Source organism: Pelagibacterium nitratireducens (assembly GCF_037044555.1).
Classification (GTDB): Bacteria; Pseudomonadota; Alphaproteobacteria; order Rhizobiales; family Devosiaceae; genus Pelagibacterium; species Pelagibacterium nitratireducens.
Map to the genome: position 1 here is coordinate 2,240,848 of NZ_CP146275.1, position 55,357 is coordinate 2,296,204.

Annotated in this window: 61 protein-coding genes and 1 tRNA gene (1 of these 62 cut by a window edge); 18 read left to right on the forward strand and 44 right to left on the reverse strand. The window is 61.5% G+C overall.

The features are described from left to right. From V6617_RS11115 to argC, 3 genes are all read right to left on the reverse strand, one after another. A protein-coding gene (locus V6617_RS11115) for a homoserine dehydrogenase (protein ID WP_338610691.1) crosses the window boundary here: on the reverse strand, positions 1–463 show its start. The gene continues 851 nt to the left of window position 1, outside the view; the window shows 463 of its 1,314 coding nt (coding positions 1–463); it begins with the start codon at positions 461–463; its stop codon lies off the left edge, out of view. A 279-nt stretch (positions 464–742) separates the two neighbouring features. Beyond that, complete coding sequence (locus V6617_RS11120) at positions 743–1,957, reverse strand: LL-diaminopimelate aminotransferase (protein ID WP_338607040.1); 1,215 nt, start codon at positions 1,955–1,957, stop codon at positions 743–745. Positions 1,958–2,135: 178 nt separating this feature from the next. Continuing rightward, on the reverse strand, positions 2,136–3,188 hold the full coding sequence (gene argC, locus V6617_RS11125; RefSeq protein WP_338607041.1) for an N-acetyl-gamma-glutamyl-phosphate reductase: 1,053 nt from the start codon (positions 3,186–3,188) through the stop codon (positions 2,136–2,138). 129 nt (positions 3,189–3,317) lie between these two features. Between argC and V6617_RS11130 the strand changes: the two genes are divergently transcribed. Further along, a complete protein-coding gene (locus V6617_RS11130) occupies positions 3,318–4,604 on the forward strand; it encodes a glycosyltransferase (RefSeq protein WP_338607042.1) in 1,287 nt (428 codons plus the stop codon). A gap of 46 nt (positions 4,605–4,650) precedes the next feature. On the opposite strand, the gene V6617_RS11135 is transcribed toward V6617_RS11130, so the two are convergent. The 5 genes from V6617_RS11135 to V6617_RS11155 form a co-directional block, all read right to left on the reverse strand. Continuing rightward, positions 4,651–5,412, reverse strand: a complete 762-nt coding sequence (locus V6617_RS11135) for an ABC transporter permease (protein ID WP_338607043.1) — start codon at positions 5,410–5,412, stop codon at positions 4,651–4,653. Beyond that, complete coding sequence (locus V6617_RS11140; protein WP_338607044.1) at positions 5,409–6,356, reverse strand: ABC transporter ATP-binding protein; 948 nt, start codon at positions 6,354–6,356, stop codon at positions 5,409–5,411. The genes V6617_RS11135 and V6617_RS11140 overlap by 4 nt, the downstream gene beginning before the upstream one ends. 121 nt (positions 6,357–6,477) lie before the next feature. After that, positions 6,478–6,957 carry a 30S ribosomal protein S9 gene (gene rpsI / locus V6617_RS11145; RefSeq protein ID WP_338607045.1) on the reverse strand — a complete coding sequence of 160 codons (480 nt, stop codon included), beginning with the start codon at positions 6,955–6,957 and terminating at the stop codon, positions 6,478–6,480. A gap of 1 nt (position 6,958) precedes the next feature. Then, positions 6,959–7,423 (reverse strand): 50S ribosomal protein L13, encoded by a 465-nt coding sequence (rplM, locus tag V6617_RS11150; RefSeq protein WP_014130335.1) that lies wholly within the window; start codon positions 7,421–7,423, stop codon positions 6,959–6,961. A 175-nt stretch (positions 7,424–7,598) separates the two neighbouring features. Then, the gene (locus V6617_RS11155) at positions 7,599–8,660 is read right to left on the reverse strand and encodes a COX15/CtaA family protein (RefSeq protein ID WP_338607046.1); all 1,062 of its coding nucleotides are present in this window, start codon (positions 8,658–8,660) and stop codon (positions 7,599–7,601) included. 94 nt (positions 8,661–8,754) lie between these two features. Here V6617_RS11155 and V6617_RS11160 point away from each other — a divergent pair, with 94 nt between their 5' ends. Further along, on the forward strand, positions 8,755–8,961 hold the full coding sequence (locus V6617_RS11160) for a DUF2842 domain-containing protein (RefSeq protein ID WP_338607047.1): 207 nt from the start codon (positions 8,755–8,757) through the stop codon (positions 8,959–8,961). Positions 8,962–8,964: 3 nt separating this feature from the next. Here the strand turns inward: V6617_RS11160 and V6617_RS11165 are convergent, their stop codons facing one another. Then, on the reverse strand, positions 8,965–10,011 hold the full coding sequence (locus V6617_RS11165) for a polysaccharide deacetylase family protein (RefSeq protein ID WP_338607048.1): 1,047 nt from the start codon (positions 10,009–10,011) through the stop codon (positions 8,965–8,967). 10 nt (positions 10,012–10,021) lie between these two features. Then, positions 10,022–12,037, reverse strand: a complete 2,016-nt coding sequence (locus V6617_RS11170) for a GumC family protein (RefSeq protein ID WP_338607049.1) — start codon at positions 12,035–12,037, stop codon at positions 10,022–10,024. A gap of 139 nt (positions 12,038–12,176) precedes the next feature. Here V6617_RS11170 and V6617_RS11175 point away from each other — a divergent pair, with 139 nt between their 5' ends. The 4 genes from V6617_RS11175 (at position 12,177) to V6617_RS11190 (ending at position 16,731) form a co-directional block, all read left to right on the forward strand. Beyond that, the gene (locus V6617_RS11175; RefSeq protein WP_338607050.1) at positions 12,177–12,734 is read left to right on the forward strand and encodes a polysaccharide biosynthesis/export family protein; all 558 of its coding nucleotides are present in this window, start codon (positions 12,177–12,179) and stop codon (positions 12,732–12,734) included. 3 nt (positions 12,735–12,737) lie between these two features. Next, positions 12,738–13,859, forward strand: coding sequence for a glycosyltransferase family 4 protein (locus tag V6617_RS11180; protein ID WP_338607051.1), 1,122 nt, complete (start codon positions 12,738–12,740; stop codon positions 13,857–13,859). Between the two features lie 92 nt (positions 13,860–13,951). Further along, positions 13,952–15,469 (forward strand): undecaprenyl-phosphate glucose phosphotransferase, encoded by a 1,518-nt coding sequence (locus V6617_RS11185; protein ID WP_338607052.1) that lies wholly within the window; start codon positions 13,952–13,954, stop codon positions 15,467–15,469. Then, on the forward strand, positions 15,466–16,731 hold the full coding sequence (locus tag V6617_RS11190; protein ID WP_338607053.1) for an O-antigen ligase family protein: 1,266 nt from the start codon (positions 15,466–15,468) through the stop codon (positions 16,729–16,731). The genes V6617_RS11185 and V6617_RS11190 overlap by 4 nt, the downstream gene beginning before the upstream one ends. Here the strand turns inward: V6617_RS11190 and V6617_RS11195 are convergent. After that, positions 16,728–16,898: a hypothetical protein gene (locus V6617_RS11195; RefSeq protein WP_338607054.1), complete on the reverse strand. Its 171-nt coding sequence runs from the start codon at positions 16,896–16,898 to the stop codon at positions 16,728–16,730. The genes V6617_RS11190 and V6617_RS11195 overlap by 4 nt on opposite strands. A gap of 119 nt (positions 16,899–17,017) precedes the next feature. Here V6617_RS11195 and V6617_RS11200 point away from each other — a divergent pair. The 3 genes from V6617_RS11200 to V6617_RS11210 all read left to right on the forward strand — a co-directional run bounded on the left by V6617_RS11200 (position 17,018) and on the right by V6617_RS11210 (position 19,478). Next, positions 17,018–17,094, forward strand: a tRNA-Pro gene (locus tag V6617_RS11200). 236 nt (positions 17,095–17,330) lie between these two features. Continuing rightward, positions 17,331–18,398 (forward strand): SH3 domain-containing protein, encoded by a 1,068-nt coding sequence (locus tag V6617_RS11205; RefSeq protein ID WP_338607055.1) that lies wholly within the window; start codon positions 17,331–17,333, stop codon positions 18,396–18,398. A gap of 105 nt (positions 18,399–18,503) precedes the next feature. Next, positions 18,504–19,478, forward strand: a complete 975-nt coding sequence (locus V6617_RS11210) for a phosphotransferase enzyme family protein (RefSeq protein ID WP_338607056.1) — start codon at positions 18,504–18,506, stop codon at positions 19,476–19,478. 3 nt (positions 19,479–19,481) lie between these two features. On the opposite strand, the gene V6617_RS11215 is transcribed toward V6617_RS11210, so the two are convergent. The 10 genes from V6617_RS11215 to V6617_RS11260 all read right to left on the reverse strand — a co-directional run bounded on the left by V6617_RS11215 (position 19,482) and on the right by V6617_RS11260 (position 27,413). Continuing rightward, on the reverse strand, positions 19,482–20,240 hold the full coding sequence (locus V6617_RS11215) for an ABC transporter ATP-binding protein (RefSeq protein WP_338607057.1): 759 nt from the start codon (positions 20,238–20,240) through the stop codon (positions 19,482–19,484). Beyond that, positions 20,237–21,199: an iron chelate uptake ABC transporter family permease subunit gene (locus V6617_RS11220; protein ID WP_338610693.1), complete on the reverse strand. Its 963-nt coding sequence runs from the start codon at positions 21,197–21,199 to the stop codon at positions 20,237–20,239. Before V6617_RS11220 ends, V6617_RS11215 begins: the two co-directional genes overlap by 4 nt. 10 nt (positions 21,200–21,209) lie before the next feature. Next, positions 21,210–22,172 (reverse strand): ABC transporter permease, encoded by a 963-nt coding sequence (locus V6617_RS11225; RefSeq protein WP_338607058.1) that lies wholly within the window; start codon positions 22,170–22,172, stop codon positions 21,210–21,212. Between the two features lie 81 nt (positions 22,173–22,253). Beyond that, complete coding sequence (locus V6617_RS11230) at positions 22,254–23,192, reverse strand: siderophore ABC transporter substrate-binding protein (RefSeq protein ID WP_422394778.1); 939 nt, start codon at positions 23,190–23,192, stop codon at positions 22,254–22,256. A gap of 127 nt (positions 23,193–23,319) precedes the next feature. After that, the gene (locus V6617_RS11235) at positions 23,320–23,820 is read right to left on the reverse strand and encodes a MerR family transcriptional regulator (RefSeq protein WP_338607060.1); all 501 of its coding nucleotides are present in this window, start codon (positions 23,818–23,820) and stop codon (positions 23,320–23,322) included. Positions 23,821–23,843: 23 nt separating this feature from the next. Then, positions 23,844–24,155, reverse strand: coding sequence for an integration host factor subunit alpha (locus V6617_RS11240; protein ID WP_014130317.1), 312 nt, complete (start codon positions 24,153–24,155; stop codon positions 23,844–23,846). 84 nt (positions 24,156–24,239) lie between these two features. After that, a complete protein-coding gene (locus tag V6617_RS11245; protein WP_338610694.1) occupies positions 24,240–25,160 on the reverse strand; it encodes a beta-ketoacyl-ACP synthase III in 921 nt (306 codons plus the stop codon). Positions 25,161–25,213: 53 nt separating this feature from the next. Then, positions 25,214–26,281 carry a phosphate acyltransferase PlsX gene (plsX, locus tag V6617_RS11250; RefSeq protein ID WP_338607061.1) on the reverse strand — a complete coding sequence of 356 codons (1,068 nt, stop codon included), beginning with the start codon at positions 26,279–26,281 and terminating at the stop codon, positions 25,214–25,216. A 68-nt stretch (positions 26,282–26,349) separates the two neighbouring features. Further along, positions 26,350–26,889, reverse strand: a complete 540-nt coding sequence (locus tag V6617_RS11255; protein WP_338607062.1) for a DUF177 domain-containing protein — start codon at positions 26,887–26,889, stop codon at positions 26,350–26,352. Beyond that, a complete protein-coding gene (locus V6617_RS11260) occupies positions 26,886–27,413 on the reverse strand; it encodes a ubiquinol-cytochrome C chaperone family protein (protein WP_338607063.1) in 528 nt (175 codons plus the stop codon). The genes V6617_RS11255 and V6617_RS11260 overlap by 4 nt, the downstream gene beginning before the upstream one ends. A gap of 152 nt (positions 27,414–27,565) precedes the next feature. On the opposite strand from V6617_RS11260, the gene V6617_RS11265 reads away from it, so the two are divergent. Continuing rightward, entirely contained in the window at positions 27,566–28,012 is a 447-nt protein-coding gene (locus V6617_RS11265) for an outer membrane protein assembly factor BamE (RefSeq protein WP_338607064.1), read from the forward strand. Here the strand turns inward: V6617_RS11265 and V6617_RS11270 are convergent. The 11 genes from V6617_RS11270 to V6617_RS11320 form a co-directional block, all read right to left on the reverse strand. Continuing rightward, entirely contained in the window at positions 28,004–29,203 is a 1,200-nt protein-coding gene (locus V6617_RS11270) for an MFS transporter (protein WP_338607065.1), read from the reverse strand. The genes V6617_RS11265 and V6617_RS11270 overlap by 9 nt on opposite strands. Before the next feature lie 17 nt (positions 29,204–29,220). Beyond that, positions 29,221–29,712, reverse strand: coding sequence for a transcription antitermination factor NusB (nusB, locus tag V6617_RS11275; protein ID WP_338607066.1), 492 nt, complete (start codon positions 29,710–29,712; stop codon positions 29,221–29,223). A gap of 3 nt (positions 29,713–29,715) precedes the next feature. Next, positions 29,716–30,198 carry a 6,7-dimethyl-8-ribityllumazine synthase gene (gene ribH / locus V6617_RS11280; protein WP_338610696.1) on the reverse strand — a complete coding sequence of 161 codons (483 nt, stop codon included), beginning with the start codon at positions 30,196–30,198 and terminating at the stop codon, positions 29,716–29,718. A 62-nt stretch (positions 30,199–30,260) separates the two neighbouring features. After that, positions 30,261–30,866 (reverse strand): riboflavin synthase, encoded by a 606-nt coding sequence (locus V6617_RS11285; protein ID WP_338607067.1) that lies wholly within the window; start codon positions 30,864–30,866, stop codon positions 30,261–30,263. Positions 30,867–30,870: 4 nt separating this feature from the next. After that, positions 30,871–31,980 (reverse strand): bifunctional diaminohydroxyphosphoribosylaminopyrimidine deaminase/5-amino-6-(5-phosphoribosylamino)uracil reductase RibD, encoded by a 1,110-nt coding sequence (gene ribD / locus V6617_RS11290; RefSeq protein WP_338607068.1) that lies wholly within the window; start codon positions 31,978–31,980, stop codon positions 30,871–30,873. A gap of 82 nt (positions 31,981–32,062) precedes the next feature. Next, on the reverse strand, positions 32,063–32,533 hold the full coding sequence (gene nrdR / locus V6617_RS11295; RefSeq protein ID WP_338607069.1) for a transcriptional regulator NrdR: 471 nt from the start codon (positions 32,531–32,533) through the stop codon (positions 32,063–32,065). Between the two features lie 4 nt (positions 32,534–32,537). After that, positions 32,538–33,836 carry a serine hydroxymethyltransferase gene (gene glyA, locus V6617_RS11300; RefSeq protein ID WP_338607070.1) on the reverse strand — a complete coding sequence of 433 codons (1,299 nt, stop codon included), beginning with the start codon at positions 33,834–33,836 and terminating at the stop codon, positions 32,538–32,540. Positions 33,837–33,932: 96 nt separating this feature from the next. Beyond that, positions 33,933–34,127 (reverse strand): DUF6898 family protein, encoded by a 195-nt coding sequence (locus V6617_RS11305; RefSeq protein WP_338607071.1) that lies wholly within the window; start codon positions 34,125–34,127, stop codon positions 33,933–33,935. Positions 34,128–34,152: 25 nt separating this feature from the next. Beyond that, positions 34,153–35,418: a L,D-transpeptidase family protein gene (locus V6617_RS11310; RefSeq protein ID WP_338607072.1), complete on the reverse strand. Its 1,266-nt coding sequence runs from the start codon at positions 35,416–35,418 to the stop codon at positions 34,153–34,155. Positions 35,419–35,669: 251 nt separating this feature from the next. After that, positions 35,670–36,170, reverse strand: coding sequence for a transcriptional regulator LdtR (gene ldtR, locus V6617_RS11315; RefSeq protein WP_338607073.1), 501 nt, complete (start codon positions 36,168–36,170; stop codon positions 35,670–35,672). Positions 36,171–36,430: 260 nt separating this feature from the next. Continuing rightward, positions 36,431–36,820, reverse strand: a complete 390-nt coding sequence (locus V6617_RS11320) for a hypothetical protein (RefSeq protein ID WP_338607074.1) — start codon at positions 36,818–36,820, stop codon at positions 36,431–36,433. Positions 36,821–37,030: 210 nt separating this feature from the next. Here V6617_RS11320 and hemB point away from each other — a divergent pair, with 210 nt between their 5' ends. Further along, a complete protein-coding gene (hemB, locus tag V6617_RS11325; RefSeq protein WP_338607075.1) occupies positions 37,031–38,038 on the forward strand; it encodes a porphobilinogen synthase in 1,008 nt (335 codons plus the stop codon). Positions 38,039–38,114: 76 nt separating this feature from the next. Here the strand turns inward: hemB and V6617_RS11330 are convergent, their stop codons facing one another. Continuing rightward, complete coding sequence (locus V6617_RS11330; RefSeq protein ID WP_338607076.1) at positions 38,115–38,951, reverse strand: alpha/beta hydrolase; 837 nt, start codon at positions 38,949–38,951, stop codon at positions 38,115–38,117. A 226-nt stretch (positions 38,952–39,177) separates the two neighbouring features. Beyond that, complete coding sequence (locus V6617_RS11335; protein ID WP_338607077.1) at positions 39,178–39,582, reverse strand: helix-turn-helix domain-containing protein; 405 nt, start codon at positions 39,580–39,582, stop codon at positions 39,178–39,180. Positions 39,583–39,649: 67 nt separating this feature from the next. On the opposite strand from V6617_RS11335, the gene V6617_RS11340 reads away from it, so the two are divergent. From V6617_RS11340 to V6617_RS11360, 5 genes are all read left to right on the forward strand, one after another. Further along, positions 39,650–40,294: a cation transporter gene (locus V6617_RS11340; RefSeq protein ID WP_338607078.1), complete on the forward strand. Its 645-nt coding sequence runs from the start codon at positions 39,650–39,652 to the stop codon at positions 40,292–40,294. A gap of 57 nt (positions 40,295–40,351) precedes the next feature. Further along, entirely contained in the window at positions 40,352–41,044 is a 693-nt protein-coding gene (locus tag V6617_RS11345) for an SDR family NAD(P)-dependent oxidoreductase (protein ID WP_338607079.1), read from the forward strand. Positions 41,045–41,122: 78 nt separating this feature from the next. Beyond that, positions 41,123–41,650 (forward strand): RDD family protein, encoded by a 528-nt coding sequence (locus V6617_RS11350; protein WP_338607080.1) that lies wholly within the window; start codon positions 41,123–41,125, stop codon positions 41,648–41,650. 217 nt (positions 41,651–41,867) lie between these two features. Continuing rightward, entirely contained in the window at positions 41,868–42,626 is a 759-nt protein-coding gene (locus V6617_RS11355; RefSeq protein WP_338607081.1) for an arginyltransferase, read from the forward strand. Next, a complete protein-coding gene (locus V6617_RS11360; RefSeq protein WP_338607082.1) occupies positions 42,627–43,646 on the forward strand; it encodes an endonuclease/exonuclease/phosphatase family protein in 1,020 nt (339 codons plus the stop codon). Between the two features lie 34 nt (positions 43,647–43,680). Here the strand turns inward: V6617_RS11360 and parC are convergent, their stop codons facing one another. The 10 genes from parC to rpoZ all read right to left on the reverse strand — a co-directional run bounded on the left by parC (position 43,681) and on the right by rpoZ (position 53,611). Continuing rightward, the gene (gene parC / locus V6617_RS11365) at positions 43,681–45,933 is read right to left on the reverse strand and encodes a DNA topoisomerase IV subunit A (protein ID WP_338607083.1); all 2,253 of its coding nucleotides are present in this window, start codon (positions 45,931–45,933) and stop codon (positions 43,681–43,683) included. A gap of 148 nt (positions 45,934–46,081) precedes the next feature. Beyond that, positions 46,082–46,411: a hypothetical protein gene (locus V6617_RS11370; protein ID WP_338607084.1), complete on the reverse strand. Its 330-nt coding sequence runs from the start codon at positions 46,409–46,411 to the stop codon at positions 46,082–46,084. 101 nt (positions 46,412–46,512) lie between these two features. Next, positions 46,513–47,229, reverse strand: coding sequence for a DNA repair protein RecO (gene recO / locus V6617_RS11375; RefSeq protein ID WP_338607085.1), 717 nt, complete (start codon positions 47,227–47,229; stop codon positions 46,513–46,515). 221 nt (positions 47,230–47,450) lie between these two features. Continuing rightward, positions 47,451–48,362 carry a GTPase Era gene (gene era / locus V6617_RS11380; RefSeq protein WP_338607086.1) on the reverse strand — a complete coding sequence of 304 codons (912 nt, stop codon included), beginning with the start codon at positions 48,360–48,362 and terminating at the stop codon, positions 47,451–47,453. Continuing rightward, positions 48,359–49,066, reverse strand: coding sequence for a ribonuclease III (gene rnc, locus V6617_RS11385; RefSeq protein ID WP_338607087.1), 708 nt, complete (start codon positions 49,064–49,066; stop codon positions 48,359–48,361). The genes era and rnc overlap by 4 nt, the downstream gene beginning before the upstream one ends. Further along, on the reverse strand, positions 49,063–49,818 hold the full coding sequence (gene lepB, locus V6617_RS11390) for a signal peptidase I (protein ID WP_338610698.1): 756 nt from the start codon (positions 49,816–49,818) through the stop codon (positions 49,063–49,065). Before lepB ends, rnc begins: the two co-directional genes overlap by 4 nt. 35 nt (positions 49,819–49,853) lie before the next feature. Then, positions 49,854–50,273 carry a holo-ACP synthase gene (gene acpS / locus V6617_RS11395; RefSeq protein WP_338607088.1) on the reverse strand — a complete coding sequence of 140 codons (420 nt, stop codon included), beginning with the start codon at positions 50,271–50,273 and terminating at the stop codon, positions 49,854–49,856. Then, complete coding sequence (gene pyrE, locus V6617_RS11400; RefSeq protein ID WP_338607089.1) at positions 50,270–50,854, reverse strand: orotate phosphoribosyltransferase; 585 nt, start codon at positions 50,852–50,854, stop codon at positions 50,270–50,272. The genes acpS and pyrE overlap by 4 nt, the downstream gene beginning before the upstream one ends. After that, complete coding sequence (locus V6617_RS11405) at positions 50,851–53,142, reverse strand: bifunctional (p)ppGpp synthetase/guanosine-3',5'-bis(diphosphate) 3'-pyrophosphohydrolase (RefSeq protein WP_338607090.1); 2,292 nt, start codon at positions 53,140–53,142, stop codon at positions 50,851–50,853. The genes pyrE and V6617_RS11405 overlap by 4 nt, the downstream gene beginning before the upstream one ends. Before the next feature lie 100 nt (positions 53,143–53,242). Next, entirely contained in the window at positions 53,243–53,611 is a 369-nt protein-coding gene (rpoZ, locus tag V6617_RS11410) for a DNA-directed RNA polymerase subunit omega (protein WP_338607091.1), read from the reverse strand. A 190-nt stretch (positions 53,612–53,801) separates the two neighbouring features. On the opposite strand from rpoZ, the gene V6617_RS11415 reads away from it, so the two are divergent. Together V6617_RS11415 and V6617_RS11420 are read left to right on the forward strand one after the other, a co-directional pair. Next, positions 53,802–54,368 carry an NYN domain-containing protein gene (locus tag V6617_RS11415; protein WP_338607092.1) on the forward strand — a complete coding sequence of 189 codons (567 nt, stop codon included), beginning with the start codon at positions 53,802–53,804 and terminating at the stop codon, positions 54,366–54,368. Further along, the gene (locus V6617_RS11420; protein ID WP_338607093.1) at positions 54,355–55,035 is read left to right on the forward strand and encodes a uracil-DNA glycosylase; all 681 of its coding nucleotides are present in this window, start codon (positions 54,355–54,357) and stop codon (positions 55,033–55,035) included. The genes V6617_RS11415 and V6617_RS11420 overlap by 14 nt, the downstream gene beginning before the upstream one ends. Positions 55,036–55,357 lie beyond the last annotated feature (322 nt).

Below are 55,357 nucleotides of genomic sequence, written 5' to 3' on the forward strand. Positions count from 1 at the left end.
CGCGCGTGATGGCAGCCGAGCCGAGCCCCTCGCGCAGCGTCTTGATGACCGGTATGCCGCCCGCCACGGCCGCTTCAAATCCCAGCTGGGCATGGGCGGCCTCGGCTGCTGCGGCAAGCGCCACGCCGTGCCGCGCCAGAAGAGCCTTGTTGGCCGTGACGACAGGACAGCCGTTTTCGAGCGCGGCTGTAACCGAAGCAAGGGCGGGACCGTCCTCACCGCCGATCAGTTCGACATAAAGGTCGATTTCGCCCGAACGGGCCAGGGCGACGGGATCGTCGAACCATTTGAAAGGCGAGATGTCCACACCCCGGTCGCGCGAGCGCGAGCGGGCGGAGACCGCCGATACGATGAGCCGACGCCCAAGCTTGCGGGCGATGGCATCGCCATCTTCAGTGAGAATGCGGATGAGTGCGGCGCCGACAGTGCCCAGGCCGGCAATGCCGATGCGCAGCGGGCGCATTTCCTCGCCTTCGCCACTGGCATAGACCTGCATGGCGCGCGCGATGCGCTGGCGGGTTTCGCTGCGCGGCTCGCGGCCTTCGCGCAGATCGAAAACAAAGAGCGGGTCTCCGGCGATCTCCCGGCCGAACCGGGTCGGTGTCCAGCCGCGTTCGGAGATGAAGGTCTCTATGGAGGATTTGAAACTGTCGATATCACTCATGGTCGCACGCAGGTTTGAGATTGCGCGCGACCATGAATAGGAATTTGCCTACACGTCAACCCTTGTGAGGGTGAAACCTCAGCCTTTGGCCAGCGGAACGACGTTTCCGTTGCTGGCCTGGCCGCCAAGGAACTTCTTGATGGCCCGTGCAGCCTGACGAATGCGCTGCTCGTTTTCGACAAAGGCCAGGCGCACATATTGGTCGCCATATTCACCGAAGCCAACGCCTGGCGCCACCGCAACGCCGGTCTCCCGGATCAGCAGCTTGGCAAATTCGAGGCTACCCAGATCGGCGAACTGGTCGGGGATCGGGGCCCAGGCAAACATGGTGGCTGCCGGGCTCGGGATGTGCCAGCCGGCGCGGCCAAAGCTTTCGACCATAACGTCACGGCGATGGCGGTAGATGCCGCGCACCTCCTCGATGCAGGAATCATCGCCATTGAGCGCGGAGGCGGCCGCCACCTGAATGGGGGTGAACGCGCCATAATCGAGATAGGATTTAACGCGCGCCAGGGCCGCGATCAGCCGCTCGTTGCCCACGGCAAAGCCCATGCGCCAACCGGGCATGGAAAAGGTTTTCGACATGGACGTGAATTCGACCGTCACGTCCATTGCGCCGGGCACTTCGAGCACCGAATGGGGCGGTTCGTCCTCGAAATAGATCTCGGAATAGGCGAGATCGGAGAGGATGAAAATCTCGTTGCGGCGGCAGTAATCCACCACTTCCTTGTAGAAATCGAACGAGGCGACATAGGCCGTGGGGTTGGCCGGGTAGTTGAGAATCAGCGCGATCGGCTTGGGGATCGAATGGCGCACGGCCCGGTCGAGCGAGCGCATGAAATCCTCGTTGGGATCGGCCGGCATTGACCGCACGACGCCACCCGACATGATGAAGCCGAACGAGTGGATGGGATAGGTCGGGTTGGGCACCAGCACCACGTCGCCCGGCGCGGTGATCGCCTGGGCCATATTGGCAAAGCCTTCCTTGGAGCCCAGCGTTGCAACGACCTGGGTGTTGGGATCGAGCTTTACGCCGAACCGGCGGCCATAATAGGAAGCCTGGGCCTTGCGCAGGCCGGGAATGCCGCGCGAGGTCGAATAGCGATGGGTGCGCGGATTGGCGACCGTTTCCTTGAGCTTTTCGACGATATGGGTGGGCGTCGGCAAATCGGGATTGCCCATGCCCAGGTCGATGATGTCGACGCCTTCGGCGCGCGCCTTGGCCTTGATCGGGTTGATGTGCTCGAACACATAGGGTGGCAGGCGGCGGATGCGATGGAATTCTTCGCTCATTTTGTCCTCGATGGGATCGGGTGCGATCCCGTTATGTCCCGGCGTCGCGGCGCGAATGGGACGCGCGGCGAACAGAGACGCAGTATCTGGCTATCATGGTGTTCAAAGTGTGAACGGGGCGTCCGCATCAGACAAAAAGACCGGCCGCGCCGTGGTCTTTACCGGCCCTGTCGCTCCTTTAAGGAAAGAGCGGCAGAGCCTCGATAGCGGTCGCCTCGGGATAGCCGAAGGCCACGTTGAAGTTCTGGATCGCCTGCCCGGCGCTCCCCTTCACCAGATTGTCGATGGCGGCGATGACGATGACCCGGCCGGGAATGCGGTCGTCAAACACATTGATGACGCAATAGTTCGAGCCGCGCACATGGCCGGTCGACGGGATGAGGCCCTTTTCGGCCACGCGGATGAACGGTTCGCCGGCATAGGCATCGGCGAGGACCTTGCGCACTTCGTCGGCATTTTTGGCGCTGTCGAGCTTCACATGCGCGGTAATCAGTTCGCCACGGCTCATGGGGATGAGGTGGGGGGTGAAGTTTACGGCAACCTTCTTTCCCGCGGCCAGGCCGATTTCCTGTTCGATTTCGGGCGCGTGACGGTGCACGCCGACGCCATAAGGCGTCAGGCTTTCGCCGGCTTCGGCCAGAAGCGTATTCTGCTTGGGTGCCCTGCCCGCTCCGGTGACGCCCGATTTGGCGTCGATGATGAGATCGTCGGTCGAAATCGCACCAGACTTGACCAGCGGCAGCAGCGCCAGCAGCGTTGCCGTGGGGTAGCAGCCGGGACACGCGATGATCTTGGCGTTTTGGATCGCATCGCGATTGTGCTCGGTCAGCCCGTAAGCGGCCATGTCCTGCAAATGGGGCGCAACGTGATCTGCGCCATAGACCGGACCGTAGTCCTCGGCATTGCGGAACCGGAAGTCGGCCCCCATATCGATGACACGCAGGGAGGAATTTTCTTGGGCGATTTCGGCAACCAGTTTCTGGCTCGTCCCGTGTGGAAGCCCGCAGAACACCACGTCGATATCGGAGAAATCCACGTCCTCGTTGGCCACCAGGTCGGGCAGTTCGGCCACGGCCAGATGCGGAAACACCGAAGCCATCGGCTTGCCAGCATGGGTGTTGGCGGTCAGTGCCACAAATTTGAGGCCCGGATGACGCACGCCAAGTCGCAAAAGATCAGCTCCGGTGTACCCGGAAGCACCAAGAAGTGCGGCTGTCTTAGGCGACTGCATCTGACTTGCCCTCGTTGTCCGATTGTGTAAATGAAACACGCGAGGGGTCGTCATAATGCTCTGTAACGACAATGTAAATGACCCACGCGCCATGAGCGCACCCGCCGCGGCAGGGGTTTTGAGGTGAAGATGACAAAGCGCATTGCGATGGCCACCCTGGGCACGCAAGGTGACGTTCAGCCTTATGTTGCCCTGGCGCGAGCGATGATCGCTCAAGGCTATTCGGTCGTCATCGGCACCACCGATGATTTCGAACCCATGGTCACCGGATATGGCATCGAGTTCTGGAGCCTTGGCCCCTCGATGCAGGAGTTCGTCAAACAGAGCCAGTTCGAGCGGGCCATGAACCAGAACCTTCTGGTCAACGCCCCCGCCCTGCTCCGGCAGGGCCAGAAGATCGTGGATCGCGCCGCGCGCTCCGCCTGGGACATGGCCCAGGGCGCCGACTGCATCATGCTCAACATGAACACGAGCTTTTCGATCGATATCGCCGAAGCGCTCGATATTCCCGCCATCGTTGCCGCGCTGCAGCCGCTCAATTCGACGAGCGAATTTCCGCTCTGCATCTATTACGGGCCGACATTCGGGAAAACCATCAACCGGCTGACCTATTCGACGATGACCGTGCAGCAGATCTATTACAATCTGCCGCGCAACAAGCTGCGTCGGGAGCTGATGGGGCTGGGACCGCGCAAGAACGGGGGGTTCTTCAAGGACACTGACGGCACCCCGCTGTGGACGCTGAACGCCTATTCCGAAACCATTTCACCGCGTCCGCGCGACTGGCCGAAAACCTCGATCGTCACCGGCTACTGGATGCTGCCAGACAATTCGGGCTGGCAGCCTTCCGAAGAGTTCAAGACGTTCCTCGATGAGGGGCCACTCCCGATCTATGTGGGGTTCGGGTCCATGCCGTGGGGTGCGGATCGCAATACCGATATATTGCGCGAGGCGCTGACCATGTGGGATGGCCGCGTGGTCGTGGGACGCGGCTGGGGGGGCATCAAGCCCGACGATCTGCCTTCGGACCGGGTCTATGTTATCGACCGGGCACCGCACGACCAGCTTTTCAAATATGTGAAAGCGGTGGTCCATCATGGGGGCGCGGGGACCACGGCCTCGGGTCTCATTCTTGGCAAGCCGACCTTCATCGTGCCCCAAATGGTCGATCAGCCCTACTGGGGTGGGCGCGTGCATGAATTGGGCTGCGGGCCAAAACCCGTGCGCCGCCGCAAGCTGACGGCGGAGGCGCTGGCCGATGCGCTCAGCCAGCTCGATTCCAACCCGGGCTTTGCCCGCAACGCCGAAAAGATCGGCGCGCAATTGCGGGCCGAAGACGGGACCGGCAAGGCAATCAAGGTTATCGAGCGGGTCATGGCCAATTACCATCCGCGCAGCGCGCGCCAGCTGGCATAAAAAAAACCGGCGACTGTCTCCAGTCGCCGGGTTCTGCTTTGTGTGATCAGGCCCGAAGCTTGTAGCCTGTCCTGAAAATCCAGGTGATGATGGCCAACGCGGCGGCCATGAAGACCAGCGTCATGCCCAGACTGATCCACACATCGACATCGGCCACCCCGTAAAAGCTCCAGCGGAAACCGCTCACGAGATAAACCACGGGATTGAGCAACGCGATGTTCTGCCAGGTCTCGGGCAGCATGGTGATCGAATAGAAAGTGCCGCCCAGGAACGCCAGGGGCGTAACGATGAGCAGCGGAATGAGCTGGAGTTTTTCGAACCCGTCCGCCCAGATGCCGATGATGAAGCCGATCAGCGAGAAGGTGACGGCGGTCAACACCATGAACGCCATCATCCAGATCGGATGCTGGATATGGAGATCCACAAAGAAACTGGCCGTCAGAAGGATGATCAGCGCCAGAATGACCGATTTGGTTGCCGCCGCGCCGACAAAGGCGATCACCGTCTCCACATGGGAAATCGGCGCGGTCAGGATTTCATAGACCGTACCGGCGAATTTGGGAAAGTAAATGCCGAAGGATGCGTTCGACAGCGATTGCTGCAGCAACGAGAGCATGATGAGCCCGGGCACGATAAACGCCGCATAGCTGACGCCTTCAACCGATTCGATGCGCGAGCCGATGGCCGCGCCGAACACCACGAAATAAAGCGAAGTCGAAACGACCGGGGAAATGATCGACTGGGTGACAGTGCGCCACCAGCGCGCCATTTCAAATACATATATGGCCTTGATCGCGTAGTAGTTCATGTCCGGTCCCTCAAAAGGCCAATGAAGATTTCCTCGAGCGACGACTGGTGGGTCGACAAATCCTTGATCCTGATGCCTTCGGCATTGAGGGCTCCGATCAGGGTCGCGATGCCGGTCCGGTCGGCCTGGCTGTCATAGCTGTAGCGCAGTTCCTCACCATCATCGGAGAGTTTGAGCCCGAGATCTGTCAGCGATTGCGGCAGGGTCTTGAGCGGTTCCTGCAACTGAACGGCAAGATCCTTCTTGCCAAGCTTGCGCATCAGCTCGGCTTTTTCCTCCACCAGAATGATTTCGCCATTCGAGATGACCCCGATCCGGTCGGCCATCTCCTCGGCTTCTTCGATGTAGTGGGTGGTGAGAATGATCGTGACGCCGTTTTCCCGCAGTTCGCGGACCACATTCCACATGTCGCGCCGGAGTTCGACGTCGACGCCGGCCGTCGGCTCATCGAGAAACAGGATTTCCGGTTCGTGGCTGAGCGCCTTGGCGATCAACACCCGCCGCTTCATGCCGCCCGAAAGCGTGATCAGCTTGTCGTTGCGTTTGTCCCAGAGCGAGAGGTCACGCAGGATCTTTTCGATGACCTTGTCATTGCGCGGTTTGCCGAACAGGCCGCGGGTGAACGATACGGTCGCCCAAACCGTCTCGAACCGATCCGAACTCAATTCCTGCGGCACCAGGCCAATCATGGCGCGGGTCTTGCGAAATTCGGTGACGACATCATGCCCGCCGACCAGAATCTGCCCGTCCGAGGGGCGAACCATGCCGCAGATCGTGCCGATCAGCGTGGTCTTTCCCGCGCCATTGGGCCCGAGCAGCGCGAAAATTTCGCCCACCCTGATGTCGAGATTGATATTTTTGAGGGCGTGAAAGCCCGTGTCATAGGTCTTGTTGAGACCCAGAACCGCTACCGCAGGTTCAGCAGTCGTTATTTGCATATTCATGGAAATCCGCCCTCTGGCCAGAGGTGCCTATATAAGATGCAAACGGTCGATGACCACCCCCTAAAGCAAACAAAAAAGGCCCGCCAGAAGCGGGCCTTTCCAAAAATCGGGAAGCGATGGATTAACGCTTGGAGAACTGGAACGAACGACGGGCCTTGGCCTTGCCGTACTTCTTGCGTTCAACCACACGGCTGTCGCGGGTCAGGAAGCCACCCTTCTTGAGCGTCGGGCGAAGCTCGGGCTCATAAAGGGTCAGTGCCTGGGACAGACCGTGGCGAATGGCACCGGCCTGGCCGGACAGGCCGCCGCCGGCGACCGTTGCGATCACGTCGTACTGGTCGACGCGCTCGGCGGTCACGATCGGCTGCTGCAGAATCATCTGGAGAACCGGGCGGGCGAAATAGGCTGTGAATTCCTTGCCGTTGACGGTGATCTTGCCCGAACCGGGCTTGATCCATACGCGGGCAACGGCATCCTTGCGCTTGCCGGTGGCATAGGCGCGGCCATAGCTGTCGAGCTTCTGGGTATAAACCGGCGCGTCATTGACAGCGGTATCGGTGGCCGTGCCGAGATCTTCGAGGGAGTTGATGGTCTCGGACATATTACTTCACCCTCACATTCTTGGTGTTGAGCGCGGCAACATCGAGCGTTTCGGGCTGCTGGGCTTCATGGGGATGCTCGGCACCGGCGTAAACGCGCAGGTTCTTGAGCTGGGCACGGGTCAGCGGGCCACCCGGCATCATGCGGCGCACGGCGTTTTCAACAACGCGCTCGGGGAAACGACCCTCGAGCAGTTCGCGCATGGTGCGGTCCTTGATGCCACCGGGGTAGCCGGTGTGCCAGTAAAAGCGCTTGTCGTCGAGCTTCTTGCCGGTGAACTTCACCTTGTCGGCATTGATGACAATAACATTGTCGCCCATGTCCTGGTTGGGGGTGAAGGTCGGAAGGTGCTTGCCGCGCAGGCGAGTGGCGATGACCGCAGCGAGACGGCCTACAACGAGGCCTTCCGCGTCGATCAAAACCCACTTCTTATCGATCTCGCCAGCCTTGGCCGAGTAGGTTTTCATTGTTCTTGATCCTTTTGGATATCTCTTACGAGACAAGGCCGCCAAAGCGGGAGGCCCATCCCCGGCCAGACTTGCGAATGGCCATTTCGACGCGGGTGATACAGGCCACCCGATGCGCCGTCAAGCACAAAGTAATTTCTGTTATATTACAACAGTTTAACGGCGCGGTATAATACTACCGCGAAGAAAGCCTATGCATATCAGAGAGATAGGCCACCACCATCGCCACCAGTGTGAACGCCAGCGCCTGATGGACGAGCGCGACGGGAATATTGACCACCGACAGCAGCGTCGTGATCCCTACGGCGACCTGCAGCACGATGAGCACCGCGATACGCGGCAGCCATGCGTGAACGCCCGCAAAACCGGGACCCTTGCGACCGCGCCACCACAGGACCAGCGCGTAGATCGTGATGAGGTAGGCCAGGCTCCGATGGTTGAACTGCACGGTGAGAATGTTTTCAAATATGTTGCGCCAGGCCGGGTCGATGGTGAACAGACCGCCCGGCACGATCGCGCCGTCGATCAGGGGCCAGGTGTTGTAGATGAAGCCGGCGTCCAGTCCAGCGACAAGTGCCCCTGCCCCGATCTGGATAAACAGCAGTGCGACCAGGACCCAATTGGCGATCGTCCATCCGCGTGAGGGCACAACGCCGCTGACGGGGGGTTCGAGCGTTCTGGCCACCCAGACGAGCGCCATCATCAATATGCTCGCGGCGCACAGATGGGCAGCGAGGCGATATTGAGAGACCGAAGTGAGTTCGGAAAGGCCCGACGAGACCATCCACCAGCCCAGAAACCCCTGGAAGGCGCCTGCGACAAACAGCCCCGTCATCGGCCAGACGAGGCTTTTGGGGATACGGCGCTGGATAAGGAAGATCACAAAGGGGATGGCGAAGGCAAAGCCGAGCATGCGCGCCAGAAAGCGATGGCCCCATTCCCACCAGAAGATCGATTTGAACTCATCGACGCCCATCCAGCTTTCGACAAGCCGGTACTGCGGAATCTGCTGGTAGGCCTCGAATTCGGCTTGCCAGTCGGCGGCGGACAGCGGCGGGATAATGCCCGAAATCGGCTTCCAGCTGGTGATCGAAAGGCCGGACTCGGTCAGCCGCGTACCGCCACCCACCACGACGATCAGCAACACGAACGCGGCAAGGCAGTAGAGCCAGATGCGGACGGGCCGGATGCGGTCGTAATCGAGCGATGCGGAACCAGCGGAGACGATGGCAGACACAGTAAGCGTACCGGAGTTGTCAATATTGACCGAAGTGCTAATGGGATGCCCGGCAAATGGCAATGATAACAAACGCCGCAGCATGGAGACAGCAATGACCCAGCGCCAGCGCAAGGCCGTCGGCATCGGACTGACCCTTTTGACGCTTGTGATGTGGACGGCTTTGGGCCTCTGGATCTACGAGTTGTGGCTGGTCGGAGCGCACAATCTCGTTCACCTGGCCTTTTTCGTACTGTTCGGGCTGGGCTGGGTGTTTCCGGCCATGGTGGTGATCCGGTGGATGCAGAAGCCCGACGCCTGAGGTTTACTCCACGTCGAGCCGCTTGCCCCGACGCATCAGGGTGAACACTTCGGCGGTCAGGAAAACGTCGATAAAGCGCTTTTCCTGGAACAATCCGTTGAGCGAGACCCGGGGCAGCGCATTGAGATGGGCGCGGTGTTCGGCATAAAGACCGCCCGGGCGCGTGGTCACGGCGGTGGCAAATCCCAGATCCCGCGCGGCGGCAAATTCGCGCGGGCCTGCAGCGGCGACTCCACCGATGGGATAGGACAAATGCCGCGGGCGCTTGCCGAACTGGGCTCCAAGCACATTGGCCGATTGTTCGATCTCGGCCCGCATCTGGTCTTGAGGCAGTTTTGACAGTTCGTAGTGATAGACCGTGTGCGCGCCGATGGTGCACAGCGGCTCGCCGGCAAAAGTCTTGAGTTCGGACCAGTCCATGATCAGTTCGCGACAGTGCGCGGCAAGGTCAAATCCATAGCGTTGGGCCAGTGTCCTGATCGACGCCTCGCGTTCGGGCTCGGCCATTTTGCGGTAACGCTCATAGACAAGAGCGAAGGTCGCGTTTTTCTGGTCCAGCGTCCCGGCGTCACCGTAGTGCGGGCCCTCGGGCATGTCGAATGCCACCACGTCATTGGCGGCGATGATATCCTCGAGCGCCTGCCACCAGACAATCCCCACTCCGTCAATCAAGCCGGTCGGGATATAGAGCGTGAAGGGTGCGGCGTGCCTGCGCAGGATGGGCAAGGCGTGAACGAGATTGTCGCGATAGCCGTCATCGAAGGTCAAAACGATAAAGGGCTTGGCGTCCTCTGCGCCAATCCGGCTTATGGCTTCATCGAGATCGACGATATCGAACCCGGCCTCACGCGCCCGCACAATCACCGCTTCGAGGAAATCGGGCCGGACCTGGAGGATTGAATTGGGCGAGAACTCTGCCGGAGCGTCAGGGACAACCCTGTGCAGCGTAAAAATGAGACCGCGCGCTGCGGAGAACCTGCGCAGACCGGCCGTCACCCCTGGTAGCGCCAGTGCTTCGAAGGCGGCCCTGTAAACTGAGTAAGGCGGCATCGGGACGCCCTCAGGCGACTTCGGACTGCGGTTCGGCGGTCGCAATGACACGGATATCGGAGAATCCGAGTGCGGCGATTTCTCTGGCTTCGGCGCTGTTGCTCGTGCCCGCGGACGAGAGCAGAACGCACTTGCCCTCAATGCCGGTAAAGAGAGGCAGGCTCGAGGTCATGCCGACCCGGCCGGTCACGATAACAATGGCCTCGTAGATATCGGAGAGCGCTTCGACCAGCGTCGCCACGCGCTCGGTGTTGCGGTTGAGGCGGGTGCCCTGCCCCCACGGCACGAAGGCAAACCGGTCGTCGGCGCCCCTGTGCACGACGTCGCCGAATTCTGCACCTTCCGCGCAAAGGTCGGTGAGACCCAACTCGATGCCCTGCTGGCCGCTGGCCGCGTCGATTTCAGCCACGCTCTGGCCGTTATCGACGAATGCAGCCGTGAGGCGCTCGGCAAAATCGAGGCTTTCCTGCGCGTTGTGGTCAGACGCAACCAGGATCACCCGATCGAGCCGCGCCAGCACGCTGGCAGCGAGGGCCTCGATTTCGGTATCGATCGGGGTGGCCGGGGGCCGGTGACCGGTGATCGCAAGGGGTTGAGGCGCTTCTGGTGCCGCGGTGGCCCCGGCATCATCGAGCACCGCTGCACCAGTGTCTTCCTGATCGAGATCGGGCTGCTCCGGACGGGCGGGGCGTTCAACGAGAGCCCGGCCCGACAACAGCTCGGAAAAAATGACGGCGCCGACCTGCAAAAGCACTGCGGCGATGCCGACAGCGAGCAGGACAAGGCTTGTTTTGGGCGAAGCTGGAGAACTGGAGGGCACAGCTTCGCTCACGACACGCACGTCGGGCAGCGCAGAGCCCATGTCCGAGCGCGCCGAGGCTTCAGTGAACCGCAAGAGATAGGCATTGAGCAATTCCCGCTGAGCCGCCGCCTCGCGCTCGAGTTCGGCAAGGGTTACCCCCTCAATGGTATCGGACCCCGCGGTCACCTTGACCCGTTCAAGCTCGGCCTGCAGGGATTGCTCAAGGTCGGCCTCGATCTGGGCCTGCGCCTCGAGGGCCTGGGCGACACGGCGGCCTTCATTGGAGATCTGGGTGTCGATTTCGGCAATCTGGGCATCGAGTGCCCGGATCGTGGGGTGGCTGGGCAGGAAGGTTGCTGCCTGCTGGGCACGTTCACCCTGCAGCCGCGCCATTTCCTGGCTCAATTGCTGGACGATGGCCGATGACTGAACGTCGGAAACGCCACCGACCGACTGCCCCGATTCGAGCAGGCTGCGGATCAGCTGCGCGCGCGACTGGGCAGCGTTGCGCCGCTCATTGGCAGCTGTGATCTGGGCCGAGAAATTCGAGAGCTGCTGATTGGTCAGGCTCTCGTTGTTGGAGCCGGTAAACAGGTCGTTCTGGACACGAAAATCGGCAATGGCGCGCTCTGCACCGACAACGTCCTGGCGCAGCCGGGTTATTTCCTGCTGCAACCAGGCCGTGGCATCGACTGTATCGGAAATCTGCTGGCCGGCCCGACGCTGGACATGGGCCTGAACGACTGCGTTGGCAACTTTTGCCGCCAGATCGGGATCGGTATGGCGATAGGCCACCGAAATCAACCGCGAGGCGCGCTCCTGGGTCACCACAAGATTGTCACCGATTTCGCCGACGATTTCGCTGTCGCTCCAGCCCTCGAACGCGGGCTCGTCGCGCAGCGCCGCGGTTTCGATGGCCGCCAGGATGGTGTCGCGCGACTTGATGAGTTCGATCTGGCTCGAAACGGTCGCGATGTCGATATAATAGGTTTCGGCGTTCTGGTTGCTTGCCGCGCTTGTATAGGCGGTGCTGCGCGGCTCGACGAGCAATTCGGCCCGAGATTCGTAAAGCCGGGGGACAAAGAGCAGAACCGCATAGGCCGCCGCCAGCAGCAGGACCGTCACCAGACCGATGCGGAACAGCCTGGAAACCACGGCTCTCAAAATGACGCTGGCGTCGATGCTTTCCTCGGACTTTTCTGCCCCGGATGCGGATTGGTTCATTTCGTCGCCTCTTCGTCGTCAAGCGCTTATCGCCCCGTCATGGTAAGCATTCGGTTAAGCGCGCACGGTTCTGTTTCCGATAAGGGCTTTTTAACCATGACGTGGGAGACCTAACGTCACTGCATGAAACGGGACGAATATGATGGGTCGGCTGCGCCTTGCCTTGCTATTGTTGCCGCTCTTTTTGGGAGCATGCGCGCACAGCGGACGCCCCGCCACCTATCTGGTGGAACAGAGCGGTCCCTATCTTCTGGACAGCGGCGATGTCTTGCGCATCAGTGTCTATGGGGATCCCAACCTCACCAACACCTATAGAGTCGACGATTCCGGCGCGATTTCGATGCCGCTCGTCGGTGCCGTGGCGGCGCGCGGCGGAACCACCGACGGACTGTCGCTCAAAGTGGCATCGGCGCTGGCCGCCGGGTACATGCGAAACCCGAACGTCGCCGTCGAAGTTGCTGAATACAGGCCCTTTTTCATCCAGGGCGCTATAGGGTCTTCAGGGCAATATCCCTATTCCTACGGCATGACGGTGCGTGCGGCGATCAGCGCTGCTGGCGGCTTTAGCGATACCGCCAACCGCAACACGGCAACAATCTATCGCCGGCAGGGCAATGAAATGGTCAAAGGCAGCGTGGAACTTGACTTCCCCATTCTGCCTGGCGACACCATCGTCATCGCAGAGCGCTGGATCTGATCTGTGGCCAGGGACAAACTCCGGGTTCTCCAGGTCATGCGGGCACCCGTCGGCGGGCTGTTCCGCCATGTCGCCGACCTGACGCGAACGCTGGCCGAACGCGGCCATGAGGTGGGGATCGTCGTCGATGAGAGCGGCGACGCGCAATCCGATTTAAAACTCGCGGGGCTAGAGCCGTTCGCCGCGCTGGGCATCCACCGGTTTCCGATCCCGCGCCTTCTGGGTCCCGACGATATCACCACACCGGCCAGGATTCGCGCACTGGCGAAGTCGACCGGTGCCGATATCCTCCATGGACACGGGGCGAAGGGCGGGTTCGGAGCACGGCTGGCGCGCATCGGGCGAAAGCGTGCGGGCGCGGTTTATACGCCCCATGGCGGCGCGCTGCATTTCGATCCCCGGTCGCTGTCGGGCGGGCTCTTCATGACCATCGAGCGCTCGCTCTTGCGGCTGACCGATGCGCTGATCTTTGAAAGCCGCTACGCCCAAAAGACATTTGCTTCCCATGTCGCCCAGCCTCAGGGCCGTCAGGAGGTTATTCACAACGGGTTGGCCACGGCCGAGTTCGTTCCCATAACCCCCGGCCCCGACGCCGCCGACTTCGCCTTTGTGGGCGAATTGCGGACGCTCAAGGGGATCGATCTGATCGTCGAGGCGCTGGCCCCGCTGCGCGCGCCCGACGGCCGACCCGCCACCATCATCATGGCCGGAGATGGCCCGGATGCGGCTGCCCTGCGTGAGCGGATCGCGCAGTTGGGGCTTGGTGAGCGCATCACCCTGGCCGGCATACGGCCCGCGCGGGACATTTTTGCCAGCGGCCGGTGCGTTCTGGTGCCTTCCCGCGCCGAGTCCCTGCCCTATGTGGTCATGGAAGCCGCCGCCGCCGGCCGGCCGATCATCGCCACCAATGTGGGGGGGATTGGGGAAATCTTCGGGCCGACCGCCCAAAGCCTTATCGCGCCCAACGACGTGAGCCCGCTTGGTGAGGCGATGGCGGCGTTTCTCGCCGCACCCGAGTTGCTGCAGAGAGAGGCCGAAGCACGGCGCGATTTCGTCCAGTCGCGCTTCTCGCTCGTCCACATGGTCGATGAGATCGAGGCTCTCTACCAGTCGCTAACCATTTGACCAATTGAAGGGGATAGATTTAACCCCTCTTCACCCTGAACACCCCATAGTCCCGCGCACGAAATCCATGACGATCAGTGCGAGGCCAGCCCGTGTTCAGGGTCGATCCCAAACAAGCCGTGCTCACCCACATTTCCGCAAACGCAGACGGGGCAGGTGCCACCCTTGGCGTGGATGCGGAAACGGCCGCCCGGGCGCCCATTGCCCCGACGCTATCGCACAAACTGATCTCGGGCTTTGCGCAACTGATCGAAGCGGTGCTGCTTATGGCCCTCGGGCTGGGCATTTATCTTTTCTATCTGGGCGGCGTCGATGCGGTGCTTTATGTGCCGCTTTCGCTCGGCATCGTAGCGGCCGCAAATATCGCCTTCAATATCGCCCGCACCCACAGGATCGCGGCCTACAGGACGCTTTTCAAGCAGATCCTTCAGGTTCTCGGGGGCTGGATCGCGGTCCTCCTCGTGGTCGTCGCCGGGCTGTTTCTGTTCAAGGCGGGCGATCTGGTGTCGCGGGTCTGGCTGGGCAGTTGGGCGCTGTCGGGCGGTGCCGTGCTCATCGCCTACCGGCTGGCGCTGCGGGCCCTGGTGCTGGACTGGTCGGCGAGGGGCCGGCTGCGGCGGCGCACGGTGATCGTCGGTGGTGGAGCGGGCGCCGAAGCGCTCGTGACGGCCATCGAAAAAAGTGCGACCAGCGACATCGAACTGATCGGCCTTTTTGACGACAGGGACGACGAGCGCTCCCCCGAGGCCGTCGCCGGGCTGAAAAAACTCGGCAAGGTGGCCGATCTTGTCGAGTTCGCCCGCCGGGCGCGAATCGACCTGGTTATCGTCTCGATGCCGCTTTCGGCCGAATCACGCCTGCTCGAAATGTTGCGCCAGCTCTGGGTGCTGCCGGTCGATATCCGGCTAAGCGCGCATATGAGCAAGCTGCGTTTTACCGACAAGACCTATTCCTATGTCGGAGACCTGCCGGTGTTCGAGATGGCCGACCGGCCCATATCGGACTGGAATCTCGTTTTCAAATGGGTGTTCGACAAACTGGTGGCCGTGTTTGCGCTCATCGCGCTCTCGCCGGTGATGCTGGCGACGGCCGTTGCGGTCAAGGCAACGAGCAAGGGGCCGATCCTGTTCAAGCAGGACCGGCACGGTTTCAACAACAAGCTGATCGCTGTCTATAAATTCCGTTCCATGTATACCGGCATGAGCGATGTCAGGGCCGCACGGCTCGTCACACGGGACGATCCGCGCGTAACCCCTGTCGGGCGCTTCATCCGCAGGACGTCGATCGACGAATTGCCGCAGCTCTTCAATGTGCTCAAGGGCGAATTGTCCATCGTGGGACCGCGCCCGCATGCGCTGGAAGCCAAAGCGGCCAATCGGCTTTATCACGATGCCGTCGATGGATATTTCGCCCGCCACAAGGTCAAGCCGGGTATCACCGGGTGGGCACAGATCAATGGCTGGCGCGGCGAGACCGACACCGTCGAGAAACTGATGGCCCGGGTCGATCACGATCTTTACTACATCGAAAACTGGTCGATCCTGCTCGATCTCTACATTCTGATCATGACGCCCGTTTCTCTGTTCACCAAGAGCGAGAACGCGTTTTGACCCTCACCCTGCCCGCTTCGAGAGGTCTTGCACCGTCCGACCGCGGCAGGGCGTGGTTCGGCGCGAGCGCCAAACAGGTGCTCGGGCTGATCGTTGGCATCTGGATTTTTTCGGGCGGGTTCGTCATCGTCGAGCCATCGCCCTATGAGGTGATGTTCCTTTTGGCCTTCGCCGTGGCGCTGGCCGGCGGCCTGCAATTGCGGCGCGAGACGCTGCCGCTGTTGCTGATCGTCATCGCGTTTACGCCCTTTGCGCTGATATCGCCGTTTTTCATGCAGTATCAGCCCGTGATTGACGGGCTGATCTTCAACCTCGTCACGATCTTCTTGCTCGTTACCAGCTATTTTGCCGCCAATTTCGTGGCGCAGGCACCCCACACCCATATGCGCGTGATCGCCCATGCCTATATCGCCATCGCCATTATAACGTCCGTGGTCGGCACGCTGGCCTATATGGGTATTCTGCCGGGCGAAGACGTTTTCCTGCGGTTTGGCCGCGCCAAGGCCTTTTTCAACGATCCCAATGTTTACGGGCCGTTTCTTATCCTGCCGGCCATGTTTGCCCTGCAGCGCGTTCTTTTGGGAAAGGGACGTTCGGCGCTTTGGAACGGTATTGCCTATCTGGTGATATTCGTGGGCGTTTTCGTGAGTTTTTCGCGCGGTGCCTGGGGTCATCTGGCCGCGTCGTCACTACTGGTCCTTGTCATGGTGTTTTTTCTCGAGGCATCGGCGCGGGAAAAGGTGCGCCTGCTGCTGATCGCGCTGGGTGGGCTGATGCTACTGGCGGCCGCCATGGCCGTTCTGCTGTCGATTCCCGTTGTCGCCGAGCTGTTCACCCAGCGCTTTTCCCTCACCCAGAGCTATGACACTGGCGAATTGGGCCGCTTCGGTCGCATCTGGTACACGCTCGACGTGGTGTTGACCAATCCCTGGGGCATCGGGCCGCTGGAATATGGCTTTCTGCGCATCACCGAACAGCCCCACAACACGTATCTCAATGTCGCGCTCACTTATGGCTGGGGCGGTGCGCTTGTTTATTATCTGCTTGTCGGTTCGACATTGGCCGCGGGCGGCAGGGCCCTGATCCGCGCCTCGAGCCGTCCGTTGCTGATTCCGGTTTTTGCCACCTTCGTGCCCATGATTGCCCTTTCGGCCATCATCGACACCGATCACTGGCGCCACTGGTTTCTGGTAACGGGGCTTGTCTGGGGCGTCTGCGCCGCGCCGCGTCCGGCCAAGGCTCAGGGCCGCCTGCTCCCCTAAAAGACCTTCCGGATGAGCCAGAGGACCGCGATCACCGCGGTTATGGCCACGAGCGCCCAGAACAGGGCCAGAAGGGCCACGGCGCCAAGCAATGCACCCAGCGCATCCCAGAAACCGATGGCCCCGATCAGCAGGGCAACCAGAACGATCAAAAGTATCGGCATCATACAACCCTTCAATGAACTGAGCAGAAACGGGACAAGCGCGAACATGTTCCCGCATCACCGCTTTTTGGCCATCGAACCCCTTGCGCTATGGAGCGCTATTATATAGGTGAGAGGCCAATCGGGGCGTAGCGCAGCCTGGTAGCGCATTTGTCTGGGGGACAAAGGGTCGTCGGTTCAAATCCGGCCGCTCCGACCATTTTTTCAAGGGCCCGTGCACTGGTGTTGCGCGGGCCCTTTTTGTTACCTGCCCTGCCCCATGTGTGGCAAAGTAAGGCGCCGCCTGTTCGACTGGAGGGCGCTTTCAGCCCGGAAATCGGGCCCCTTGTTCCTGAAAGCCCCATAACAAGGCGGTTCAGAGGGCGTTCAGCCGTCAAGCGATACCGATGTGGAATGTGGCGCCAAAGTGGCGCTCACCGCACTCAGGAGGCTACCGTGACGACTTTCAAGACGATTATCTCAGTGGCAATCGGTCTGACGAGTATTGTTTCGTCGGCGACTGCAGTATTGGCCGCGCCAGCGGCATCCACAACCACCCTCAACGTTCGCTCCGGCCCCGGGACCGGTTTTGGCGTCCTCGACACGCTCGCACCCGGAGAGGTCGTCGACGTTACCGAATGCGTGCCCAGCGGCTGGTGCCATGTGACCCACTCCGGCCCCAATGGCTGGGTTAGCGGCAGCTACCTGGCGCCCGTTACCCCTCCGCCGACGCCGCCAAGCCCCGATTGCAGCTTCGGGATCACCATCGGCCCGTCCGGCCCCGATTTTTCGATCAATTGCGGCGGGACACCAACGCCAACTCCGACGCCGCCCACTCCGACGCCGCCCACTCCCACTCCGCCAGCTGGCGATGAAGCCTGCTTTTACACCGGCATCAATTATGGCGGAGACGAGTTCTGCTATGGCGTTGGCACCCGCAACACGCTGAACGCGACCTTCAACGACGAAATCTCATCGGTCCGGCTGTTCGGCGCGGCAAAAGCCCGGTTGTGCACCAATGTCAATCTGACCGGCTCTTGCGTCAACGTGACGGCCAACGCGCCGATTCTCGAACCGGCGATTGCCAATCAGGCATCGTCATTGCGGGTCTATACGGGGCTGCTTCCCGTTCCGTTGCCTTTGCCGATTCCCCTGCCGACACCGGTTCCCTCGTTCTCGACCTATTCGACCGGCCCGATCGAGCTGCCCCAGACGTTTCGGGCCGATCTCGATTCCGGTGCGGTTGGCGGCTCGGGAACCGACATCTGGTTCCGTGCCGCAACGCCCTCGAGCCGGTTCATCACCCCAGTCAATGGCGCCAGCCTCGCGCTTGGCGATGGCAGCAACCGCGGCTTTGCCGGATGCTTTACGGAAAGCTTTGACGCCGATCCAGTGCCGCTCGAAGCGGTTTCGGTTGGCACCTATGTCTGCGCCAAGACCGGTGCGGGCCGCATCAGCCAGTTCCGGATCAACGCCATAGCGCCGTCCTCGCTCTCGATCGGGTACACGACCTGGTCGCACTGACCTCGCAAAGCCCGGCAGCATTTGCCATGCCGGGCTTTTTTCTCATTCTTGCGTGGACAATTCCCCTCACCGTGGCCGATAAGGCGGTCATGCAGGGGGATATGCATGACTGACGACTGGATGGGGCTCGCCGAAGCCCTTTTGCTCTGGCCCGGTTTTGAGCAGGGCGCGGCAACGCTCATCAACCTTTCGGAAAACCATACGTTTCGCATCGACTGTCCCGATGGCGGCAAGGCCATTGTGCGGGTACACCGGCCCGGATACCATTCCCGCCTTGCCATCGAGAGCGAATTGGCGTGGATGCAGGCGCTGCGGCGCGATGCCGGGCTTTTCACCCCGCAACCCCTCCCCGGAAAGGATGGCGGGTTTGTTCAGGAGGCGCCGTTCCTTGGCGGCACAAGGCACATGGTGGCCTTCGCTTTCGAAGCGGGTACAGAACCGCAGGCCGATGAAGACTTGTCGGCGGTGTTCCGACAGCTCGGCTCGCTTGCGGCGCAATGCCATTCCCATGTGATGGGGTGGACGCCGCCGCGCCAATTTGCGCGACAGGTCTGGACTGACCGGGCAATTCTCGATCCCGACGCCATCTGGGGCGACTGGCGGGCCGCGCCGGGGGTTATCGGCACCGTGCGCGCGACGCTGGATCGTCTCGACGCCCATCTGCGCTCCGAGCTTACCGACTACGGCATGGGACGGGACCGGTTCGGGCTCATCCACGCCGACATGCGGTTGGCCAATCTGCTGGTGTCCGATGGCGTCACGCGACTGATCGATTTCGACGATTGCGGGTTTTGCTGGTTCGGCTACGACTTTGGGGCGGCGGTCTCGTTTTTCGAGGACAGCGACACGGTCCCTGCCCTGCGCGCCGCATGGCTCGAAGGTTATCGCCAATATCGCCCTTATGGGGCCGAGCATGAGGTGATGCTGGACGCGATGGTCATGCTGCGCCGCATGGCGCTTCTGGCGTGGACAGGATCGCACGCCGAAACCGAGCTGGCCCAGAGCCTGCACGCCAGTTTCGCAAAGGGAACCGCTGAGATGGCGGAGCGCTATCTCACCACCGGTACCATCGACCGATAGGGCTCAATCGTAGAACAGCGAGACCCGGTGCCCGCCGATCTCGTGGACATTGATGTCCATATCGTAGATGTCCTTGAGCGCCTCGGGGGTGATGATGTCGTCCCTTCCGCCGTGGCGGATCACCCTGCCGTTTTTCATGGCAATGATGTAGTCTGAATACCAGGACGCGAAGTTGATGTCGTGCAGGACCAGAACGACCGTCTTGCCCAGTTCGTGACAGGCGCGCTGCATGAGTTTCATCATGCCCATAGCGTGCTTCATGTCGAGATTGTTGAGCGGTTCGTCGAGCAGGACATAATCTGTATCCTGACAGAGCACCATGGCGACAAAGGCCCGTTGGCGCTGCCCGCCCGAGAGTTCGTCGAGAAACCTGTCCCGCAGATCCTCGAGATTGAGATAGGCGATGGACTGGTCGATGTGGCCCTTGTCCTCGATGGTCAGCCGCCCCTTGGAATAGGGATAGCGTCCGAAGGCCACCAGATCTGCCACCGTCAGGCGTGCCGTCATGTGGTTGTCCTGGCGCAGGATCGACATGCGCCGGGCCAGAACGTCGCTGGGCGTATCGGACACATCGAGACCATCGACGGTCACCGAGCCCGCATCCATGCCCAGAAGTCGCGAAATGATGGAAAGCATGGTGGATTTGCCCGCGCCGTTCGGCCCGATGATCGAGGTGATGCCACGGGAGGGCAGTTCGATCGACACGTCGTCGACCACGGCGGTTTCGCCGTAATATTTCTTGATGCCGGACGTGATGATCATCGCGCCGCTCCCCGTAGAATGAGAATGATGAAGACGAGGCCGCCGGCAAATTCGATGATCACCGATATTGCGGTGGTGAAATTGAAGACACGCTCGAGAATCAACTGCCCGCCCAGCAAACAGATGACGCCGAGCATGATGGTCGCCGGCAGCACGTAGCGATGCTTGGAGGTTCCCATCATCAGGTAACCGAGATTGGCCACCAGCAGCCCGAAGAACGTCACGGGCCCAACCAGCGCCGTGGACACCGAAACAAGCAGCGTCACCAGCAGAAGAATGATCAGGACCGTCCGCTTGTAGGGGACGCCCAGATTTATCGCCGTTTCCCTGCCGAGCGAGAGGACGTCGAATGTATGCCCTATCCGCCAGGCGACCACGGTCGCCAACCCGATTATCACCATGGAAACCGTAAGCAGATCGGTGTTGAGCGAATTGAAACTGGCAAACAGGCTGTCCTGGATGCGGGCGAATTCATTGGGGTCGATGATCCGCACCATGAAATTGGACATGGAGCGAAACAGCGTGCCGATGACAATCCCCACCAGTACCATCAGATGCAGGCTGCGGTGGCGACCGGAAAACATCCACAGACACAGCAGCCCCGAGAACACGAGCATGGCGCCCAGTTCGATGGAGAACTTGATGTAGGGGTGAACCGTCGCCGCGGCGAGCCCGCCGAACAGAAAGACCGTTGCGGTCTGGATGAGCACGTAAAGGGAATCGAATCCCATGATCGATGGGGTGAGGATGCGGTTCTGCATCACGGTCTGGAACATGACCGTGGAAAGCCCGATCGCGTAGGCGACCAGCACCATTGTGAGTACCTTGGTGCCCCTGAAACTGAGAACGAACCCCCAGCTTCCACGCGCCCCGACGGTCATGAACAACACGATGGTGATCACCGTCAGGACTGCGAGACCGGCAAGAATGTATTCGGGCGCTATGCGGCGGCGCGCCATCATGATGACATCAGCCAAGGCGGGCCTCCCGGCGCAACAGAAGATACAGGAACAGCACGGCCCCGACGATGCCGACGACGACACCGACCGGTATCTCATAGGGGTAGCGCACGAGACGCCCCACGATGTCGCAGGCCAGAACGAAACCCGCGCCGAACAGCGCAATCCATGGAACCGAGCGTCGCAGATTGTCACCCATCATCATCGAGACCAGATTGGGCACGATCAGCCCCAAAAAGGGGATGGCCCCGACCGTCACCACCACCGTTGCACTGATGAGCGAAATGATGACGAGCCCCAGGGTCATGACGTTGCGATGGTTGAGGCCGAGATTGGTCGTAAAGTCCTCCCCCATCCCTGCCACCGTAAACCGGTCTGCCGCGAGCCAGGCGATAAGCGTCAGGGCGGCGGCAATCCACAGCAGCTCATAGCGTCCGCTCAGAACAGTCGAGAAATCTCCCGACTGCCAGTTGCCGAGCGATTGCAGCAGCTCGAAGCGATAGGCGAAAAAGGTGGTGATCGAGGAGATGATGCCGCCGAGCATGATGCCGACAAGCGGAACCAGCAGCACCGAGCGCAGCGGAATTTCGCGCAGGATACGCAGGAACAGCGCCGTCCCGGCCAGCGCGAACACCGAGGCGATGAGCATCTTGCCGATCAGCGGAATGTTGGGAAAAAACAGCAGGACGACCAGCATGCCCAATCCGGCCGACTCTGTGGTGCCGGCGGTCGAGGGCTCGACAAACCGGTTTCGCGCCAGCATCTGCATGATCATGCCGGCAATGGCCAGCCCCATTCCAGAAAGGATGAGGGCCAGCGTGCGCGGAATGCGGCTGACGAGAAGGATCATCAGCGCCCGGCCATCCTCGCTTCCCGACATCAGGGTGGCGAGCGAGACGTTCGAGACACCGATGAACAGGCTGACGACGGCGAGGGCCAGAACGAAGGCTGCAGCGAGGAATAGGCGTGTCACCGGCGGTGTGGTCTCCGATATCGTGCGGCGCACACCCCAGGCGAAGGGGTGTGCGCCGATCAGTTCAGCGGGTTTTTGCTGTTATTGGACGTCGGCGCCGATGGCTTCGCCGACTTCGACGACCATCTGATTGAGCGTATAGAGACCGCCATTGACGATGTAGAAGTTCACCGGATTGACATAGACCACCCGGTCGTTCTGCCAGGCCTTCATCTGATGGACCAGATCGTTGTCGAGCACCTGCTGGGCCGGCTGGCCCCCATCGGCGGCACCGACAGCGGCGTCACGGTCGAGCACGAACAGCCAGTCGGGATCGGTTTCGAGCAGGAATTCGAAGGAGACAGCCTCACCATGGGTGGCTTCTTCGACGTCCTCGATGACCGGCACGACGCCAAGATCGTCATGGATCCAGCCAAAGCGCGATCCCGGTCCGAACGCGGAAATGCGGCCGCCGCTGACGCTGATGAACAGCGCATTGCCGACGGTGGGCGCGGTTTCCTGCACGGCCGCCATATTGGCATCGACCTGGGCGATCAGTTCGGCCACTTCGGCCTGTTTGCCAAAGATTTCCCCGAGCGTTTCGGAGCGCTGCTTGATTGTGGCCGGGAAATCGGTCCAGTCGACCGACAGGTCCAGGGTGGGCGCGATTTCGGAAAGCTGGGGATAGACCGCCGAGGAGCGGCCGGCGACAAAGATCGCGTCGGGCTGTTCGGCATTGACGAGTTCGTAATCAGGCTCGAACAGCGAGCCGATCTTGAGCGCGTCGCGATACTGGCTCAGATGGTCGGGAAAGCTGGCATCGGGTACGCCGTCGACTTCAACGCCGATGGCGGCAAGTGTGTCGATGGTCCCAAGATCATAGGCAAAGATTTTTTCGGGAATGCCCGGCAGTACCGTTTCGCCCTGGGCGTGTTGCGCCGTGATTTCCTGCGCGGACGCTCCAGCGGTGAGGGCGAGCGAAGCCGCAAGGGCAAGGGCCGCGGTGGCGGTCCGGAAATGGTTTGAAGAATGCACGATCACAATCCAATCGTTGGCTAAGGGTCGGATGTGCAGCCAATGCTGACTGCAAACATCAGGTTATTAGCCAGCATGCCGACCCGCGTCAACATAGTTGATCGCTATAATCAGGTTTTGATTTTTCGGAACGTTAAGTGCGCGCCTTGTCGAGCAGAACGCGGCATTGCTCAAGAGATTCAAGCGCCGAGGCAAGGGTTTCGCGCTGCGTGTCGGATAACCCTGTCGCCTTGGGGCCTCGCTGTTCTCCGTTGTCGACCGGTGCCGCCAGGGTATGGCCGGCCTCGATTTCCACGAACTCGACGGCGTCGGCGGTTTCGGCCGGCTCCACATGAGGCTGGGGTGCGATGGGACGGATGGACCCTGTCTCGCCGATGGCCACGACATGTCTGGCGCCCTGCTCCTTGAGGATGCGCTGGACGCCCTTGATCGTGAAACCCTGGTCGTAGAGAAGGTGGCGGATACCCTTGAGCAGCTGAACGTCATCAGGGCGATAATAGCGCCGCCCACCGCCACGCTTGAGTGGCTTGATCTGCGTGAACCGCGTTTCCCAGAAACGCAGCACATGCTGAGGTAGGTCGAGTTCGTCTGCCGCTTCGGATATCGTCCGGAAGGCGTCTGGCGATTTGTCCAACGCAAGTGCCCCGGTAAAAGTTGTTATTTTCCAGATCGAACCATAGATTTGTTGATCTTGGATTTCAAGACATTGGATGGTTTGAACACAAGAACCTGCCGGGGCAGGATCGGAACCTCCTCGCCAGTCTTGGGATTCCGGCCAATTCGCTCGTTTTTCGAGCGGACCTGAAACGATCCAAAGGACGACAATTTCACATTATCGCCCGATGCCAGAGCGTCGCTGACGATCTGAAGGACGCGCTCTACAAGTTCCGCCGATTCGGTGCGCGACAAGCCGACGGACTGATAGACTGACTCGGCCAGATCGGCGCGAGTCACGGTTTTTCCCGACATGGTGTTCCCCTCAATCTCATTGAGACCCGCAACAGCCCCCAAGATTTCAACCACTTAACGCCCAAATTGGATCGGGGTCAACGCCTACCACACAATGAGCGCGGCGCCCCAGGTGAACCCGCCGCCCATCGCTTCGATCATCACCAGATCGCCTTTCTTGATTCGTCCGTCCTCGCTGGCCACCCACAGAGCCAGTGGCACGGAGGCAGCCGAGGTGTTGGCGTGCTTGTCCACGGTCACGATGGTCTTGGCTTCGGGAATGCCGAGCTTGCGGCCCGCGCCATCGATAATGCGCTTGTTGGCCTGATGGGGAACAAACCAGTCGAGATCTTCGGTCGTCTTGCCGGTCTTGGCCAGAACCTCTTCTATAACGTCGGAGATCATGCCCACGGCGTGCTTGAACACTTCGCGGCCCTCCATGCGCAGATGCCCGATCGACTGGGTGGTCGAAACACCGCCATCGACATAAAGCTTGTCCCAATGACTGCCATCGGTGCGCAGGCTCGAGACCAGGATGCCGTTTTCCGGGGCGTCATCGGCCACCTCCTGCGCTTCGAGAATTATGGCCCCGGCCCCGTCGCCGAACAGCACGCAGGTGGTTCTGTCGTTCCAGTCGAGGATGCGCGAGGCGGTTTCGGCGCCGATCACCAGCGCCCGCTTGGCCATGCCTGTCTTGAGGTAGCTGTCGGCCGTCGCCACGCCGAACACGAAGCCCGAGCACACGGCCTGCACGTCGAAGGCCGAGCCTTTGGTAATGCCGAGCTTTTGCTGCAGGATGGCCGCCGTCGCCGGAAAGGTGCGATCGGGGGTCGTTGTACCCACGACGATCAGATCGATCTCGCTGGCGTCCATCCCGGCATTTTCGAGCGCACGCTGCGCGGCAACCAGGGCAAGATCGGAGGTGTATTCGCCTTCCGCGGCGATGTGACGCTGCCGGATGCCAGTGCGCTGCACGATCCACTCGTCCGAGGTATCGACGATTTTGGCCAGGTCGTCATTGGACATAACGCGTTGCGGCAGATAGCCACCAACGCCACGCACAACAGATTGGATTTTGGTCACGCGGAAGGTGCCTCCAGATTGGACGGTTCTGCCGGCAGGGCCAGCGCGGGGAAGCGTTTCATGCCTTCCCCGATCTTTGCGAGGAGATCGTTGCGGGCCATTTCATAGGCGACGCTGAGTGCGCTTTTGTAGCCGATCTCGTCAGTTCCACCATGGCTCTTGATAACGACACCATTGAGGCCGAGAAAAACCCCCCCGTTTACGGTGCGCGGGTCCATCTTTGAGCGGATGGCATTGAGCGCGCCGCGCGCGAACACCGCGCCGATCTTGCTCATCAGCGAAGAGGTCATGGCGTTGCGCAGATAGGTGCCGACCTGCCGGGCGGTGCCTTCGGCCGTCTTGAGCGCGATATTGCCGGTAAACCCTTCGGTGACCACCACATCGACGGTGCCCTTGCCCAGATCGTCGCCCTCGACGAACCCCTTGTAGGTAAATCCTGCACCCGAGGTCTCGGCAAGGATCTTGCCGGCATCCTTGACCCATTCATTGCCCTTGGCCTCCTCGACGCCGACGTTGAGGAGACCGATGGTGGGGCTTTCGATATCGAACAGGGCGCGGGCCAGCGCCGAGCCCAGGATCGAGAAATCGACCAGTTGCTGGGCGTCGGCCCCGATGGTCGCGCCCACGTCGAGCACGACGATGTCGGAGCGAAGTGTCGGCCAGATCGCCGAAATCGCCGGGCGGGAAATGCCTTCCATGGTGCGCAGGCAGAAGGTCGCCATGGCCATCAGCGCGCCGGTATTGCCGCCTGAGATCGCCACGTCGGCCTCTCCGTCCTTGACCGACTGGATGGTCGCCCACATCGAGGAGGTGCCCCTGCCCTTGCGCAGCGCCTGGCTGGGCTTGTCATCCATGGTGATGACGTTTTCGCTGTGCCGGATCTGCGAGACGGCCTTGAGTTCTGAAAATTCTTCGAGCAGAGGGGTCAGCACCTCCTCGCGCCCGTGAAAAATAAACCGTGCATCGGGATGTTCGCGAAGCAGCAATTTGGCGCCATGCAGCGGAGCACGCGGCGCGTTGTCCCCGCCCATTGCGTCGACGGAGATCGTTATGGTTTCAGTCATTGCCTGCCTTGAAACGTTCCCGAAAATCGGCGCTCACCATAGTCATTGGAGCCCGCCATGCAAGCCCGTCAATCCTTCTTGAGCGCCTTGAGCGCGGCAAACGGAGAGAGTTCGGCCGGATCGTCGCCCGTCAGATCGTCGGTCAGTTCGGCGCCGGGCTTGCGCGGGTAGAGGTCGATAGCAAGCGCGAAGACTTCAAGGACCAGATCGGCCAGATCGATTTCATCGCCCTCGAAATAATCAGGGAGATCGTCGTCCTCGAGATTGACGAAGATTTCGGCACCAGCGGTCGCTTCGCTCGCCTCATCGTGACCGGGCAGAAAAACCCGATCGATCGGCTCGCTGATCTGTTGGGTCACCGGATCGCCGCTCACAACGCAAGGCTGGACCACAGTGCCATTGACATGGCCCTTGGCCTGGATGCCGCCGCGAAACCGGGTCGCTGTGACCTCGGCGGAAAATGCCGTGACCTCGCTCACCTTGAGCCGGTCGGCCAGCACCGCCCGCTGTTCGGCATCGGTCTGGATGGAAACGATCCGGCCGGCTGCCGGGATCTTGTCGATCCTGACCTTGGCATCGAGATCGAATTCATCGGGGCGTTGGCTCATTTGGGATCTCCGAACGTCACGCTGCCGGCCATGATCTGCCCGACAGGTTGGGATTTGAGCGTCTGGTCGCACTCCAGAATATAATCGGCAAACCGCTCGGTCTGCGGATGGGTTGCACCGTCGTGAAAATTCCGGGACACAAAATCGATGAGCCGCGCCCGATCCCCCGAATCCAGAATCGAGGAGAGATTGGACAACATGCCGTAAAACAGGCTCCCCATCTTTTCGATCCGCTTGCCGACGGAAAGATCGCCCACCCCCATTTCACGCAGCGAACGATCCATGTCATGGAAAAAGCAGTCGAACACGTTCTGGGAAAAATCCCTGCTTTGCCGTTCGCTCGAGCGCAAACGCCGGAAAACGAGGGCCGCGTGCAGGCTGATCATGTCGAACCGGCCGGTCAGCGTGTCGGCCACGCCCCATTGTGCATAGAAAATCTCGCGCCGGGATTGCGCCACAATGGCATTATAGACGGCATAGACGGGCTCGGAGAGCTTGGGCTTGCGAAATAAGGACAGGATCATTTCTTGGGGTCTCACAACGAGAAAAGCTGGCCGGTCGCATGCTCAATTCGATTGGCGGCTTGCCAGAGTCGTGCCCGGACGGCTAAACAACACCAAAATCCCTGGCGCTTTGTCGCGAGGCTATAGTCGAGAGAGCTGAGGAAAGTCAATTCATGACCCTGCGTCCCGCCCTTGTCCGCCTGTCCCCTATTGCCGCGGCAATTGCCCTTGGCCTGACCCTGTCGGCCTGTTCGGGAACCGGATTGGTTTCCCAACGTACCCAGGGCTATGTGCTGCCCGACGATGCCATCACCCAGGTCCGACCGGGCTCGAGCCAGGACTTCGTCCGCATCGTTCTCGGATCGCCACAGACGACCAGCACCTTTGGTGGCGAAACGGCCTGGTACTATGTCGAGACGAAAGTCACCCAGACGGCGTTCGGCCTGACCAGCATTCAGGAGCGCACGGTGCTGGCCGTCTATTTCGGTGCCGACGGGCGGGTTACCGACCGCGCGCTCTATTCGCTTGAGGACGGTCGGGCCTTTGCCATCGAGCAGCGCCGCACCGGATCGTTCGGCGAAGACCGCAACTTCGTGGAATCGCTGCTGGCCTCAATCTGAGGCCAGCGCCTGCCGGCCGATGCGGCGGGTGCGCAGATCGTCCCAGCCCAAAAGCAGAATGGCCGAAACCGCGATCGGCAGCGCTATCAGGTTGACCGCTTCCCAGCCGAAAAAGTTCAGCGCCAGCCCGGCGCCGATCGAGCCTATGGCGTTCGAGCCGAACACCAGTTGTTCGTTGAGCGCCTGAACCTTGGCCCCCTCTTCAGGCCGGTAGCTTTTGGTCAGCAGCACCGTCGAGCCGATAAAACCGAAATTCCAGCCCATCCCGAGCAACACCAGTCCGAGATCGAAATGGAACGTGGTGGTGCCCATGAGCGCCGTGCCCACGCTGAAAATAATCAGCAGCATGCCGATTGCTACTGTCAGGTGGGTCCCGATGCGCTTGATGATTTCGCCGGTGACAAAGCTGGGCGCAAACATGGCCACGATATGCCACTGAATGGCGTTGGCCGCATCGGCGGGCGCGTGCCCGCATAGATGCACCATGGCAAGCGGCGCGGCGACCATGACAAAGGTCATGAGCGAAAAACTCGCCATGCCCGTCAGCACCGGCACGAACACCGCCGGGGTCCGGATCATGGCTTTGAGCGGGCGCCCCTGCTCGGATACGGGCCGTTTGGCCTCGCCTTTCGGCAAGCGCGTAAAGCTGAGAAGCAGCATGGATACCAGCGACAGGCCCGCCAGCGCAATGAACGAGCCGGCATAAAGGGCGTCAGGTATGGCTTCGGAGGTTATTGAAGCCAGCCGTGGGCCGAGGAAGCCCGCCAGCACCCCGCCGAAGAGCACCCAGGACACGGCACGCGCCTTGGCGCTTTCAGGAACGCTGTCGGCGGCCGCGAAGCGATATTGCTGGCCGAAGGCTCCCGCAGCGCCAATCAGCAGCATCGAGGCCGAAAAGATCAGGAAGCTGTCGAGATAGATGCCAAGGGCAGCCAGAAGACCACCACACCCGGCAATTGCGGCCCCGAGCAGGAAGCCGCGCGTGCGGCCCAGCCGATGCAGTGCGAGGGCCGCCGGCCCGGCCATCAATGCAACGCCGAGAATCATCGCGGTGGTCGGCAGTGTTGCAAAGGCCGGATCGAAAGCGAGATAGGCGCCGGCCAGAGCACCGACCGCCATCACCATGCCCTGTGACGACCCCGCGATGGCCTGCGCACCGGAAAGAAAGAAGATGTTGCGCATACTGGCCATGGCGATGCTTTCAGGACTCAGGCGTTGGGGTTTTCGCCGCCACCATAGCCCTCGGAATATTTTCGCGCCACGGCGTCGAGCACGCCATTGACCATGCCGGGCACTTCGTCCTCGTAAAAGGCGTTGGCGACGTCCACATATTCGCGGATCACCACCTTGAAGGGGATGTCCTTGCGCATGGTGAGTTCGAACACCCCGGCGCGCAGAAGCGCCCGAAGCGTCGCGTCGATGCGGGTCATGGGCCAGCCCCTCTGCAGGGCCGTGTTGATGACCGGATCGAGCTTGACCTGATTGGCGACGACCCCGCGCACGATGTGGCGGAAATAATCGGCATCGGCGGGCAGATACTGCTCACCCTCCAGTTCGCGCCCCAGCCGAAAACTTTCGAACTGGCTGAGCGTCTCTTCCAGCGTCTGTTCGCCCACATCCATCTGATAGAGGGCCTGAACGGCGGCGAGGCGGGCCGATCCGCGCTGATTTGCAGGCCTAGGCTCGTTCTGGTCGGCCATCGATCAATCCTCCATCAGCAGCGCACGCAGCGCCGCCATGGTCATGGCGGCAACAGCCGCGCCGCCGCCCTTGTTCTGATCGGAGACCCTGGCGCGTGCCCAGGCCTGCGCTTCATTTTCGACGGTCAGAATGCCATTGCCCAGCGCGATCCCGTCGGCGACCGAGAGATCCATCAGCGCCCGCGCGCTTTCTCCCGAGACGATCTCGTAATGGGTTGTCTCGCCCCGGATGACGCAGCCGAGCGCCACATAGCCATCATATTCGTCACCCTTGAGTTCAGACGCCATGGCAATCGCAGCGGGGATTTCCAGCGCGCCGGGAACGGTCAGCACCTCGTAGGTCGCGCCGGCCTTCTCAAAGGCCGTCGTCGCGCCTTCAAGCAGGGCGTCGGCGAGTTCGGTATAAAAGCGGGCCTCAACGATGAGGTAATGCTGGCCTTCGGCCGAGCCGGGCGCAATCGCGAAAATGTCGCCAGAACTGGCCATCATCTAATCCTGTCGGGTTCAAAAATGCGCTGCGCCATCGGTCGTCCGGCGCTACGCCAATTTTATTGGGATTTCTCCATGAGGCGCGCGGCATAGCGCGCCATCAGGTCAACTTCAAGATTTACCGCGTCGCCCTCGCCATAGTCGGGCCAGTTTGTCGCGGAAAGGGTGTGCGGGATCAGATGGACCGAAAAACGGTTGCCGTCCACCCAATTGACGGTCAGCGAGGTGCCGTTGAGCGCCACACCGCCCTTTTTGGCGATGAAATGGGACAGATCGTCCGGCGCCTGCAAGGTAAAGGTGATCTGGTCGCCGGTATCCCTGCGCTCCACGATCGTCGCCAGCCCGTCCACATGACCGGAAACGATATGTCCGCCAAGCTCGTCCCCGACCTTGAGCGACCGTTCGAGGTTGATGCGGCGGCCCTCGGCCCAGCCGCCCACACGCGTCACATCGAGCGTCTCACGGGCCGCGAACACGTCAAACCAGTTCTGGCCGGCTTCGCTCCCTTTGTCGGTCACGGTCAGGCAGATGCCTTCGCACATGATCGAGGCGCCCAGATCTATGGTTTGCGGGTCATAGCGCGTGCCGATACGCAGCTTGCGCCCGTCATTGCGGTCTTCGACCACCAAAAGCGTGCCGATGTCGGTGATGATGCCGGTAAACATGGGATCAGACTTTCTCGAATGTGGTGAGCATATCGCACCCCAGCGGCCGGCTTTCAACCACGCTAAAGCCCAGTTCGGCCAAACGCTCCGGCAGAGATGCGTGAACAGTGGCCCCGACACCGTTCGCACCGATCTCCACATCGCTTTGGAGCAAATGAAACCGGTCGATCAGCCCGGCATCGAGCAGAGCATCGTTGAGCCCGGCCCCGCCTTCGACAAGCACGCTGCCGATGCCTCTTCTGGCCAGTGCCTGCAAGCCTTCATCAAGGTCCGGCCTGCCCGCCTTGCCGGCAACGCCAAGGATTTCCGCATGTTGAGAAAATGATTCAAGGTGCGTGTTTTCTGCAATGATTACAGTTTGTTGGGCCGTAGAGACGGCAAACTGATTCAGGCTTTGGGGCAATTGGGATCGCCCCGCGACCAAGACTCGCAGCGGCGCCCTGCCCTCCAACCCGGCCAGCCGGACATTGAGCCTTGGATCGTCCAGCCGCGCCGTTGCCGCGCCGACCATTATCGCATCGGACACCGCCCTTTGCATATGCGCCCAGCGCCGTGCCTCTTCGCCGGTTATCGCCACATTGCCGCGTTCGGTGCGCCCGATCATGCCGTCGCGCGACACGGCCAGCTTGGCGGCAACGAATGGCCGCCCGCGTCGGACACGCGAGAAAAAGCCCTCGTGCAGCCTTTCGATGGATCGCAAATTGTCCCCGACAACGACCTCGATCCCGGCGGCGCGCATTTTGGCGATGCTCTGGCCCCCGGTGCGGGGATCGGGATCGGACGCGCCGCATACAACCCGTGCGACGCCGGATTCGAGCACGGCATCGACGCAGGGCGGGGTTTTGCCCCAGTGATTGCAGGGTTCGAGTGTGACGTAGAGCGTCGCGCCCCTTGCCCCCTGCCCGGCCATGGCAAGCGCGGGGGGTTCGGCGTGCGGCCTGCCGCCGGTGGCGGTCACACCACGCCCCAGCACCCTGCCGTCAGGAGAAACCACGATGGCCCCGACAGTGGGATTTTCCGCCGTGGTTCCGCGATACGGGATCGCGATGCGGGCGGCGGCTTCGAGCCAGCGCAGATCGGCCGGCATGATCTCATTGCGACGAGTCACGTCCACGACAATGATCTCAATTTTGGTCTGGTCGCGCTTTCGAGCCGCAAAAGTGGTGTCCCCTTTTGCCCAAAGCGCTCCTGGTCACTCACCCCTGATCCTCGGGATCGTCACCGCCCATTTCGGTCAGAAAAGACTGGAAATCGTCGGCGCTGGAGAAATTCTTGTAGACCGAGGCAAAGCGCACAAAGGCCACGTCGTCCAGGCCCTTGAGCCCTTCCATGACGTATTCGCCAATCTGATCGGAGGTCACTTCGACGTCGCCCACGCTTTCGAGCTGGCGCACGACGCCCGAAATCATCCGCTCGGCGGTCTCAGGGTCGACCTGACGTTTGCGTAAAGCGGTGTTGACCGAACGCGCCAGCTTTTCGCGGTCGAAAGGAACCTTGCGGCCCGATTTCTTGACCACGATCAGATCGCGCAACTGCACGCGCTCGAATGTGGTGAACCGGCCGCCGCAGCCGTTGCAGACGCGGCGGCGGCGGATGGCGTTGGAGTCCTCGGTCGGCCGGGAATCCTTGACCTGCGTGTCATCGTTCCCGCAATAGGGGCAGCGCATGGGCTTATCCGTAAATGGGGAATCTGGCGGTCAGCTCAAGGACCTTTTCCTTGACCTGGGCTTCGACGGCCCCGTTGTTTTCCTCGCCGTTGGCGGCAAGGCCATCAACCACTTCGACCATGAACGCGCCGACCAGCCGGAATTCCTCGACGCCAAAGCCGCGCGAGGTCGCCGCCGGGGTGCCGACGCGGACGCCCGAGGTGATCGCGGGTTTTTCAGGGTCGAAGGGCACGGCATTCTTGTTGCAGGTGATGTTGGCGCGCTCGAGAGCCGCTTCCGTCGCCTTGCCGGTCGCCGATTTGGGCCGCAGATCGACCAGCATCAGATGGTTGTCGGTGCCGCCCGTGGCGATTTCCAGACCGCCCTTGACCAGCGTTTCGGCCAGCACCTGCGCATTGTCCACCACTTGGCGGGCGTAAGCCGCAAATTCCGGTGTCAGCGCTTCGCCAAAGGCCACGGCCTTGCCGGCGATGACATGCATCAGCGGCCCGCCCTGGATACCGGGGAAGATGGCCGAATTGACCTTCTTGGCAATGGCTTCGTCATTGGTGAGGATCAGCCCGCCGCGCGGCCCGCGCAGCGTCTTGTGGGTCGTTGTCGTCGCCACATGGGCGTGCGGGAACGGGTTGGGATAGACGCCGGCCGCGACAAGGCCCGCCACATGCGCCATATCGACGAACAGATATGCGCCCACCTCATCGGCAATCGCGCGGAATGCCGCCCAGTCGAGAATGCGCGAATAGGCCGAAAAGCCCGCCACGATCATCTTGGGCTGATGTTCATGGGCCAGCTGGCGCACCTGGTCCATGTCCACGCGCCCGTCCTGCTGGCGCACGCCGTACTGGATGGCGTTGAACCATTTTCCCGACTGGTTGGGCTTGGCGCCGTGGGTCAGGTGCCCGCCAGCGTCGAGGCTCATGCCCAAAATGGTATCGCCGGGCTGGAGCAATGCCTGATAGACACCCTGATTGGCCTGCGAGCCTGAATTGGGCTGAACGTTTGCGAATTCGCAGCCGAACAGTTCCTTGGCGCGGTCGATGGCGAGTTGCTCGACCACATCGACAAACTGGCAGCCGCCATAATAGCGCCGCCCCGGATAGCCTTCCGCATATTTGTTGGTCATCACCGAGCCCTGCGCCTCGAGCACGGCCCTGGACACGATGTTTTCCGACGCGATCAGTTCAATCTCGTGCTGCTGGCGGCCGAGTTCGTCGGCAATCGCCTTGGCAACCACCGGATCGTGGTCGGCAATGGTGCGCGTGAAGAAATCGGGAAAAAGCGGTGCTGTTGCGGTGGCGCTCATGGGCGGGCCCTCGACCTGTTGCGGAAAGATGCTGGTGGCAAGCAAGCGCGATCCGCATAGCACGGAGGCTCCTGCGATTCCAAGCACAGATCGGGCCTAACGCGCCTGCGGGTTCTCTCGTTCGATCCGGCGGCGCAGCTTGGCGAGCGCGAGGTTCTTCATCTGGGCTTCGGTGGCCGTGGTCGGCGCTATGGCCACGACCTCGATGCCGGTCTCGACATCGATGGCGGCGACGCGGATCTGGGGACCGGCCTGACGGAACTCGAAAAGCACCTCGCGGCCTGCCCCCATATCAAAAATCCCCGCTGTTGCCCGGTCAGGCACTGATTTCGGGGAAATCGACCTTGCCCTGAGCGTCGTACTCGTAAACGTCGTCGCGGAAGCTTACGACGCCGTTCCGGTTCGCCCAAGCGGTAAAATAGGTCATGAAGATCGGCACGGGATTGGACACGGCGGCATCGATCCGCTCACCGGAGGCGAAGTTGGCGTTCACATCAATGATGTCGTACCCGGAATCGCGCAGGATCCAGGCAACGAACTCGGCCACATTGGCGACGCGGACGCAGCCCGAGGAATGGAAACGTGCATTTTCCGCGAACAAGCCCTGCTGGGGCGTATCGTGAAGATAGACGGCGTGCGGGTTGTGGAAGTTGATCTTGACGTGGCCCATCGAGTTCTGGGCGCCCGGATCCTGCCGGAACGTATAGTTCGTGGCCTCTTCGGTCGACCAGTCGATGGCGCTCTGGGGCACCTCGTTGCCGCTGCCATCGAGGATGCGGATCGAGTACTCGTCGAGGTAATTGGGGTTGTCGTTGACCAGCCCGATGATGTCGCGGCGAATGATCGAGACCGGCACCGTCCAGAAAGGATTGAAATTGATCTGGTGGATGCGGCTGCGCAGGATCGGGGTCTGGCGGTCGATCTTGCCGACCACGGCCGTATGCCGGCGCGCCACCTGCCCGCCCTCGGTGGCCTCGATGGCGGCGGCGGGAATGTTGACGTTGACGTAACGGTCCTCGAGCTTGCCTTCCAGGCCGCGCACGCGCTCGATGTTGAGCTTGATCTGGTTGAGGCGGGTCGAGGCCGGAACCTTCATGGCCCAATAGGTGTATTCGTCGACCATGCCGTTGATCTGCAGGCCGTGCCGTGCCTGAAAGCCGCGAACCGCGCCGTCCAGTTGGGCGTCGAACTCGTCCGACAAAGGCGTGTCGCGCGGCAGGTCGCCGGTGTGTGCCAGATAGGTCCGCAGATCGCGCACCGGGGCGCGATCCGATCCCAGACCGAGCCGGAAAATCGATTCAGGCATGTCGGGCCAGCCGCCGATGGCGTTGAGGCGCTCGTAATACTCGGCAACACGCTGCAGATTGTATTCGGTATCGACCGAAATGATCGGATCGGTTCCGCCAATGGCGTTCATGGCCGTGCTGGAATTGAGCTCCAGCTGTTCCTGCGTCACCACCTTGCGGCCGCCGCCGAAGAGCGATTGAGACAGAGCGGGCATCGGAAAAGCCGCCGTCGCCGCAAGGGCGGACAGACCCGTCACGACCGAACGCCGATTGAGTTTTCCTTTTAAGTCGCGCATCGCGTAAGTTCACCTATCGAGAGAGCCGGGAAGCCGAGCGGTCCTTTTGCCCGATGGCGCGCAAGACCACAACGCCGCTCACCGGACTTTGACCACCTTGCAGCTGGCTAAGCTGTCCAATGGAAAATCCGGAATGCGTCATATATCGACAACCGCCAGCTAGAAAGAGTTTGCGGCGCAAATGAGAAACGCCGGCCCCGGAGCCGGCGTTTGCCATGTCAGTGTGGCGGCAAAGCCACAATAAAGGATGTCTAGAGCTTGTAGAGGATCTGATCGACCCAGAAACGCTCGAGGCGCGAGAGGGCGGTGTTGAGCCCGGAAAAGTCCGATTCGCCCAGTCCACCGACCTTTTCGATCGAGTTGAGGTGGCGGTCGTAGAGTTCGTCGATCACCTCGGCGACCTCTTCACCCTTGGGCGTGAGGCGGATGCGCACCGAACGGCGGTCGGTCTTGGAGCGTTCCTGGAAGATATAGCCGGTATCGACCAGTTTCTTGAGGTTGTACGAGACATTCGAGCCCAGATAATAGCCCCGGGTGCGAAGTTCGCCGGCTGTCAATTCGCTGTCGCCGATGTTGAACATCAAGAGAGCCTGGACCGGGTTGATGTCGTCCCATCCCATGCGGTCGAACTCGTCCTTGACCAGGTCGAGGAGCCGGCGGTGCAGGCGTTCGACGCGGGATACGGCCTCGAGATAGAGCGGCTTTAAGCTCCTGGGTTCATCGGCCTTTGCAGCGGAAAGATTGTTAGCCATTGGTTCTGCCTCACTGTAATTTTTTAGCGCGATTTTTCGCGTCTGTGAGGGCAATCTAGCGGGCTGCCGATAAGATCGGTTTAAGAGACAGCCTTAATGTTATCTTACGGGGAAACTTGAGTTTTTTTGGTTTTCAGTTCCTTACACCCGTATCGAAAACTGTAACCTTTACGGCTCGTTACGAAGGCAAAGCCCCGGATGGCGTGACGCCCACCGGACACCCGGACGGCTGTCCATCGCCCGACGGGCAACGCCCGTTCCTAATCGGCCAGCTGTCTTTGCACCCAAAGCTGGGCGAGCGCCAAAAGGGCAAAAGTTGCCAGCATGACCCCAAGTTTGAAGATAAAACTCCACAAACCCAAACTAACCCAATTGCTGCCCGCCAGATAAAAGCCGATCTCGATGACCAGCGAGGCGGCGAGCACGATGGCGCCCCATGACGATTGTATCCACAAGCCGACTGAGGCGAACAGGCGCATCAGCGTCAGCGCCGAGAGCAGCACGAAGCCCATGGTTCCCATGAGGACGACGGGACTTGCCGATCCGCTCCCCAGACCGAGCAGACGCGCCGCGTCGCCGAGCCCGATGAACAGGCTGAGCAGCGCCAGTATGCGGGCAACCAGCCCGAGCGGTTCGTTTCTGAAATCCATGGAACATTCCCCGGTCAGCCTGAGCTAACGTGATTTGGGCGGACGGGACAAGTTCTGATTGGCCCTCCCGCGTCGTCTGGTCCCTTTGCGCAGCGATTGCAGGCTGATATTGAGCGGATCGAAATTGTTTTTGACGTGGCCTCGTTGTCTTCATCTGATTTGACCCGTCAAATCAGATGAAGCGAGACACTATGAAGACTGGACGGATCGATGAGCTTTGAAAAGCACGACATGGACTTTCTCGGCGGGCGGCGGTTGCGCAGGCCGCGCATGGCGGGCTGGAGCCGCAGCCTTGTGGCCGAGAACGTGCTGACCCCTGCCGATCTGATCTGGCCGATCTTCGTGGTCGAAGGGCAAAACGAGCGCCAGCCGGTTGCGACCATGCCGGGGGTGGAGCGCTTGAGCATCGATCTGGCGGTAGAGGCGGCCAGGGCTGCGCATGCCGAAGGCATTCCGGCCATGGCGCTGTTTCCCAACACCGATCCTTCCAAACGCACCGAGGACGGCATCGAGGCGACCAATCGCGACAACCTGGTGTGCCGCACGCTCTCGGCCATCAAGGACGCGGTGCCCGACATCGGGCTGGTGGCCGATGTGGCGCTCGATCCTTACACCAGCCACGGCCATGACGGGGTGATGGCGGGCGAAGAGATCCTCAACGACGAGACCGTTTCCATCCTCGTCAAACAGGCGCTGGTTCAGGCGCAGTCCGGGGCCGACGTGATCGCGCCCTCCGACATGATGGACGGGCGCATCGGGGCGATCCGCGCAGCGCTCGACGATGAGGGTTTCGAAAAGACCATAGTCCTTTCCTATGCCGCCAAATACGCCTCGGCGTTCTATGGCCCGTTCCGCGACGCCGTGGGGTCGGGCGCCCGGCTCAAGGGCACCAAGCTCTCCTACCAGATGGACCCGGCCAATGCCGAAGACGCCATCCGCGAGGTGGAGCAGGATCTGGCCGAGGGCGCCGACTGGATCATGGTCAAGCCCGGCATGCTCTATCTCGACATCTGCCGCATGCTCAAGGACCGCTTCGACGTGCCGGTGTTCGCCTACCAGATCTCAGGCGAATACGCGATGATCGCCCACGCGGCGCAGGCCGGCATTCTGGACCGCGAGGCCGCGATGGCCGAAAGCCTGATGGCCTTCAAGCGCGCCGGCTGCTCGGGGATTCTCACCTATTTCGCGCTGGACATGGCCCGTAAGATCAACGGGTAGGACCCGGGATGGGTCGCGGACCGTCCGCATCCCGATCAACCGCGCCAGAAAAGCGCGGTCGCCGCCCTTGGCAGGCTCAATGCCCGCCTTCGACTATGTCGGAGATCGCCTGGCGAATAATGTCTGGGCTGTCGATAACAATCGTCTCGTGAGCGCTCTGCTCCGCGAGCACATATTTGCGGTTCGGCGCACCAGCTGTAAAACTCTGGTGGGCGGCTCGCCACGCATCGGCCACGGGACCCTCTTCGCCGAACGGAGTCTCCTCCGCCCCGATGACGACGACCGGGACCGAAACTGGCCAAACTGCCCTGTGGAAGGCGCGCGAGACCTCCTCAAAAGATTGAGCCACGGCAATCAGTTGCCGATTTGCTGGGGTAGACGGGGCATCCTCAAGCTCGGCGATCATTGGAGTGTATTCAGCGGATAGGGCCGCGACCATGTCATCGGTGTAGAAGTCAGGCACATTGGCGTCCACCAAGACGACACCCTTGAACCAGGACGGCTGCTGAATGGTCAGGAATGTGGCGATTTCACCGGCGATCGAGTGGGAAACCAGAACCACGTCCTGGGTCGCCCCAAGCTCGCGGAGCCCAGTCTCCAGATCGTCGGTTGCAGCGTCGAGGTCCCAAGGTCCCGGCACTTCATCGCTCGCGCCCATGCCAGCCCGGTCATAGGTAATCACTTTTGACCCGGTGCGCTCTGCCAGATCGAGCGCAAAGCCCGTCCAATAAGACGAATCGTTGCCGCCACCAGCATCGAGGACAATTACCGGATCTGCGCCTGGAATGATGTTGAAGGCGAGCCTGTGGTCGCCATTGGAGATCATTCGGCTTTCAATCTCGTTCGATAAAGGGGCCGCAGCCGACGATAGAAAGAGCAGCACCCCCAGGCCCGCAGCTTTAAGAAATATCATGGTCATGCCCTGTGTTGAATTGATGATGCTGCAACGTGCTATATCGCGTCGCAACAAGAAACACTCTCAGTCCTAGCTGCCGAGTGCGACAGTTGATTGCCCTCGGACGAGAAACCACGCCATTTATCTCGCAATGACCGCATCGGTCGCGCCCTGCCCGTCCATGCCGCCCCCAAGCCTCTTATTTCCACAACCGGCCGCATCACCACCATCATGCCCCTCTCCCCTAACCCGGCGGCGTCGACAGCGTCTCAATAACCCGACATTGGGCGATCCGGCCCTGCCGGCATTGGTCGAGCATGGTGGACAGTTCGGCCTTCAGCGCGGTCAGCCGCGAAATGCGCAGTTCGATTTCGGCAAGGCGGCCCGAGGCGATGGCGTCGACCTGGGCGCAGGACTGGTCGGGGTTGTCCTGCAGGCCCAGCATGGCGCGGATGGATTCGATCTCGAAGCCGAGTTGGCGCGCGTGGAGGATGAAGAACAGCCGGCGCACGCTTTCATCATCATAGAGGCGCCGATTGCCCGCCGTGCGGACCGGTGGGGGCAGCAGGCCGATCTGCTCGTAATAGCGGATGGTGGGGACTTTGACCCCGCTGCGGCGCGCGGCCTCGCCAATCGGGAAATCTTTCATTTCACGCTTGCTCCTCTAGTCGCTGGAGATTCTAGCATCGGAGCGATTTGAATGGAAAGGGGCTCCCATGAGCGGATCGTGCTGCAATCACAACGACGCGGATCAAGCGGCGAGAGCACAGGCCGACACAATTTATCGCCGCGTCCTGTGGGCCGTGCTGGCGATCAATGCCGTGATGTTCGTTGTCGAAATCGGCGCCGGCATCGCCTCGCGCTCGGCATCGTTGCAGGCCGACGCGGTCGATTTTCTCGGCGACGCGGCAAACTATGGCATCAGCCTTTTCGTGGTGGGGCACGCCCTGCACATCCGCGCCCGGGCATCGCTGGCCAAGGCGCTGACCATGGGCGCATTCGGGATTTGGGTGCTGGGCGTTGCCGGCTGGAACGTCATGACCGGGGCAACGCCCCATGCCTATACGATGGGCATCGTAGGGTTCAGCGCCCTTGCCGCCAATGGAGCGAGCTTTGGCCTGCTTTGGCGCTTCCGCGAAGGTGATAGCAACATGCGCTCGGCGTGGATCTGCACGCGCAACGACGTGGTGAGCAATATCGCCGTGCTGCTGGCCGCGCTGGGCGTGTTCGGGACCGGCACGGGCTGGCCGGACGTTCTGGTGGCGTCGATCATGGGCATTCTGGCGCTTCAAGGGGCGACGGTCGTCACCAGGCAGGCGCTTGCCGAGTTGCGGCCATTCAGTGTGCGGCCCGCCGAATAGCGAGCGCTGAACGCACGGCCGGTGATCGGGCTGGCGTCCGGGCGCGTATAAAACGCCATGACCGAAGCCACGCAAGCCCTCATCATAGGTTCGACAGGCGGGATCGGGCGCGCGCTCGTCGAACAGGTTCGCGCCTCGGGACGCTACGATCTGGTCACCGCCCTGTCGCGGTCCAGCAGCCCGGCGATCGATATCACCGACGAGGCCTCGATCGTATCGGCCATCGATGCGGTTGCGGGCCAAGGCGTGCTGCGGCTGGTGATCCTTGCAACCGGCTTTCTGCATCACGGCGCCATCGGGCCCGAAAAGGCCAACAGGCACTTGCGCGGCGAGGCTCTTGCGCAGGCGTTCGCCGTCAACACCATCGGCCCGGCCCTTGTCCTAAAGCACGTCCTGCCGCTCCTGCCCCGTTCGGGGCGTTCGGTGGTCATGGCGCTTTCGGCCAGGGTGGGCAGCATTTATGACAACAGGCTGGGGGGCTGGCACAGCTATCGGGCATCCAAGGCCGCGCTCAACCAGATCGTGCGCACCTGTGCCATCGAATTGGCGCGAACCCATCGAGACGCCGTTCTGGTCGCCATGCATCCGGGAACCGTCGATACGCCGCTTTCGCGGCCGTTCTCCCGGTCGGGCCTCGACGTGCAACAGCCCGAGGACGCCGCCGGAGCGATCCTTGCGGGCCTCGATACATTGACCCCATCGGAGTCCGGGCAATTTTTCGACCGGACCGGCAAACGATTGCCCTATTGAGCCGGGAAATCGTGGCCGTGGTCTTGTCATCGACGCCGACTGTACCAACATAATTCTCAACTTGAGGAGCACTGACCGTTGGCAACCGATTTTCTGGGGCGCATGCTGCGCCACGACCTTCCCAATCCCAACACGTCGCCCGAATTGTTCGACGGGATTCTGACGCGTCGGGTTATGGCTTTTCTGATCGACTGCGTCATCATGGGCGCGGCGATCCTCATCGTCACTCTGGTTGCCGGCATTCTGGGCATTTTCACGTTCGGTCTGACCTGGCTGTCCATCCCGCTGATCGTTCCGCTGACCTTTGTTGTCTATTACGCGGTGACGCTGGGTTCGGCGTCTCGCGCCACGCTGGGCATGCGGGCCACCGATATCGTGCTCACCCCGACGCGGGAGACGACGCTGGACGGGTGGATGGCGATGATTCATGTCGTGCTGTTCTGGATTTCGTGTTCCATCCTGACCCCGTTTATCGTTCTGATCGGGCTGTTCACACCGCGCCGCCAATTGCTGCACGATCTGGTGCTGGGCACCATGATGGTCCGCCGCTCGCCCATGGTACGGCACTGGCAGACCTACGCCCGTGCGGGCGACGCCGCCCAATAGGGCTCTTTCATCGCACTTTCGATCCGCAAAAAGCGGTGTCCGGCTCCTGCCGGCGCCGCTTTTGAGATTTGTCGCGTTGCACAGCGGGTTCGGTGCGATTACTATTGAATCCGAGCCGTTCGTTTTTCTGAAAAAGGCTTGAACGGCTTGAAATTTTCGGTTTGCCGCTGCTCATCGAGTGGCGTCGGACACCCCTGCGGGCCAAGCGAGTACCCTCATGGACCATACGCCGGAAAGCGCGCAGTTCTTTCTGACAGCCCCTTCGCCCTGTCCCTATCTCGAGGGCAGGCAGGAACGTAAGCTCTTTACGCACCTGTCCGGCCGGCGCGCCGCGGCGCTGCATCATTTGTTGTCCGATCACGGGTTCCGGCGTTCGCAAAACCTGATCTACCGCCCGGCATGTCTCGATTGCGACGCCTGCCAGTCGGTGCGTGTGCGCGCAGTCGATTTTTTCCCGGCCACCCGCCACCGGCGCAATCTCAAGCAAAATTCCGATATCGTGGCCGAAATGGTGGCCCCCATCGTTTCAGCCGAGCAATACGGGCTGTTCAAGCGCTATCTCGATGCGCGGCACGATGGCGGCGGCATGACCCAGATGAGCTATCTCGATTATGAGTTCATGGTCGAGGACACACCCGTCCAGTCCGTGCTCATCGAATACCGGCTGGCCGAGGACGGGCCGGACGGGGTGGCGGGCCAGCTTGTCGCCGTGGCGCTGACCGACCCCCTGCCCGACGGGCTTTCCATGGTCTACAGCTTTTTCGATCCGGCGCTGTCGCGTCGGGGCCTGGGCACCATGATGATTCTCGACCATATCGCCCGCGCCCGCGTCGCCGGTGGCTATCTCTATCTGGGATATTGGGTCAAGGATTCCCCGAAAATGGCCTACAAGGCCGCCTTCCAGCCCCTTGAGGTGCAGCGCGGCTCGCGCGGCTGGGTGGACCTCGACCCAGAGACCGGCGCGGAACCCGAATAGGTGGGCTCCATAGGCAAGATACTGGCCGCGCTGGTTGCCGCAGGCTATCTTTTGGTGTGCTGCCTTGTGGCGGGCATGGCGATCGTTGCGGTGCTGGGCTTTATCTACCCGGCCATGGATCTGTTCAACCACATCCAGCCGGTGCTGTTTTTCGGCCTTCTGGCGCTGCTCGTTGCCAGTCCGGTCTTTGTGCGCTTCCGCGCCCTGCGCGCCCTGGCGCTGAGTATCGCGGCGACGGGGTTCGTGGCTTCGAGCGCCATCTACATTCCCGAACTGGTCACCGGCCTTGTTACCCGCACCACTGTTGCGCAGGCAGAGCAGACCTACAGGCTGATGACCTTCAACGTGTTCGGGCGCAATGAGGAACCGGAAGCGATCGTTGCCAACATCACCGGGGTCGATCCCGACATCGTGGCGCTGCAGGAATACAGCCCCGGCCTGCGAAGCGTGGTTCATCCGCTCCTAACCGAGCGCTATCCCCATTTCCAGTACTGCGCCGGCGGCGAGCGGGCGTTTGTGGGCCTCTATTCACGGCTGCCGTTCGAGCCGCTCGATGCGGATGCCTGCTCATCCTCGATCATGAGCACCGACCGCACGGCGCGGATCATCGTGCGTTTCCAGACCGAGGCCGGCCCAGCCTTTTCGCTGGCCACGACCCATAATGACTGGCCGGCCCCCGTCACCCGGCAGGCCGAGCAGTTCGCAACGCTGCGCGAGGCGCTTTCGACGGTCGAGCCGCCGCTGATCCTTGTGGGGGATTTCAACTCGACGCCCTGGTCCTATGCCCTGCGCGGGTTCGTAAGCGCTGCGGGAATGATGCGCCACACCTACAACCTGCCGACCTTCCCAACGCTCTGGTACTATCTGCGCGACTGGCGGGCGATGTTCCCCATCCTGCCTATCGACCATGTGATGACGCGCGGCGCCATCGCCATCCACGACCTGCGCACCGGCGAACCGAGCGGCAGCGACCACCTGCCGATCATCGTGGATTTTTCGGTTGAGAGTGAGGGGCCTTGAGCGTCGGTGAGGCACACCACGCTCAGCCAATCCCCTACCCCACAAACCTGTTGTTGCGCGGAAAGCCTGTGGGGGGCTGACGGCCGGCCTGGGCGCGGTCGCCGATCCAGTCGAGCAGTTCTTCCATCGATTTCGAATAGTTCCGGCCCGAGGAATCGGTCCAGGTCAGCCCATCGGCGGAATTGAACAGCTTGGCATCTGAAATGCCGCCATCCTTGTATTTCTGGAGCCTGACGCCCTTGCCGCGGCTCATTTCGGGGAGTTGGGCGGCAGGGAAGACCAAAAGCTTGCGGTTCTGGCCGATGACGGCCACCGTATCACCCTCGGCGCGCACGCAAAGCTTTGCCTCGCCCTTGCCCGAGACGTTCAGCACTTGCTTGCCCTTGCGGGTGTTGGCAATCAGATCGTCCTCGGCGACGACGAAACCGTTGCCAATATCGGAAGCGATCAGGCGTTTGGTGCCGGGCTTGTAGACGAACAGATCGACTATATCCTGGCCCTCTTCGATATCGACCATGATGCGGACCGGCTCGCCATGGCCGCGCCCGCCGGGCAGTCTGTCGGCGCCCAGGGTATAGACCTTGCCGCCGGTGGTCAGCATGAGCAATTTGTCGGTCGTCTCACACGTCAGCGCCAGCTTGAGCCGGTCGTCGGACTTGAAGGTCTGGGCCGAGGCATCGTTATTGTGGCCCTTGAGCGCGCGAATCCAGCCCTTCTGCGACAGGATCACGGTGATCGGCTCACGCTCGATCATCGCGGTTTCGATGTCGGCAAGATCGGTCTGGGGCGCGGCGGCGAACTGGGTGCGACGACGGCCGAGCTTTGTATCGCGACCGTAGGATTTTTTCAGCTCACCGATCTCGGTGGTGATGACGCCCCACTGCTTTTTCTCGGACGCCAGAATGGTCTCGATGTGGGTCTTTTCCTCGCTGAGCTTGTCGAACTCGGAGCGGATCTCGATTTCCTCGAGCTTGTGCAGGCTGCGCAGGCGCATATTGAGGATGGCGTCGGCCTGGACGTCCGAGAGGTCCCATTTGGCCATCATCGTGGCCTTGGGCTCATCCTCCTCGCGGATGATTCGGATCACCTCGTCGAGGTTGAGATAGGCAACGAGATAGCCGCCCAGCACTTCGAGGCGGTGCTCGATCTGGCCGAGGCGGTAGCGCGAGCGGCGGACCAGCACGTCCTTGCGGTGATTGAGCCACGCCTTGAGCACCTGCGCAAGATTCATCACGCGCGGAATCTGGCCCATGTCCAAAACGTTCATGTTCAGCGAGAACCGGCTTTCGAGCTCGGTCAGCTTGAACATCGACTCCATGAGCAACACGGAATCGACGGTGCGGGCGCGCGGCTCGAGCACCAGCCTTATGTCCTCGGCGCTTTCGTCGCGCACGTCCTTGAGCAGCGGCAGGCGGCGGGCCAGCAGCAGTTCTGCAATCTTTTCGACCAGCCGGGACTTCTGCACGCCATAGGGGATTTCGGTGATGACGATGTTGTAGGTGCCCCGCCCGCTGTCCTCGACCTCCCATTTGGCGCGCACGCGGAACCCGCCGCGGCCGGTGGTGTAGGCCTGTTCGGTCGCCGCCGGATCGTCCACGAGAATGCCGCCGGTGGGAAAATCGGGACCGGGAACGAAGCGGATCAGGTCTTTGGCCGTCGCTTCGGGATTGGAGAGGATGTGCAGGCAGGCGTCGCACAATTCGGCGACGTTGTGGGGGGGAATATTGGTTGCCATGCCCACGGCGATGCCGCTCGAGCCGTTGGCCAGCAGGTTGGGAAAGTTGGACGGCAGGACAACGGGCTCTTCGTCCTCGCCATCGTAATTGGGGCGGAACTCGACGGCGTCCTCGGTGATCGCTTCGAGCAGACGTTGCGCGACCTCGGTCATCCGGCTTTCGGTATAGCGCATGGCCGCCGCGCTATCGCCGTCGATCGAGCCGAAATTGCCCTGCCCGTCGACCATCGGGTAGCGAACGGAAAAATCCTGCGCCATGCGCACCAGCGCGTCATAGACCGACTGGTCGCCATGGGGGTGAAACTTACCGATCACGTCACCAACGATACGCGCCGATTTCTTGTAGCCCTGGGCCGGGTCGAGCTTCAAAAGCCGCATGGCGTGCAGGATGCGGCGGTGGACGGGCTTGAGCCCATCGCGGGCATCGGGGAGCGCGCGCTGTGTGATGGTGGAGATGGCATAGGAGAGATAGCGCTCTTCGAGCGCACTCCTCAGATCGACTATGCCGTCCTTTTTTCTGTCATCACGGGGCGGATCGATAACATCGGCCATTGGCCATCCTTTTCAGGGCAAGCGAATCAGATGGGCAGTATAGTCAAAGGTGCTCGAAATTGCCGGATTGCGTGGGGCTTTTGTGGAAAACCAGCCGGCATCGAACCGAAATCCGCGCCGGCGTGACCGGCGCGGTGGCAGCGTTCGATTATTGAGCGACCAGCGTGTAGCTGCCGAGTTCGCAGATATCGATTTCGAATTCTTCGAGTTCAGGGCCTTCTGCGGTCTCGAAACGGAAATCGTAAAGGCATTGGTCCGAACCGTCGCCGATGAATACGGTGCCGTTGTAGCCGGATTCGAGAACGCCGATCTCTTCAAGGAGATCGTTGCCCCAGTTTTCCTCGTTGGAGGGGGAGGCATAAAAATAGGTCAGCGTGTAGCCCGAATCGTTGGTGAGCGTGAACTCGACGTTCTGGGCAAGCGCCGGCGTGGAAACGAGGGCCGTGGCGGCCAGGATTGAAAGGATGGTCTTTTTCATTTCGTCCTCAAAAGCTGCGTGTTGCAGCGAGGCTTGGGTAGCCTGCCTTCAAGATCCGCGCCAGTGGACTTTGAATCAATCCGCAACGATCGAGCGTCTTGTCATTCCGCCGTAAGGTGCCGCACCAGCCAGTCGCGGGTGGAGGGGTGCTCGATCTGGCGCGGTGCCCAGACGTGGCGGTCGAGGAAATAGCAGGTGAGCGTGAAGGCTGCGGCGACGTCGCCGGGCGTGGGATCTGCGGAGCCGGAGAGAAAGGCCGGCAGCGCGAAAAGGCGGTCGGTATAGGGCGCTGCGGCCTCGGCACAGACTGCCCTGCCCGTTTTTGGCGAAACATGGGTCAGGTTCTCGTGCACGCCGGTCACCGCGCAGGTTTGAAGATCCAGCCCGAAGCCCAACTCTTCGAGAAGGTACATCTCGAACCGCGCCAGTTCGGCGCCGAGATCGATCGCGGCCCGTTCGTCATCGATCAGCGAAACGACGCCGCGCAGCAATTCGTCATGCGGATCGCGTTCGGGCAAAAGGCGCAGATGGTCGGCGAGCAGTTGGAGAAGATAGAGCTTTTGGCGGTCGGCAAGGATTTCGGCGGCGCGCAGGCGGGTCGCTTCGGCGGTGAAGGTGCCAAGATGGTCTTCGAGGCGGGCCCGCCATGTCAGCTGGGCTGAGTTGCCGGCCTGCAGGAACGCGGCGTGCTTTGGCGAGCGCCCGCCGCGCACAAGGCCGAGACAACGCCCGTGACCGGGCACCATGGCTTCGAGGATGAGCGCGGACTCGCCATGCCGCCTGACACCGATGATAAGACCTTCAGAGGACCATTCCATACGCATTTTCCATGGCGGAAATCGACCTTCGACGCCCCTCACCCTCGGCAACCCCGGCCGCCGACCAAAATCTCAGCGTCACCCCGGCCACCGAGCCGGGGTCCAGTACGCTCAGCGCCCAGCGTAAGCCACAAGCGCTCCCGGTTACTGGATCCCGGGTCGGGCCCGGGATGACGGTGGTTGATTTGGCGGGCACGGTGTCCACCGTGTCAGACCAAGCCCTATTTCGTCCAGTCGAGCCCCATTTCGCGGTAGCGTTCAGGATCGTCGGCCCAGTTGGCGCGGACTTTGACGAACAGGAACAGATGCACGTCGGTTTCGAACATCTCGATCAGTTCCTTGCGCGCTTCGGCGCCGATGGTCTTGATGGTCTGTCCCTTGGCGCCCAGCACGATCATCTTGTGGGTGTCGCGGGTGACGTAGATCACCTGCTCGACGCGGTAGGAGCCATCCTTCTGGATCTTGAAGCTCTCGGTCTCGACGGTCGCCTGATAGGGAATTTCGTCGTGGATGCGCAGGAACAGCTTTTCGCGCGTCACTTCGGCGGCGGTCAGCGCCATGGTCAGATCGGTCAGATGCTCTTCGGGGAAGTGCCATTCTTCGAGGGGCGCCTTGTCCCGGCACCATTGCACGAAATCGCCGACCCCGTGTCCGCGCAGGGCCGAGATCATGAAGGTGGTCTCGAAATTGACCTTCTCGTTGATCTTTTGGGAAAGCCCCAGCAATTCCTCGTGCTTGACCTTGTCGATCTTGTTGAGCACCAGAACCTTGGGCTGGCGGATATTGTCGAGTCCGTCGAGCAGCGCTTCGATTTCGCTATTGAGCCCCTTCTGCGCATCGATGATCAGGGCCACCATGTCGGCATCCCCTGCCCCGGTCCAGGCCGATTGCACCATGGCGCGATCGAGCCGGCGCTTGGGCGCGAAAATGCCCGGCGTGTCGATAAAGACAAGCTGGGATTCCTCGATGGTCAGAACGCCGCGCACCTGGGCTCGGGTGGTCTGGGCCTTGTGGGTGACGATGGACACCTTGGTGCCCACAAGCGAATTGAGCAGGGTCGATTTGCCCGCGTTCGGGGCACCGACCAGGGCGACGAAACCGCATTTTGTCGCCATATCTTTAGCTTCACTCATTGGTCGGCCTTCCACACGCCTTCGCGCAGCAGGAACTTTTCGGCCGCCTGATGCTCGGCCAGTTTTTTCGAGGTGCCGGTCGCCGCGATCGCTTCAAAGCCGCGCACGGAAACCGAGATGGTAAAGACCGGCGCGTGATCGGGTCCCGACCGCGCCGTTTCGACATAGGCGGGCGGCTCGAGCCCCTTGGCCTGCGCCCATTCCTGCAGTGCGGTCTTGGAGTCCGCACGGCGCGCCTGGGCCACGTCCAGATTATCACCGAACATGCGGTCAACGAAGGTATAGGCGGGATCGATGCCGCCATCGGCATAAATTGCGCCGATCACCGCTTCGCACACATCGCCCAGAATGGCGTCCTTGTCGGCGCCGCCGGTGCGCGCCTCGCTCTCGCCGAGCCGCACGTACGAGCCCATATCGAGCTTGCGGGCCACCCTTGCGCAGGTTTCCTTGCGAACCAGCGAATTGAGGGTTCGCGAAAGCTCCCCTTCATTGGCCTTGGGCAGCCGCTTGCACAGCATGTCGGCCACCACCAGCCCGAGCACCCTGTCGCCAAGGAACTCGAAGCGCTGATAGGAATCGGCGGTGCGCTTTGAGGGCGATACGGCGCTCGAATGGGTCAGGGCGCGCAACAGCAGGGCGGGGTCGTTGAAAACATAGCCCAGCCTTGCCTCGAGCGTCTCGCGATCGCGCGCCCTCAAGCTCATTGATAAACCGAAGTGAACATACGGTCGAACCGGACATTGCCCGGCCAGCGCCAGATCTGCCAGGGCGGAATATTGTCCTGAATCGAGAAGAAGCGCCATTGGGCCTTGCCCACGAAATTTTCGAACGGCACGTAACCGACCGAAGACAGCGAGCGGGAGTCGAGCGAACGGTCGCGGTTGTCGCCCATCATGAAATAATGTCCCGGCGGCACTGTATAAACGCCGGTGTTGTCGAACTGTGCGTTGTCGGAAATCTCCTGGGTGACGTAGCTCACGCCATTGGGCAGGGTTTCACGATACTCGGTCACCGGAATGTCGACGCCGGTGCTGTCGCGGTCGACGGTGGTGCCGACCTCTTCACGCGGCACGGTTTCGCCATTGATGGTCAGCCGTCCGTCGATCATCTGGACTTCGTCGCCCGGCAGGCCGATGACGCGCTTGACGTAGTTTTCGCTCTGGGGCACGGGCCGGATCACCGCGATATCGCCGCGCTGGGGGGCGTTGCCCATGATGCGCCCGTTCCAGGGCACCTCGGAATAGGGCAGCGAATAGCGCGAATAGCCATAGCTGTATTTGGACGCCAGAATGTAGTCGCCAATCATCAGATTGGACTGCATCGACGCAGTGGGGATGGAAAACGGCTCGAAGGCGAAGGTGCGGAACACCAGAGCAATCAGCAGCGCCTGAACGATGATGACGATGGTTTCGCGAAGTTCGCCCTTGCCGGTTTTCTTCTTGGCGGCGTCCGACATAGGGGTGCTCATGGGTTGGAAATCTCGGGAGTTTGTTACGGGAGCGGCCGGGCCGGGTCAACCGGGAGCGCCTCGATGATCACGAAGGCTTGCGCCATGCCGTTATCGTCGGTGATCGAGACATGGATATGGGGCTGATGCCCCTCGGGAACAAGCCTTGCCAGCATTGCCGCGGCCCCACCGGTCAGCTTCATCGTGGGCTTGCCGCTGGGCAGATTGACCACGCCCATGTCCCGCCAATAAACACCGCGTGACAGCCCGGTCCCCAGCGCCTTGGCGCAGGCTTCCTTGGCGGCGAACCGCTTGGCATAGGACGCGGCGCGCAGCCGCCGCCTGTCCGATTTGGTTCGCTCGATTTCGGTAAAGCAACGCCGGGTAAACCGCTCGCCGAACCGTTCGAGCGTGCGCTCGACATGGGCGATCTCGCAGATGTCGTTGCCCAGCCCGATAATCATTGCAGGCCCCTGCTCCCCGGTTTCACCGCCGGCATAGCGGCCAATTCGGGCGGCAGGTTGTCGGGCGAATAGGCGGGCACCTTGTATTGGGTCAGCGACACCAGCGGCACGCCGACATCGGCCTCCCCGCCCGAGCGGTCAACGATACAGGCCGCCGCGATCACGTCGGCGCCCAGTGCCTTGATCGCATCGATGCATTCGCGGATCGAGAGGCCCGTCGAAACGATATCCTCGACGATGATCACCTTTTCGCCCGGCGCGACCGAAAAGCTGCGGCGCAATTCGAACACGCCGTCGACGCGCTCGGTGAAGATGGCCGGCACGCCCAGATGGCGCGAGGTTTCGTAACCGGGAATGATGCCGCCGACCGCAGGCGAGACGATCTGGGAGACGTCGCCATACCCTTCGGCCCTGATCTTTTCGGCCAGCGCCTTGCAGAGCTTTTCGGCTTTGTCGGCAAACATGAACACGCGGTTCTTTTGCAGGAACACCGGCGAGCGCAGGCCCGAGGACAGGATGAAATGGCCTTCGAGCAACGCATCGCAGGAGCGGAAAATATCGAGGACTTCGTCCTGGGTCATTGGGGTTCGGTCTCCATTGTCTCTTGGGTTCCCGCTTCGAGCGCGCCTTCCATGCCCGAAATGGCATTGGACTGAACCATTGTGGCGCGCTGGACCCGCGACAGGCCCGGTGTGCGTTTGAGCGTTGCCAGGACGTCTGTCAACTGCGTCAGATCGTGCACTTCGAGCTCGAAGATGAGCTCGTGGGAATCGGCGGCAAGCGCCCGCATGGCCAGATTGGAGATATTGGCATCGCAGGCGGCAATGGCGCCGGTGATCTGGGCGAGCGATCCGGGGCGGTTCTGGGAATACATCGAAACCACGACCTTGAACCGCGCCTCGGGCTTTCCGGCCATGTCCCAGCGCACGTCGATCCAGCCCACATCCTTGTCATGGAAGGCGGCCAGTGCCTCGGATTCCATGGGATAGACTTCCATGTGGCCGGACTGGTGGAAGATGCCGATGATGCGGTCTCCGGGGACGACGCCTTCACGCGAGATATCGACGGGCATGTTGAAATCGAACCCGACCATCGTGGCGAATTTCTTGATGGCGGTGTGCTGTCCACCGGGCATGCGGAACTTGAAATATTGCGCGTTGCGTAGGGCGAACCATCCCTCGGCGTCATTGGCCACCGGCAGCACCAGCCGCCCCTTGCGCCGCCGCTTGCCCTTGAGCGCGGTGGTTTCGCGCGCCAGATCCTCGGCCGTGATGCGCCCCTCGCCGATGGCGGCGAGCATGGAATTGCGGTCAGCGATCGAAAAACGATTGGCCAGCGCGACGATCTCGTCCTCGTTGAGCTCGAGCGACTCGCGCTCGATCACCGCCATCAGCACCTGCTCGCCCAGCGCAATCGCCCGCGCAAAAGCACCCTGGCGCACGGCGCGACGAACCGCCGAGCGCGCCTTGCCGGTCATGGCGATGTTTTCCCAATTGGGCGGCGGGGTATGGGCCGCATCGCGCAGGATTTCGACTTCATCACCCGAATGAAGCTGGGTGATGAGCGGCATCACCGTGCCGTTGATCTTGCACCCCACGCAGGTATCGCCGACATCGGTGTGCACGGCATAGGCGAAATCGATCGGCGTGGCGCCGCGCGGCAAAGCGATCAGCCGTCCGCGCGGGGTAAAGCAGAACACCTGGTCCTGGAACAGTTCGAGCTTTGTGTGTTCGACGAATTCTTCGGGGTTATCGCCCTCGGTGAGCCGGGCAATGGTCGAGCGCAGCCAGTTATAGGCCTGGCTTTCCTCTTCCAGCCTGTGCATGTCGCCGGAAATGGCTTCCTTGTAGAGCTGGTGTGCGGCGATGCCGAATTCGGCGATGGCGTGCATTTCCTGGGTGCGGATCTGCAGTTCGACGCGCTGGCGGCCGGGACCGACGATGGTGGTGTGGATCGAGCGGTAATCGTTGGCCTTGGGGACCGAAATGTAATCCTTGAACCGGCCCGGCACGACCTTCCAGCTCGTGTGGATGACGCCGAGCGTACGGTAGCATTCGTCGATCGTGTCGACGATCACCCTAAAGCCGATCATGTCGGAAAGCTGTTCGAGGGCAATCGCCTTGCGCTCGATCTTCGAATAGATCGACCAGGCCGATTTGAGCCGCCAGGACACCTTGGCCTTGATCCCCTGCCCGGCCAGATGCTCTTCGAGCTCGCTACGGATTTCCGCGACGATCTCGCGGCTGGAAATCTCCATCTGCGACAGGCGCGAGGTGATGGCATTGTAGTGCTCGGGGTAGAGCGACTTGAACGCCAGATCCTCAAGCTCGTTGCGCATGTCCTGCATACCCATGCGTCCGGCGAGCGGTGCATAGATATCCATGGTCTCCTGCGCGATGCGGCCGCGCTTGTGGACGGGCATGAACTCGAGCGTGCGCATGTTGTGCAGGCGATCGGCCAGCTTGACCAGCAGCACGCGCACGTCCTGGGAAATGGCCAGCAGCAGCTTGCGCAGGTTTTCGGCCTGGGCTTCTTCGCGGGAGACGAGGTTGAGGCGCTCGATCTTGGTCAGCCCGTCGACGATCTGACCGATCTCGGTGCCGAACATCTCGTCGATCTCGGCGCGGGTGGCGTCGGTGTCCTCGATGGTGTCGTGCAGAAGCGCCACGGCGATGGTGGCATCGTCGAGCTTGAGATCGGTGAGGATGGCGGCGACTTCGAGCGGGTGGGCGAAGTAGGGGTCACCCGAAGCGCGGGTCTGGCTGCCATGCTTTTGCATGCCGTAAACGTAAGCCTTGTTGAGCAGGGCTTCGTCGGCATTGGGATTGTAGGCCAGAACGCGTTCGACGAGTTCGTACTGACGCATCATGCGCCGGGGTACTCCAGGCAAATTCAAGTTCACAAACTGCAAAGGCGCCGGGCCGGAGCCTGACGCCTTCACAAACACTATAGGGAAAGGCTTGCGCCGATCAATCGTCGCGACGCTCGGGGGGCGCCAGCGACTCGATGCCGCGGAGCAGCTCTTCTTCGGAAATGGTGTCGAACACCGGACCTTCTTCGTCCGAAGAGGTTTCGATGCGCGGCGCGGTGTCCATTTCCGGCTCGTCGACTTCCACATACTTCTGGAGCGAGTGGATCAGATCTTCCTGCAGATCGTCGGGCGAAATGGTGCCATCGCCGATTTCACGCAGGGCGACGACGGGGTTCTTGTCGTTGTCGCGATCCACGGTGATCTGGCCGCCCGAGGAGATCATGCGGGCGCGATGGGCGGCCGCAAGAACCAGCTCGAAGCGGTTCGGAATCTTTTCAATGCAATCTTCTACGGTGACGCGTGCCACAGCCGGTCTCCATTGCTTTAGGGGAGTTGCCGTTCTCTTACACGAGGGCCTTGGTGATGACAAGCGGGGGTTTGCCCCGCCCGATCATCTTAATTTGACGCCCGGAATGAACTTCTGTCGGGTTTGCCGCGTTGAGCCATGTGAACGATTGCAATTTTTCTACCGATTTTTGTTTGGAGCTTTTGTCCATATGTTCGATTCCCGGGAAAAGGTCGTGCTGTTCATCGACGGCGCCAACCTTTACGCGACGTCCCGAGCGCTTGGTGTCGATATCGACTACAAGCGGTTGCTCGGTGAGTTTCAGGACACGGCCTACCTGCTGCGCGCTTACTATTACACCGCGCTCGTCGAGGATCAGGAATATTCCTCGATCCGGCCGCTGATCGATTGGCTGGACTACAATGGCTACGCGGTGGTGACCAAGCCCGCCAAGGAATTTGTCGACGCGCAGGGGCGGCGCAAGATCAAGGGCAATATGGATATCGAGTTGGCCATCGATGCGCTCGAGATGTCCGCCCATTACGATCACCTCGTCCTGTTTTCAGGCGATGGAGATTTTACCGCGCTGGTCGCCGCATTGCAGCGGCGCGGCAAAAAGGTGACCGTCGCTTCGACGCTGACCACGCCCACGCCGATGATTTCGGACGATCTGCGGCGCCAGGCCGACTACTTTCTCGAAATCGCCACCCTGGTCAAGACGGTGGGCCGCCCGCAGGTTGACCGCCAGCAGGTCGCCAGAGAGGATGTTTCGCCCTGATTCTTGTGCGAGACTGTCCTTGGCGCTCCCGACCAATCCACCACCAGATTGTCCGCTCTGTCCGCGACTGGCCGAGTTTCGGCACGTCAATCAGCACCAGTTTCCAGATTGGCACAACGCGCCGGTGGACAATTGGGGCGATGCCGCCCCCCGCCTGCTGATCGTCGGGCTGGCGCCGGGGCTGCGCGGGGCGAACCGCACCGGGCGCCCGTTTACCGGCGATTACGCTGGCGATCTGCTCTATGCAACGCTCAAGAAATTCGGGCTGGCGACCGGCGAGTTCGAAGCCGATCCCAATGACAGCCTGCAGCTCGTCGATACGCTGATCGTCAATTCCGTGCGCTGCGTCCCGCCGCAAAACAAGCCGACCGGGCCCGAAATCGCCACCTGCCGACGGTTTCTTGTCGCCACGATCGAGGCCAATCGTCAGGCAAAGGCGTTCTTTGCCCTTGGCCGCATCGCCCACGAATCGCTGCTCAGCGCCCTGGGAGAGCGCCGCGCCGCCTTCCCGTTCGGCCACGGCCGCGCGCACCGGCTGAGTGACGGCCGCACGCTGATCGATAGCTTCCACTGCTCGCGCTACAACACCAATACCGGGCGGCTGACGACCGAGATGTTCGAGGACGCGATGAGCAAGGCGAAGGCTGCGATAACGGCAGAAGGCTGAGCGTCCACCTCCGGCGCCGGGGGTACTGGATCCCGGCTCAAGGCCGGGATGACGGTGGTGGCGAGGGCAATGTCGTGACAACTCTCACTGTCGCTGTCCCGGACCCGATCCGGGACCCAGCGGATTTTCCAGGCTACCCGTGGATATTGGAGCGCACATGGGCTCCGGCCCTCGCCGGAGTAGCGAGGGGGAGGAGAGCCGCGACCGAAGCCATCTGCGCTGCCGTTTACTGGATTCCGGCTCAAGGCCGGAATGACGGTCGTGTGGAACATTGTGCAAGGAAAGGCGACGGCTCTGCGAGGGGCCGCTTCTGTTTGGCACA

Excerpts from the sequence above, each read along its gene's own strand:
- V6617_RS11120 (WP_338607040.1), bottom strand. The coding sequence starts at position 1,957 with ATGAGCGAAGAATTCCATCGCATCCGCCGCCTGCCACCCTATGTGTTC.
- argC (WP_338607041.1), bottom strand. The coding sequence starts at position 3,188 with ATGCAGTCGCCTAAGACAGCCGCACTTCTTGGTGCTTCCGGGTACACC.
- V6617_RS11130 (WP_338607042.1), top strand. The coding sequence starts at position 3,318 with ATGACAAAGCGCATTGCGATGGCCACCCTGGGCACGCAAGGTGACGTT.
- V6617_RS11135 (WP_338607043.1), bottom strand. The coding sequence starts at position 5,412 with ATGAACTACTACGCGATCAAGGCCATATATGTATTTGAAATGGCGCGC.
- V6617_RS11140 (WP_338607044.1), bottom strand. The coding sequence starts at position 6,356 with ATGAATATGCAAATAACGACTGCTGAACCTGCGGTAGCGGTTCTGGGT.
- rpsI (WP_338607045.1), bottom strand. The coding sequence starts at position 6,957 with ATGTCCGAGACCATCAACTCCCTCGAAGATCTCGGCACGGCCACCGAT.
- rplM (WP_014130335.1), bottom strand. The coding sequence starts at position 7,423 with ATGAAAACCTACTCGGCCAAGGCTGGCGAGATCGATAAGAAGTGGGTT.
- V6617_RS11160 (WP_338607047.1), top strand. The coding sequence starts at position 8,755 with ATGACCCAGCGCCAGCGCAAGGCCGTCGGCATCGGACTGACCCTTTTG.
- V6617_RS11165 (WP_338607048.1), bottom strand. The coding sequence starts at position 10,011 with ATGCCGCCTTACTCAGTTTACAGGGCCGCCTTCGAAGCACTGGCGCTA.
- V6617_RS11170 (WP_338607049.1), bottom strand. The coding sequence starts at position 12,037 with ATGAACCAATCCGCATCCGGGGCAGAAAAGTCCGAGGAAAGCATCGAC.
- V6617_RS11175 (WP_338607050.1), top strand. The coding sequence starts at position 12,177 with ATGATGGGTCGGCTGCGCCTTGCCTTGCTATTGTTGCCGCTCTTTTTG.
- V6617_RS11195 (WP_338607054.1), bottom strand. The coding sequence starts at position 16,898 with ATGATGCCGATACTTTTGATCGTTCTGGTTGCCCTGCTGATCGGGGCC.
- V6617_RS11210 (WP_338607056.1), top strand. The coding sequence starts at position 18,504 with ATGACTGACGACTGGATGGGGCTCGCCGAAGCCCTTTTGCTCTGGCCC.
- V6617_RS11215 (WP_338607057.1), bottom strand. The coding sequence starts at position 20,240 with ATGATCATCACGTCCGGCATCAAGAAATATTACGGCGAAACCGCCGTG.
- V6617_RS11220 (WP_338610693.1), bottom strand. The coding sequence starts at position 21,199 with ATGGCGCGCCGCCGCATAGCGCCCGAATACATTCTTGCCGGTCTCGCA.
- V6617_RS11240 (WP_014130317.1), bottom strand. The coding sequence starts at position 24,155 with ATGTCGGGAAAAACCGTGACTCGCGCCGATCTGGCCGAGTCAGTCTAT.
- V6617_RS11245 (WP_338610694.1), bottom strand. The coding sequence starts at position 25,160 with ATGTCCAATGACGACCTGGCCAAAATCGTCGATACCTCGGACGAGTGG.
- plsX (WP_338607061.1), bottom strand. The coding sequence starts at position 26,281 with ATGACTGAAACCATAACGATCTCCGTCGACGCAATGGGCGGGGACAAC.
- V6617_RS11255 (WP_338607062.1), bottom strand. The coding sequence starts at position 26,889 with ATGAGCCAACGCCCCGATGAATTCGATCTCGATGCCAAGGTCAGGATC.
- V6617_RS11260 (WP_338607063.1), bottom strand. The coding sequence starts at position 27,413 with ATGATCCTGTCCTTATTTCGCAAGCCCAAGCTCTCCGAGCCCGTCTAT.
- V6617_RS11265 (WP_338607064.1), top strand. The coding sequence starts at position 27,566 with ATGACCCTGCGTCCCGCCCTTGTCCGCCTGTCCCCTATTGCCGCGGCA.
- V6617_RS11270 (WP_338607065.1), bottom strand. The coding sequence starts at position 29,203 with ATGGCCAGTATGCGCAACATCTTCTTTCTTTCCGGTGCGCAGGCCATC.
- nusB (WP_338607066.1), bottom strand. The coding sequence starts at position 29,712 with ATGGCCGACCAGAACGAGCCTAGGCCTGCAAATCAGCGCGGATCGGCC.
- ribH (WP_338610696.1), bottom strand. The coding sequence starts at position 30,198 with ATGGCCAGTTCTGGCGACATTTTCGCGATTGCGCCCGGCTCGGCCGAA.
- V6617_RS11285 (WP_338607067.1), bottom strand. The coding sequence starts at position 30,866 with ATGTTTACCGGCATCATCACCGACATCGGCACGCTTTTGGTGGTCGAA.
- nrdR (WP_338607069.1), bottom strand. The coding sequence starts at position 32,533 with ATGCGCTGCCCCTATTGCGGGAACGATGACACGCAGGTCAAGGATTCC.
- glyA (WP_338607070.1), bottom strand. The coding sequence starts at position 33,836 with ATGAGCGCCACCGCAACAGCACCGCTTTTTCCCGATTTCTTCACGCGC.
- V6617_RS11305 (WP_338607071.1), bottom strand. The coding sequence starts at position 34,127 with ATGGGGGCAGGCCGCGAGGTGCTTTTCGAGTTCCGTCAGGCCGGTCCC.
- V6617_RS11310 (WP_338607072.1), bottom strand. The coding sequence starts at position 35,418 with ATGCGCGACTTAAAAGGAAAACTCAATCGGCGTTCGGTCGTGACGGGT.
- ldtR (WP_338607073.1), bottom strand. The coding sequence starts at position 36,170 with ATGGCTAACAATCTTTCCGCTGCAAAGGCCGATGAACCCAGGAGCTTA.
- V6617_RS11320 (WP_338607074.1), bottom strand. The coding sequence starts at position 36,820 with ATGGATTTCAGAAACGAACCGCTCGGGCTGGTTGCCCGCATACTGGCG.
- hemB (WP_338607075.1), top strand. The coding sequence starts at position 37,031 with ATGAGCTTTGAAAAGCACGACATGGACTTTCTCGGCGGGCGGCGGTTG.
- V6617_RS11330 (WP_338607076.1), bottom strand. The coding sequence starts at position 38,951 with ATGATATTTCTTAAAGCTGCGGGCCTGGGGGTGCTGCTCTTTCTATCG.
- V6617_RS11335 (WP_338607077.1), bottom strand. The coding sequence starts at position 39,582 with ATGAAAGATTTCCCGATTGGCGAGGCCGCGCGCCGCAGCGGGGTCAAA.
- V6617_RS11340 (WP_338607078.1), top strand. The coding sequence starts at position 39,650 with ATGAGCGGATCGTGCTGCAATCACAACGACGCGGATCAAGCGGCGAGA.
- V6617_RS11345 (WP_338607079.1), top strand. The coding sequence starts at position 40,352 with ATGACCGAAGCCACGCAAGCCCTCATCATAGGTTCGACAGGCGGGATC.
- V6617_RS11355 (WP_338607081.1), top strand. The coding sequence starts at position 41,868 with ATGGACCATACGCCGGAAAGCGCGCAGTTCTTTCTGACAGCCCCTTCG.
- parC (WP_338607083.1), bottom strand. The coding sequence starts at position 45,933 with ATGGCCGATGTTATCGATCCGCCCCGTGATGACAGAAAAAAGGACGGC.
- V6617_RS11370 (WP_338607084.1), bottom strand. The coding sequence starts at position 46,411 with ATGAAAAAGACCATCCTTTCAATCCTGGCCGCCACGGCCCTCGTTTCC.
- recO (WP_338607085.1), bottom strand. The coding sequence starts at position 47,229 with ATGGAATGGTCCTCTGAAGGTCTTATCATCGGTGTCAGGCGGCATGGC.
- era (WP_338607086.1), bottom strand. The coding sequence starts at position 48,362 with ATGAGTGAAGCTAAAGATATGGCGACAAAATGCGGTTTCGTCGCCCTG.
- rnc (WP_338607087.1), bottom strand. The coding sequence starts at position 49,066 with ATGAGCTTGAGGGCGCGCGATCGCGAGACGCTCGAGGCAAGGCTGGGC.
- lepB (WP_338610698.1), bottom strand. The coding sequence starts at position 49,818 with ATGTCGGACGCCGCCAAGAAGAAAACCGGCAAGGGCGAACTTCGCGAA.
- acpS (WP_338607088.1), bottom strand. The coding sequence starts at position 50,273 with ATGATTATCGGGCTGGGCAACGACATCTGCGAGATCGCCCATGTCGAG.
- pyrE (WP_338607089.1), bottom strand. The coding sequence starts at position 50,854 with ATGACCCAGGACGAAGTCCTCGATATTTTCCGCTCCTGCGATGCGTTG.
- V6617_RS11405 (WP_338607090.1), bottom strand. The coding sequence starts at position 53,142 with ATGATGCGTCAGTACGAACTCGTCGAACGCGTTCTGGCCTACAATCCC.
- V6617_RS11415 (WP_338607092.1), top strand. The coding sequence starts at position 53,802 with ATGTTCGATTCCCGGGAAAAGGTCGTGCTGTTCATCGACGGCGCCAAC.
- V6617_RS11420 (WP_338607093.1), top strand. The coding sequence starts at position 54,355 with ATGTTTCGCCCTGATTCTTGTGCGAGACTGTCCTTGGCGCTCCCGACC.